At 69.2% G+C, this 53,930-nt stretch carries 57 protein-coding genes, 1 other RNA gene and 1 riboswitch (2 of these 59 only partly in view); of the genes, 24 read left to right on the top strand and 34 right to left on the bottom strand.

Annotated features, from left to right (window positions below):
* From murB to ftsW, 6 genes are all read right to left on the bottom strand, one after another.
* On the bottom strand, positions 1 to 928 hold the 5' portion of the coding sequence (gene murB, locus ACN0RJ_RS07410) for a UDP-N-acetylmuramate dehydrogenase (protein WP_417723856.1). Its footprint begins 20 nt before the window's first position; 928 of the gene's 948 nt are visible here — the first part of the coding sequence; it begins with the start codon at positions 926 to 928; its stop codon lies beyond the left edge, outside the window.
* 123 nt (positions 929 to 1,051) lie between these two features.
* Positions 1,052 to 1,306, bottom strand: coding sequence for a DUF2484 family protein (locus ACN0RJ_RS07405; protein WP_417719929.1), 255 nt, complete (start codon positions 1,304 to 1,306; stop codon positions 1,052 to 1,054).
* 190 nt (positions 1,307 to 1,496) lie between these two features.
* On the bottom strand, positions 1,497 to 1,721 hold the full coding sequence (locus ACN0RJ_RS07400) for a hypothetical protein (RefSeq protein ID WP_417723855.1): 225 nt from the start codon (positions 1,719 to 1,721) through the stop codon (positions 1,497 to 1,499).
* Between the two features lie 41 nt (positions 1,722 to 1,762).
* Positions 1,763 to 3,160, bottom strand: coding sequence for a UDP-N-acetylmuramate--L-alanine ligase (gene murC, locus ACN0RJ_RS07395; RefSeq protein WP_417720043.1), 1,398 nt, complete (start codon positions 3,158 to 3,160; stop codon positions 1,763 to 1,765).
* Positions 3,161 to 3,189: 29 nt separating this feature from the next.
* Entirely contained in the window at positions 3,190 to 4,329 is a 1,140-nt protein-coding gene (locus tag ACN0RJ_RS07390; protein WP_417723854.1) for a UDP-N-acetylglucosamine--N-acetylmuramyl-(pentapeptide) pyrophosphoryl-undecaprenol N-acetylglucosamine transferase, read from the bottom strand.
* 163 nt (positions 4,330 to 4,492) lie between these two features.
* Positions 4,493 to 5,659, bottom strand: a complete 1,167-nt coding sequence (gene ftsW, locus ACN0RJ_RS07385) for a putative lipid II flippase FtsW (protein ID WP_417719926.1) — start codon at positions 5,657 to 5,659, stop codon at positions 4,493 to 4,495.
* Between the two features lie 272 nt (positions 5,660 to 5,931).
* Between ftsW and ACN0RJ_RS07380 the strand changes: the two genes are divergently transcribed.
* Both ACN0RJ_RS07380 and ACN0RJ_RS07375 read left to right on the top strand, forming a co-directional pair.
* Positions 5,932 to 7,122 (top strand): NAD(P)/FAD-dependent oxidoreductase, encoded by a 1,191-nt coding sequence (locus ACN0RJ_RS07380; RefSeq protein ID WP_417723853.1) that lies wholly within the window; start codon positions 5,932 to 5,934, stop codon positions 7,120 to 7,122.
* A gap of 46 nt (positions 7,123 to 7,168) precedes the next feature.
* A complete protein-coding gene (locus tag ACN0RJ_RS07375; RefSeq protein ID WP_417719924.1) occupies positions 7,169 to 7,864 on the top strand; it encodes a hypothetical protein in 696 nt (231 codons plus the stop codon).
* Between the two features lie 46 nt (positions 7,865 to 7,910).
* Here ACN0RJ_RS07375 and murD read toward each other — a convergent pair whose 3' ends face one another.
* Genes murD through ACN0RJ_RS07330 form a run of 9 tightly spaced genes read right to left on the bottom strand, consistent with a single transcriptional unit; the run spans position 7,911 to position 17,582 of the window.
* Positions 7,911 to 9,317 carry a UDP-N-acetylmuramoyl-L-alanine--D-glutamate ligase gene (murD, locus tag ACN0RJ_RS07370; protein ID WP_417723852.1) on the bottom strand — a complete coding sequence of 469 codons (1,407 nt, stop codon included), beginning with the start codon at positions 9,315 to 9,317 and terminating at the stop codon, positions 7,911 to 7,913.
* The gene (locus ACN0RJ_RS07365; RefSeq protein ID WP_417723851.1) at positions 9,314 to 9,889 is read right to left on the bottom strand and encodes a DedA family protein; all 576 of its coding nucleotides are present in this window, start codon (positions 9,887 to 9,889) and stop codon (positions 9,314 to 9,316) included. Before ACN0RJ_RS07365 ends, murD begins: the two co-directional genes overlap by 4 nt.
* Positions 9,890 to 9,896: 7 nt before the next feature.
* Positions 9,897 to 10,979 (bottom strand): phospho-N-acetylmuramoyl-pentapeptide-transferase, encoded by a 1,083-nt coding sequence (gene mraY / locus ACN0RJ_RS07360; protein WP_417719921.1) that lies wholly within the window; start codon positions 10,977 to 10,979, stop codon positions 9,897 to 9,899.
* Positions 10,980 to 10,991: 12 nt separating this feature from the next.
* Positions 10,992 to 12,422, bottom strand: a complete 1,431-nt coding sequence (locus ACN0RJ_RS07355) for a UDP-N-acetylmuramoyl-tripeptide--D-alanyl-D-alanine ligase (protein ID WP_417723850.1) — start codon at positions 12,420 to 12,422, stop codon at positions 10,992 to 10,994.
* On the bottom strand, positions 12,419 to 13,903 hold the full coding sequence (locus ACN0RJ_RS07350) for a UDP-N-acetylmuramoyl-L-alanyl-D-glutamate--2,6-diaminopimelate ligase (protein ID WP_417723849.1): 1,485 nt from the start codon (positions 13,901 to 13,903) through the stop codon (positions 12,419 to 12,421). Before ACN0RJ_RS07350 ends, ACN0RJ_RS07355 begins: the two co-directional genes overlap by 4 nt.
* Positions 13,904 to 13,963: 60 nt before the next feature.
* On the bottom strand, positions 13,964 to 15,751 hold the full coding sequence (locus ACN0RJ_RS07345) for a peptidoglycan D,D-transpeptidase FtsI family protein (protein ID WP_417723848.1): 1,788 nt from the start codon (positions 15,749 to 15,751) through the stop codon (positions 13,964 to 13,966).
* Entirely contained in the window at positions 15,748 to 16,092 is a 345-nt protein-coding gene (ftsL, locus tag ACN0RJ_RS07340; RefSeq protein ID WP_417719917.1) for a cell division protein FtsL, read from the bottom strand. The genes ACN0RJ_RS07345 and ftsL overlap by 4 nt, the downstream gene beginning before the upstream one ends.
* On the bottom strand, positions 16,092 to 17,075 hold the full coding sequence (rsmH, locus tag ACN0RJ_RS07335; RefSeq protein ID WP_417719916.1) for a 16S rRNA (cytosine(1402)-N(4))-methyltransferase RsmH: 984 nt from the start codon (positions 17,073 to 17,075) through the stop codon (positions 16,092 to 16,094). The genes ftsL and rsmH overlap by 1 nt, the downstream gene beginning before the upstream one ends.
* 9 nt (positions 17,076 to 17,084) lie before the next feature.
* Positions 17,085 to 17,582 carry a division/cell wall cluster transcriptional repressor MraZ gene (locus ACN0RJ_RS07330; protein WP_417719915.1) on the bottom strand — a complete coding sequence of 166 codons (498 nt, stop codon included), beginning with the start codon at positions 17,580 to 17,582 and terminating at the stop codon, positions 17,085 to 17,087.
* Between the two features lie 704 nt (positions 17,583 to 18,286).
* A riboswitch (cobalamin riboswitch) is annotated at positions 18,287 to 18,479 on the top strand.
* Between the two features lie 130 nt (positions 18,480 to 18,609).
* Here ACN0RJ_RS07330 and ACN0RJ_RS07325 point away from each other — a divergent pair.
* From ACN0RJ_RS07325 to ACN0RJ_RS07270, 12 genes are all read left to right on the top strand, one after another.
* A complete protein-coding gene (locus ACN0RJ_RS07325) occupies positions 18,610 to 20,475 on the top strand; it encodes a TonB-dependent receptor plug domain-containing protein (protein ID WP_417723847.1) in 1,866 nt (621 codons plus the stop codon).
* Complete coding sequence (locus ACN0RJ_RS07320; protein WP_417719913.1) at positions 20,462 to 21,268, top strand: ABC transporter substrate-binding protein; 807 nt, start codon at positions 20,462 to 20,464, stop codon at positions 21,266 to 21,268. Before ACN0RJ_RS07325 ends, ACN0RJ_RS07320 begins: the two co-directional genes overlap by 14 nt.
* On the top strand, positions 21,265 to 22,242 hold the full coding sequence (locus tag ACN0RJ_RS07315) for a FecCD family ABC transporter permease (protein ID WP_417723846.1): 978 nt from the start codon (positions 21,265 to 21,267) through the stop codon (positions 22,240 to 22,242). The genes ACN0RJ_RS07320 and ACN0RJ_RS07315 overlap by 4 nt, the downstream gene beginning before the upstream one ends.
* Positions 22,239 to 22,988 carry an ABC transporter ATP-binding protein gene (locus ACN0RJ_RS07310; protein ID WP_417723845.1) on the top strand — a complete coding sequence of 250 codons (750 nt, stop codon included), beginning with the start codon at positions 22,239 to 22,241 and terminating at the stop codon, positions 22,986 to 22,988. Before ACN0RJ_RS07315 ends, ACN0RJ_RS07310 begins: the two co-directional genes overlap by 4 nt.
* The gene (locus ACN0RJ_RS07305; RefSeq protein ID WP_417719910.1) at positions 22,985 to 23,767 is read left to right on the top strand and encodes a cobalamin-binding protein; all 783 of its coding nucleotides are present in this window, start codon (positions 22,985 to 22,987) and stop codon (positions 23,765 to 23,767) included. The genes ACN0RJ_RS07310 and ACN0RJ_RS07305 overlap by 4 nt, the downstream gene beginning before the upstream one ends.
* A complete protein-coding gene (locus tag ACN0RJ_RS07300) occupies positions 23,764 to 24,387 on the top strand; it encodes a MotA/TolQ/ExbB proton channel family protein (RefSeq protein ID WP_417723844.1) in 624 nt (207 codons plus the stop codon). The genes ACN0RJ_RS07305 and ACN0RJ_RS07300 overlap by 4 nt, the downstream gene beginning before the upstream one ends.
* A 52-nt stretch (positions 24,388 to 24,439) precedes the next feature.
* Positions 24,440 to 24,826, top strand: a complete 387-nt coding sequence (locus ACN0RJ_RS07295) for an ExbD/TolR family protein (protein ID WP_417723843.1) — start codon at positions 24,440 to 24,442, stop codon at positions 24,824 to 24,826.
* Positions 24,823 to 25,200: an ExbD/TolR family protein gene (locus ACN0RJ_RS07290; RefSeq protein WP_417723842.1), complete on the top strand. Its 378-nt coding sequence runs from the start codon at positions 24,823 to 24,825 to the stop codon at positions 25,198 to 25,200. The genes ACN0RJ_RS07295 and ACN0RJ_RS07290 overlap by 4 nt, the downstream gene beginning before the upstream one ends.
* A gap of 4 nt (positions 25,201 to 25,204) precedes the next feature.
* Positions 25,205 to 26,197, top strand: a complete 993-nt coding sequence (locus ACN0RJ_RS07285) for an energy transducer TonB (protein WP_417723841.1) — start codon at positions 25,205 to 25,207, stop codon at positions 26,195 to 26,197.
* Positions 26,198 to 26,257: 60 nt separating this feature from the next.
* Positions 26,258 to 27,058: a TatD family hydrolase gene (locus ACN0RJ_RS07280; protein WP_417723840.1), complete on the top strand. Its 801-nt coding sequence runs from the start codon at positions 26,258 to 26,260 to the stop codon at positions 27,056 to 27,058.
* Entirely contained in the window at positions 27,055 to 27,858 is an 804-nt protein-coding gene (locus ACN0RJ_RS07275; RefSeq protein WP_417723839.1) for an MBL fold metallo-hydrolase, read from the top strand. The genes ACN0RJ_RS07280 and ACN0RJ_RS07275 overlap by 4 nt, the downstream gene beginning before the upstream one ends.
* Positions 27,859 to 28,044: 186 nt before the next feature.
* On the top strand, positions 28,045 to 28,980 hold the full coding sequence (locus ACN0RJ_RS07270) for an AEC family transporter (RefSeq protein WP_417723838.1): 936 nt from the start codon (positions 28,045 to 28,047) through the stop codon (positions 28,978 to 28,980).
* 17 nt (positions 28,981 to 28,997) lie between these two features.
* Here ACN0RJ_RS07270 and ACN0RJ_RS07265 read toward each other — a convergent pair whose 3' ends face one another.
* Positions 28,998 to 29,393 carry a DUF6524 family protein gene (locus tag ACN0RJ_RS07265; protein ID WP_417719902.1) on the bottom strand — a complete coding sequence of 132 codons (396 nt, stop codon included), beginning with the start codon at positions 29,391 to 29,393 and terminating at the stop codon, positions 28,998 to 29,000.
* A 145-nt stretch (positions 29,394 to 29,538) separates the two neighbouring features.
* Here ACN0RJ_RS07265 and ACN0RJ_RS07260 point away from each other — a divergent pair, with 145 nt between their 5' ends.
* Together ACN0RJ_RS07260 and ACN0RJ_RS07255 are read left to right on the top strand one after the other, a co-directional pair.
* The gene (locus ACN0RJ_RS07260; protein WP_417723837.1) at positions 29,539 to 30,834 is read left to right on the top strand and encodes an adenylosuccinate synthase; all 1,296 of its coding nucleotides are present in this window, start codon (positions 29,539 to 29,541) and stop codon (positions 30,832 to 30,834) included.
* Positions 30,834 to 31,061, top strand: coding sequence for a DUF2842 domain-containing protein (locus ACN0RJ_RS07255; protein ID WP_417719900.1), 228 nt, complete (start codon positions 30,834 to 30,836; stop codon positions 31,059 to 31,061). The genes ACN0RJ_RS07260 and ACN0RJ_RS07255 overlap by 1 nt, the downstream gene beginning before the upstream one ends.
* 26 nt (positions 31,062 to 31,087) lie before the next feature.
* On the opposite strand, the gene ACN0RJ_RS07250 is transcribed toward ACN0RJ_RS07255, so the two are convergent.
* From ACN0RJ_RS07250 to ftsY, 3 genes are read right to left on the bottom strand one after another with little or no spacing between them, the layout of a single operon-like run.
* The gene (locus tag ACN0RJ_RS07250) at positions 31,088 to 31,690 is read right to left on the bottom strand and encodes an inner membrane-spanning protein YciB (RefSeq protein WP_417723836.1); all 603 of its coding nucleotides are present in this window, start codon (positions 31,688 to 31,690) and stop codon (positions 31,088 to 31,090) included.
* A 35-nt stretch (positions 31,691 to 31,725) separates the two neighbouring features.
* Complete coding sequence (locus ACN0RJ_RS07245; protein ID WP_417719898.1) at positions 31,726 to 32,628, bottom strand: EamA family transporter; 903 nt, start codon at positions 32,626 to 32,628, stop codon at positions 31,726 to 31,728.
* 13 nt (positions 32,629 to 32,641) lie between these two features.
* Complete coding sequence (gene ftsY / locus ACN0RJ_RS07240) at positions 32,642 to 33,937, bottom strand: signal recognition particle-docking protein FtsY (protein WP_417723835.1); 1,296 nt, start codon at positions 33,935 to 33,937, stop codon at positions 32,642 to 32,644.
* Positions 33,938 to 34,037: 100 nt separating this feature from the next.
* Here ftsY and ACN0RJ_RS07235 point away from each other — a divergent pair, with 100 nt between their 5' ends.
* The 3 genes from ACN0RJ_RS07235 (at position 34,038) to ACN0RJ_RS07225 (ending at position 36,599) form a co-directional block, all read left to right on the top strand.
* A complete protein-coding gene (locus ACN0RJ_RS07235) occupies positions 34,038 to 34,943 on the top strand; it encodes a lytic transglycosylase domain-containing protein (RefSeq protein WP_417723834.1) in 906 nt (301 codons plus the stop codon).
* A 159-nt stretch (positions 34,944 to 35,102) separates the two neighbouring features.
* Positions 35,103 to 36,149: an alkane 1-monooxygenase gene (locus ACN0RJ_RS07230; protein ID WP_417723833.1), complete on the top strand. Its 1,047-nt coding sequence runs from the start codon at positions 35,103 to 35,105 to the stop codon at positions 36,147 to 36,149.
* Between the two features lie 54 nt (positions 36,150 to 36,203).
* The gene (locus ACN0RJ_RS07225) at positions 36,204 to 36,599 is read left to right on the top strand and encodes a hypothetical protein (protein WP_417719894.1); all 396 of its coding nucleotides are present in this window, start codon (positions 36,204 to 36,206) and stop codon (positions 36,597 to 36,599) included.
* Between the two features lie 87 nt (positions 36,600 to 36,686).
* Here ACN0RJ_RS07225 and xseA read toward each other — a convergent pair whose 3' ends face one another.
* Entirely contained in the window at positions 36,687 to 38,162 is a 1,476-nt protein-coding gene (gene xseA / locus ACN0RJ_RS07220) for an exodeoxyribonuclease VII large subunit (protein ID WP_417723832.1), read from the bottom strand.
* Between the two features lie 73 nt (positions 38,163 to 38,235).
* Between xseA and purD the strand changes: the two genes are divergently transcribed.
* Entirely contained in the window at positions 38,236 to 39,501 is a 1,266-nt protein-coding gene (gene purD / locus ACN0RJ_RS07215) for a phosphoribosylamine--glycine ligase (RefSeq protein ID WP_417723831.1), read from the top strand.
* A 145-nt stretch (positions 39,502 to 39,646) separates the two neighbouring features.
* Here the strand turns inward: purD and dps are convergent, their stop codons facing one another.
* From dps to mgtE, 3 genes are all read right to left on the bottom strand, one after another.
* Positions 39,647 to 40,132, bottom strand: a complete 486-nt coding sequence (gene dps / locus ACN0RJ_RS07210; RefSeq protein WP_417719891.1) for a DNA starvation/stationary phase protection protein Dps — start codon at positions 40,130 to 40,132, stop codon at positions 39,647 to 39,649.
* A 105-nt stretch (positions 40,133 to 40,237) separates the two neighbouring features.
* Positions 40,238 to 40,798 carry a 5-formyltetrahydrofolate cyclo-ligase gene (locus ACN0RJ_RS07205; RefSeq protein WP_417723830.1) on the bottom strand — a complete coding sequence of 187 codons (561 nt, stop codon included), beginning with the start codon at positions 40,796 to 40,798 and terminating at the stop codon, positions 40,238 to 40,240.
* Positions 40,795 to 42,189, bottom strand: a complete 1,395-nt coding sequence (gene mgtE, locus ACN0RJ_RS07200; RefSeq protein ID WP_417723829.1) for a magnesium transporter — start codon at positions 42,187 to 42,189, stop codon at positions 40,795 to 40,797. Before mgtE ends, ACN0RJ_RS07205 begins: the two co-directional genes overlap by 4 nt.
* Before the next feature lie 121 nt (positions 42,190 to 42,310).
* Here mgtE and guaD point away from each other — a divergent pair, with 121 nt between their 5' ends.
* On the top strand, positions 42,311 to 43,606 hold the full coding sequence (gene guaD, locus ACN0RJ_RS07195; protein ID WP_417723828.1) for a guanine deaminase: 1,296 nt from the start codon (positions 42,311 to 42,313) through the stop codon (positions 43,604 to 43,606).
* Positions 43,607 to 43,612: 6 nt separating this feature from the next.
* Here guaD and ACN0RJ_RS07190 read toward each other — a convergent pair whose 3' ends face one another.
* The 4 genes from ACN0RJ_RS07190 to ACN0RJ_RS07175 form a co-directional block, all read right to left on the bottom strand.
* Positions 43,613 to 44,110 carry a CAP domain-containing protein gene (locus tag ACN0RJ_RS07190; protein ID WP_417719887.1) on the bottom strand — a complete coding sequence of 166 codons (498 nt, stop codon included), beginning with the start codon at positions 44,108 to 44,110 and terminating at the stop codon, positions 43,613 to 43,615.
* 59 nt (positions 44,111 to 44,169) lie between these two features.
* Positions 44,170 to 45,510, bottom strand: a complete 1,341-nt coding sequence (locus ACN0RJ_RS07185; protein ID WP_417719886.1) for an 8-oxoguanine deaminase — start codon at positions 45,508 to 45,510, stop codon at positions 44,170 to 44,172.
* Positions 45,511 to 45,597: 87 nt separating this feature from the next.
* Positions 45,598 to 46,395: a histidinol-phosphatase gene (gene hisN / locus ACN0RJ_RS07180; protein WP_417719885.1), complete on the bottom strand. Its 798-nt coding sequence runs from the start codon at positions 46,393 to 46,395 to the stop codon at positions 45,598 to 45,600.
* 55 nt (positions 46,396 to 46,450) lie between these two features.
* Positions 46,451 to 46,825, bottom strand: coding sequence for a helix-turn-helix domain-containing protein (locus ACN0RJ_RS07175; protein WP_417719884.1), 375 nt, complete (start codon positions 46,823 to 46,825; stop codon positions 46,451 to 46,453).
* 271 nt (positions 46,826 to 47,096) lie between these two features.
* Between ACN0RJ_RS07175 and ACN0RJ_RS07170 the strand changes: the two genes are divergently transcribed.
* Positions 47,097 to 48,062 carry an NADPH:quinone oxidoreductase family protein gene (locus ACN0RJ_RS07170; protein ID WP_417723827.1) on the top strand — a complete coding sequence of 322 codons (966 nt, stop codon included), beginning with the start codon at positions 47,097 to 47,099 and terminating at the stop codon, positions 48,060 to 48,062.
* Between the two features lie 9 nt (positions 48,063 to 48,071).
* Here ACN0RJ_RS07170 and ACN0RJ_RS07165 read toward each other — a convergent pair whose 3' ends face one another.
* Complete coding sequence (locus ACN0RJ_RS07165; protein ID WP_417723826.1) at positions 48,072 to 48,953, bottom strand: LysR family transcriptional regulator; 882 nt, start codon at positions 48,951 to 48,953, stop codon at positions 48,072 to 48,074.
* 125 nt (positions 48,954 to 49,078) lie between these two features.
* Here ACN0RJ_RS07165 and ACN0RJ_RS07160 point away from each other — a divergent pair, with 125 nt between their 5' ends.
* Together ACN0RJ_RS07160 and ACN0RJ_RS07155 are read left to right on the top strand one after the other, a co-directional pair.
* Positions 49,079 to 49,288: a DUF1127 domain-containing protein gene (locus ACN0RJ_RS07160; RefSeq protein ID WP_417719881.1), complete on the top strand. Its 210-nt coding sequence runs from the start codon at positions 49,079 to 49,081 to the stop codon at positions 49,286 to 49,288.
* A gap of 153 nt (positions 49,289 to 49,441) precedes the next feature.
* Complete coding sequence (locus tag ACN0RJ_RS07155) at positions 49,442 to 50,188, top strand: Bax inhibitor-1 family protein (RefSeq protein ID WP_417723825.1); 747 nt, start codon at positions 49,442 to 49,444, stop codon at positions 50,186 to 50,188.
* A gap of 68 nt (positions 50,189 to 50,256) precedes the next feature.
* On the opposite strand, the gene ACN0RJ_RS07150 is transcribed toward ACN0RJ_RS07155, so the two are convergent.
* The 6 genes from ACN0RJ_RS07150 to ACN0RJ_RS07125 all read right to left on the bottom strand — a co-directional run.
* Entirely contained in the window at positions 50,257 to 50,763 is a 507-nt protein-coding gene (locus tag ACN0RJ_RS07150) for a GNAT family N-acetyltransferase (protein WP_417723824.1), read from the bottom strand.
* A complete protein-coding gene (locus ACN0RJ_RS07145) occupies positions 50,760 to 51,206 on the bottom strand; it encodes an HIT family protein (protein ID WP_417719878.1) in 447 nt (148 codons plus the stop codon). The genes ACN0RJ_RS07150 and ACN0RJ_RS07145 overlap by 4 nt, the downstream gene beginning before the upstream one ends.
* A gap of 99 nt (positions 51,207 to 51,305) precedes the next feature.
* The gene (rpmG, locus tag ACN0RJ_RS07140; protein ID WP_073326311.1) at positions 51,306 to 51,473 is read right to left on the bottom strand and encodes a 50S ribosomal protein L33; all 168 of its coding nucleotides are present in this window, start codon (positions 51,471 to 51,473) and stop codon (positions 51,306 to 51,308) included.
* A gap of 98 nt (positions 51,474 to 51,571) precedes the next feature.
* Positions 51,572 to 51,971: RNase P RNA component class A (gene rnpB / locus ACN0RJ_RS07135), an RNA gene on the bottom strand.
* A gap of 152 nt (positions 51,972 to 52,123) precedes the next feature.
* The gene (locus ACN0RJ_RS07130) at positions 52,124 to 52,834 is read right to left on the bottom strand and encodes an alpha/beta fold hydrolase (RefSeq protein ID WP_417719877.1); all 711 of its coding nucleotides are present in this window, start codon (positions 52,832 to 52,834) and stop codon (positions 52,124 to 52,126) included.
* A gap of 160 nt (positions 52,835 to 52,994) precedes the next feature.
* Positions 52,995 to 53,930, bottom strand: the 3' portion of a protein-coding gene (locus tag ACN0RJ_RS07125) for an ABC transporter substrate-binding protein (RefSeq protein WP_417723823.1). The gene runs 102 nt beyond the window's last position; only the last 936 of its 1,038 coding nucleotides appear in the window; its start codon lies beyond the right edge, outside the window; the stop codon is at positions 52,995 to 52,997.

Here is a 53,930-nt window from a genome sequence, read left to right as displayed (position 1 = left end):
GTTCACCGACCCGCATGATTTCCCAGTGTAGCTCTATTCCGCTGTGTTGGAAAACCCTTTTTCGCACTTCCTCGCCCAATCCTTCCAGATCGGCGGCGGTTGCCTGCCCGGTATTCACGAGGAAATTCGAATGCTTGGGGCTCATCTGCGCGCCGCCCCGCGTGGCCCCGCGCAGACCCGCATCGTCGATCACCTTCCAGGCCTTGAGCTCATGGCTGTCGTCGGCCTTCCCGGTCGAGCTGAAACCCGCCGGGTTGCGAAAGGTGCTGCCCGCGGTGCGGTCCTTGGTCGGCTGGGTCTCGTCGCGCTTGCGCAGCTGATCCTCCATGCGCTGCGCGAGGGCGTCAGGCGCGCCGCGCGGCCCCTCGAACACCGCCGCGGTCACCACCCAGCCCTCGGGCAGGTCGCTCTGGCGGTAGCGGAGGTTCAGATCGGCGGCGGGGATGGTCACCGCTTCGCCCGCGCGGGTGACGGCGCGCACCTCGACCAGGTGGTCGGCGACATAGGTGCCGTAACACCCGGCGTTCATCCGCACGGCCCCGCCGACGGAGCCGGGAATGGTGCGCAGGAAGGTGAGGTCGATGCCCGCCTCGGCGGCCTTCCGGGCGACATGCGCATCGAGCGCGGCAGCCCCGGCGACGATCCGGGTGCCCTCGCCGTCGCCCTCGACGACGATGCCGTTGAAGCCGCGGCCGAGACGGATCACCACCGCCCGCAGCCCGCCGTCGCGCACGATGAGGTTCGATCCGACCCCCATCGGGAACACCGGCACCCCGGAGGGCAGCGCGGCAAGAAAGTCCTGAAGGTCGGCAAGGTCGGCGGGCTGGAACAGCGCATCTGCCGGACCGCCGACGCGCAGCCAGGTGAGATCGGAGAGCGGGCGGTCGGGAGTCAGGCGCCCGCGCACGGGGGGAAGCGTGTCAATCATGCTGCCGGTTCTGCACCGCCTTGCCGGCGCGGTAAAGCCCCGCCGCGCCGCGACCGGCGGCGCTCCGGCATCCGCGGGCGGGATCGGGCCGGAAACCGCCACGGGCCCGGCCACGCTCCGACCCTAGCTGCCGCGCCCGAGCCGCGCGCCGAGCCACCGCAGCAGGTGGCGCATCGGCCAGCGCAGCACGCTCATGCCGGCGAGAAGCACCAGAAGGCCGATCCAGGGCCCGTTTTCCCAGGTCACATACCCCAGAAGCGGTATGCCGATCGCGATGAGCACATAGGCCCGTGTCCAGTGATTGTCCTTCGACGGCACCATGGCCGCGATGTTCGCCAGGATCGCCCAGAGGCAGGCAAGGATGAGAGAGGTCGTCATGTCGGTCCCGAATTGCGGCCCCCCGGCGGCACGCCCACCCTGCCGCAGGCAGGCCTCCGGCGCAAGGAATTCCGGGAACCGGCGGGATCACCGGGAGGAGCGACCGACCGCGGTGGCGTTCATGCGGCCTCTGGCCGATCCGTCCGGACGGCAGCCTCGGCGGTGTCTGCCGGATAGCGCCCGGCCCGGATCAGAGCAGGCTGCCGAACCAGCGGCGCAGGGGCCAGGCGACGGCCAGCCCGCCGCCGGTGGTCGCAAGCAGCGCCGCGCCCTGCGCCGGATCGTGGCGCAGGTGCAGGAGGGCGAGTGCGGCGAAGGCGATGGTGAAGGCGAAGAGGAACAGCTTCAGCGCCCGCAGCAGCGGGATCGCGGCAAGCAGCACGATCACCGCCGATATCGCCCAGAGCCAGGTCATTCAGGGGGTCCCGATCTCTCGTCGAAAAATCGCGCGCCGCCTCATGCCCCGAGACGGGCGGGCAGGTTGTTGGCCCAGGCCGAGATCGTGCCCGCCCCGAGGCAGACCACCATGTCGCCCGGCCGTGCCTGTTCGCGCACCAGCCGTTCCAGGTCGTCCTCGGACAGGATGGCCCGCGCGTGGCGGTGGCCGTGGCGGATCAGCCCGGCGACCAGGTCGTCGCGCGACGCGCCGGGGATCGGTTCCTCGCCCGCCGCGTAGACCTCGGCGATGGCGACCACGTCCGCCTCGTTGAAACAGGTGCAGAAATCCTCGAACAGGTTCGACAGGCGCGAATAGCGGTGCGGCTGATGCACCGCGATCACCCGGCCTTCGGAGGCCTGGCGCGCCGCCTTCAGCACCGCCGCGATTTCCACCGGGTGATGGCCGTAATCGTCGATGATGGTCACGCCGTCAACCTCGCCCACCCGGGTGAAGCGGCGGTTGACGCCGCCGAAGGCTGCGAGTGCGGCGCGGATCTCGTCATCGGACATGCCGAGATGGCGCGCCACGGCCACCGCCGCCAGCGCGTTCGACACGTTGTGATCGCCCGGCATCGGCAGCGAGCAGCCCTCGATCAGCACATCGTCGGCCTGAACGCGGATGTCGAAATGCGCGACGCCCTTTTCATAGCGCAGGTTCACCGCGCGCACGTCGGCCTGGGCGTTGAAACCGTAGGTGGTGACGCGGCGGTCGGTCACGCGGCCGACCAGCGCCTGCACCTCGGGGTGATCGGTGCAGCACACGGCGAGCCCGTAGAACGGAATGTTGCTGACGAACTGATAGAAACCGTCGCGCAGGTTCTCGATGCTGCCCCAGTGTTCCATGTGCTCGGGGTCGATATTGGTCACGATGGCAATGGTCGCGGGAAGCCGGTTGAAGGTGCCGTCGCTTTCGTCGGCCTCGACCACCATCCACTCGCCCTGCCCCATCCGCGCGTTGGAGCCGTAGGCATGGATGATCCCGCCGTTGACCACGGTCGGATCGTAGCGCCCGGCATCGAGCAGCGTCGCCACCATCGTGGTGGTCGTCGTCTTGCCGTGCGTGCCCGCCACCGCGACGTTGGACTTCAGCCGCATCAGCTCGGCCAGCATCTCGGCGCGGCGCACCACGGGCAGACCGCGGCGGCGCGCCTCGTCCAACTCCGGGTTGCCGGTCTTGATGGCGGAGGAGATCACGACCACCTCGGCCCCGGCCAGGTTGTCGGCGCTCTGGCCTTCGAACACATGCGCGCCCAGCCCTTCCAGCCGCTCGGTGATCCGGGAGCGCTTGAGGTCCGAGCCCTGCACCACGTAACCGTGGTTGAGCAGAACCTCGGCGATGCCCGACATGCCGATGCCGCCGATGCCGACGAAATGGATCGGGCCCACGTCGCCCGGAAGTTTGGTGGCGGCGTTCATGGGGGCCCCTTTGGTGATGCTTGCGTGTTTCATGCCTGCTGATCCTCTTCACTACCCGGTATGGTCGGTTCGCTGCCGGCCAGATGTTCTACCAGGGCGGCCAGTTCTTCGGCCGCCATGGGCTTCGAGACGGAGAGCGCCGCGCGCGACATCTGCGCCGCGCCCTCGGGATTGGACAGGATCGCCTCGATCGCGTCGGTCATGCTCTCGACCGAAAGCCGGCTTTCGGGGATGCGGATGGCCGCGCCCGCATCCACCAGCCCCTGCGCGTTGACCGTCTGGTGATCGCCCGCGGCGACCGCGTAGGGAATGAGGATCGAGGGTCGCCCGATGACCGAGATATCCGCGACCGAGGAGGCGCCGGAGCGCGAGATGACCAGTTGCGCTTCGGACATGCGGGTGGGAATGTCGTTGAAGAAGGGCCGGACCTCGGCGTCGATGCCCTGCTCGGCGTAGAACGTGGCGACACGGGCGCCGTCCTCGTCCCGCGCCTGGTGGCTGACGCGCAGGTTGCGCAGGATCTCCATCGGCAGCGCGGCGATGGCGGGGGGCACGATGTCGGAGAGGATCCGCGCGCCCTGACTGCCGCCGATCACCAGCAGCGACATCGGGTAGTCGCCCGGCACGATGTATCCGGCGCCGGCGCGCTCCTGCACGGCGCGGCGCACCGGGTTGCCGGTGTGGATGCCTTCGACTCCCTCGGGGAGCGCGGTGGGCCAGGTACCGCAGGCGACGCCGTCGACCTTGGGGGCGAAGATCTCGTTCACCCGGCCGAGCACGCCGTTCTGTTCGTGGATCATGCGCGGCAGCTTCAGCATCCAGGCCGCGCCGAGCGCCGGGATCGAGGGATAGCCGCCGAAGCCCACCACGACGTCGGGCCGGTCGCGGCGGAATTGCAGCATGGTCGACAGCACCCCGCCCGCGACGCGGAACGGCACGACCACCTTGGACAGCAGCCCGCCGCGCGCGAAGGTGGCGGAGCTGACCTGTTCGATCTCGGTGCTGTGGGGAAAGCCGCCGGTGTAGCGCGCGCCGCGCGCATCGGTCGACAACCGGACCCGCCATCCGCGCCGCAACATGATTTCCGCCAGCGCCTGCGCCGGGAACATGTGCCCGCCGGTGCCGCCTGCGGCGATCACCAGGAAGGGAGGGCGGAACCGTTCTGCCATGCCTGCTATTGCCCTCGTCTCAGTCAATGCGACGGGCGATGTGCCCCGCCCTTTTCAACCCGGGGCGGCGCGCAAGGGGCGCCACCACCATATCCGGGCTTCCATATCCGCTTGTTCCGCGCGGGTGAAGCCCTGCCGGCGCCGCGCCCGGGCGGGCGCGGGCCTATCGCGGCCGTCCGCGCAGGATCTCGCCGATCTCGCCCTGCGGGCGCGAGCGGGTGAAGGCCAGGAGCATGCCCACCGCGATGCCGCCCGCGATCAGCGACGAGCCGCCGTAGCTCACGAAGGGCAGCGTCATGCCCTTGGCGGGCAGCAGGCGCACCGCGACGCCCATGTTGATCATCGCCTGCACCCCGAAGATCGCCGCAAGGCCGGTGCCGGCGAGGCGGATGAACGGGTCCCGCTCGCGCATGAGGCGCAGCAGCGAGCGCACGACGACCGTGGCGTAGAGCGCGATGATGAGCAGCACGAGGATCAGGCCGTATTCTTCGGCCGCGACGGCGATGATGAAATCGGTATGGGCATCGGGAAGCGACCATTTCACCTGGCCCTCGCCCACGCCGACCCCGAGAAAGCCGCCCTCCTGGATCGCGTTGGTCGCATAGCCGATCTGGGTGGTGGGGTCGATGTCGGGGTTGAGGAAGCCGTCGATGCGGCGGGCGAAGTGTTCGGAATTGTCGTAGGCGAAGGAGCCGCCGAGCACGACGAGCCCGGCCATGCCGACCAGCAGCAGCATCGGCGCCCCGGCGACGAACCACATCACGCCCCAGCCGAAGAGGATCAGGCTGGCCTGGCCGAAGTCCGGCTGCAGCGCGAGGGTGAGCACGATGGCCGAGGTGAGCCCGAAGGACCAGAGCTTGCCCGGCGGGCCGCCGATGTCCTGGCTCGCGGCCATCATCCAGGCGGCCACCACGATGAAGGCGGGCTTGAGGAATTCCGACGGCTGCACCGATGCGAAGCCGAGCGAGAACCAGCGCACCGCGCCCTTGCCGAAGTCGGTGCCGAAGACCGGCAGCAGGAAGAGCGACAGGAACGCGAAGAGGAAGCCGACCACCGCGAGCCGCCGCACCACCGTGGGCGAGAGCATCGAGGTCAGCATCATCGCGGTCAGCGCGAGGCTGCCGAAGAAGGCCTGCCGCTGCACGTAGTAGAAGGGCGCGAGCCCGTTGCGTTCGGCCAGCGGCGGCGAGGCCGCGAGGCCCAGCATCAGCCCGATGCCGAACAGCATGAGCACGCAGGACAGCGTCCAGCGATCCACCGTCCGCCACCATTTCGGCAGCACCGGCTCGCCGTCGCGCACGGGAACCGTGCCGTAAACCATTTCCGTCATGGGAACACCGCTCGGAAGACCTTGCCTGAGGTTGTCCGGGTTTGCCCGGATCGTCCGATCAGTCTAGCAAAGGCTGCGCGATTTGCAAAGCATTGCCTGATCCTGCGGAGCGGCCTTGCCGCACCGGGCTGTCGCCCTTGCGGGCTCCGCGGCCGTGGCGGGGTGACGCCCATGCCGGACGCCCCGCGGATGGCGCGGTCGTGCCCTGCGTATTTGGAACAAGAAGAAGGCGCGGGCTTGCGGCAGAAGCGCCGGCATGGTTGGAGGACCGGATGGAGTACGAGACGCTGATCCTGGGAGCCGGTGCGGCCGGAATGATGTGCGCCGCCCATGCCGGGCCGGGGGTGCTGGTGGTGGATCATGCCCGTGCGCCGGGCGAGAAGATCCGCATTTCCGGCGGCGGGCGGTGCAATTTCACCAATCTCGAGGTGCGCCCCGAGCGGTTCCTGTCGCAGAACCCGCATTTCTGCAAATCGGCGCTGGCGCGCTACACGCAGTGGGATTTCATCGACCTGGTGTCGCGGCACGGCATCGCCTGGCATGAAAAGACGCTCGGGCAGTTGTTCTGCGACGGCAAGGCGACGCAGATCGTGGCGATGCTGCTGCGCGAGATGCAGGCGGCCGGCGCGGAGCTCCGGCTTTCGGCCGAGGCGCGCGACATCGGCCATGACGGGAGCCGGTTCACCGCCGTGATACGGCACGACGGGCGCGATCAGCCGGTCCGGGCGCGGTCGCTGGTGCTGGCCACCGGCGGCAAGTCGATCCCGAAGATGGGGGCGAGCGGCTATGCCTACGATCTTGCGGCGCAGTTCGGCCTCGCCCTCGTGCCGCCCCGCCCCGGCCTTGTCCCGCTGACCTTTCCGGAGGGGCGGTTCGCGGCCCTGGCGGGGGTGTCGCTGCCGGTGCGCGCCAGCGCCGCCGAAGCGGTGTTCGACGAGGCCATGCTGTTCACCCATCGCGGCCTCTCCGGGCCGTCGATCCTTCAGGCCTCCTCCTACTGGCAGGAGGGCGCGCCGGTGACGGTGAACCTGCTGCCGGGCGGCAGGCTGGGGCAGATCCTGCGCGACAAGCGCCGCCGCGAGGGCAAGCGGGCGCTGACCACCGAACTGGCCGAGCATCTGCCGCAGCGCCTCGTCGCCTGGCTGGCCGGGGAAACCGACCTCGGCGGGCGGCTCGGAGATCTGTCCGACCGGCGGATCGACGCGCTCTGCGCCACGCTCGAAGGCTGGGAGCTTCGGCCCGCGGGCACCGAGGGCTGGCGCACCGCCGAGGTGACGCTGGGCGGGGTGGCGACCGCGGCCCTGTCCTCGCGCAGCATGGAGGCGGCGGCGGTCCCCGGCCTGTATGTCATCGGGGAGGCGGTCGACGTGACCGGGTGGCTCGGGGGCTACAACTTCCAGTGGGCGTGGTCTTCGGGTGTCGCCGCCGGACGCGCCATCGCGGAGCGCCTGCGCGAGGCTTGATTTTGCCGTGCGGGCGTTACACATTCGTCGTGAAACCTTCACGGCGGTGTTACACTTGGCCTTTGCGGACCACCCTTCCCTGCACCCGGCGAACTGGCTGCGCGACCTCGAAGCCCAGGTTCCGCGCAAGGCGATCCGGGATTTCTGGAACCGGTTCCGCTACGGGCCCGAGGCGCCGGTGTCGGACGAGCGGATCTTCGTTCCGCCGCTCGACATCCGCCACAGCTACGACGCCCGCGCGGGCAAGCGCCCGCTGCGGCGCCAGCACAGCGGCATGATCATCGGCGGGGACTGGGACCTGTGCCGCGTGCCCATGGCCGGGCAGATCAAGATCGAGAGCAGCCGGATGCGCTATCTCGACGGGCTGCGCTGGGACCAGACGCCGCTGTTCGAGAAGATGCTGCGCGAGGTGGCGGAGGGCAAGCGTCCGGACGGCTGCGAGAGCCGCGCCGACGTGGTCCACCGCTACGAGACGCTCGACCGGATCTTCGAGGAGACGCGGCGCCGGGGGCGGCTGCTCAGCCAGTCCGAACTGCCGGAATATTTCCGGCGCGAGCATGGCGGAATCCTGGTGCATATCGGGCGCAACGGAGAATTGCTGCGCGCCAGCGGCGGCATGCACCGCTTTGCCATCGCGCAGATCCTCGAACTGCCGGAGATGCCCGCGCAGCTCGGCGTGATCCACGCCGAGGCGCTCTACAAGGGGCTGCTGGCCCGCTTCCGCAAGCCGCAGGCAGCGTGACGGACGGGCGGGCGCCGCAGCGCCCCTGCGCGGCGAAAAGCGCCGCTCAGCCCCGGGCGAGGACCGCCGCCACCTTTTCCGCGAAATCCTCGCCGCGTTTTTCGAAACTGTCGTACTGATCGAAGCTGGCCGCGGCCGGGGCGAGGAGCACGACATCGCCCGGCTCCGCCTCGGCCGAGGCGGCGGCGACGGCCGTGGCCATGTCGGTGCAGATCTCGGCCTCGACCCCCGGCAGGCCGAGCGCGAACTTCGCCGCCTCGCGCCCGATCACGTAGGCCTTGCGCACGTTGGGCAGGCCGGGGGCGAGACCGGCAAGCCCGCCTTCCTTTTCCAGCCCGCCGCAGATCCAGCGTATGTTGCGGAAGGCCAGCAGCGCCTTGACCGCGCTGTCGACATTGGTCGCCTTGCTGTCGTTGACATAGCTCACGCCCCCCGCCTCGGCGATGGTCTGGGAGCGGTGCGGCAGGCCCTCGAAGCTGTGCAGCGCCGTCTCGATGTCGCGCGGTGCGAGGCCGAGCGCGCGGGTCGCGGCATAGGCGGCGCAGGCGTTCTGGTGATTGTGCGCGCCGGGCAGGCCGCGGATCTCGCGCAGGTCGATGCCGGCCACCTGCCGCCCCTTGCGCCATTCGGTGAGAAACCCCTTGCGGGCAAAGACCAGCCAGCCGGGTCCGGAGAGCTTCTGCCCCGACGAGATCCGGATCACCCGGTCGTCGGTCGGCCCTTCGGAAAGCTGGTTGGCGAGGTAGCGGCCCTCGGGCTCGTCCATGCCGATCACGCAGCGGTCCGGACCGCCTTCGGCGAAGAGGCGGCGCTTGGCGGCGAAATAGCCGCCCATGCCGCCGTGGCGATCGAGGTGGTCGGGCGAGAGGTTGGTGAACACCGCGACATCCGGCGTCAGCGCGCGGGCAAGGTCGGTCTGGTAGGAGGACAGTTCGAGCACGACCACGCCGCCGTCGCCCGGCGGATCGATGTCGAGCACGCCGCGCCCGATGTTGCCGGCAAGCTGGCTTTCGCGACCGGCGCTCTGCAGGATGTGATGGATCAGCGCCGAGGTCGTCGACTTGCCGTTGGAGCCGGTGACGGCGATGACCTTGGGCGGGCTGTCGAAACTGTCCCAGTCGCCGCTGCCGACCGACCGGAAGAACAGGCCGATGTCGTTGTCGACCGGCACGCCCGCCGCCCAGGCCGCCGCGATCACCGGGTTCGGCGCGGGGTAGAGATGCGGGATGCCGGGCGAGACCACCAGCCAGTCGACGCCGTCGAAGCCGCCCGCGCGGGTGAGGTCGCGCACCGTCAGGCCTTCGGCCTCGGCGCGGTCGCGCGCGGCGGGGTTGTCGTCCCAGACCAGCGGCAGCGCGCCGCCCTCGCGCAGCGCCCGCGCCGCCGAGAGGCCGGACCGCCCCAGCCCGAGCACGGCGACGCTGCGCCCTTCCATATTCGCCACAGGGATCATGACCCGCCGTCCTTCCGTTTCCTGCGCCACCGGATCACCGGCCAGAGCAGCGCCGCGCCCAAGACAAACACCAGCAGCGCAACGCCGAGGTGGATATGCAATTCGTGATGCCCGAAGGCGGCGACGATCGCCGCCCCCGCGCCATAGCCCAGTGCCGCCAGCACATGCGCCCAGATCAGCACCGCCACGGCATTGATCGCCGCGAAGCGCGCCCATGGGATGGCCGTGGTTCCGACCATCATGGCGCCGACGGTCTTCATCCCGTAGAGGAACCGCACCCCGAGGATCGCCGCCTCGGGATGCCGGGTCAGCCGGGAATGCAGCGCCCGCGCCGCCGGCCTTGCCAGCACCCGCCGCGCCAGGGCGCCCTGCCCGGCCCGCCGTCCGATCAGGAAGCAGATGTTGTCCGCGATCACGCCGCCGAGCGTCGCCGCCAGCGCCACCGCCTCGAACGGGAACAGGTGCCGGTGCGCCAGCACCCCTCCGAGAAAGGTCACCGTGTCGCCTTCGACCACCGCGCCCAGCACCAGCCCCGGCAGGCCCAGCGTCTGGATCAGGTGCTCAGGGTGCACCTCGCCCTCAGCGCAGCTTGAGCGTGGCGAGACCGATCAGGGCCAGGATCAGCGAGATGATCCAGAAGCGTATGACGATCTGCGGTTCGGCCCAGCCCTTTTTCTCGTAGTGGTGATGGATCGGCGCCATCAGGAACACCCGCTTGCCGGTGCGCTTGAAGTAGAGCACCTGGATGATGACCGAAAGCGCCTCGACCACGAAGAGCCCGCCGACGATGGCCAGCACGATCTCGTGCTTGGTGGCCACCGCGATGGCGCCGAGCGCGCCGCCGAGCGCCAGCGAACCGGTGTCGCCCATGAAGACGGCGGCGGGAGGCGCGTTGTACCACAGGAACCCGAGACCGCCGCCGATCAGCCCGGCGGAAAAGATCAGGATCTCGCCCGTGCCGGGGACGTAGTGGACGTCGAGGTATTCGGTGAAGTCGGTGCGCCCCACCGCGTAGGCGATGATGCCCAGCGTGCCGGCCGCGATCATCACCGGCATGATCGCCAGCCCGTCGAGGCCGTCGGTCAGGTTCACCGCGTTCGCGGCCCCCACGATCACGATCATCGAGAACGGCACGAACATCCAGCCGAGGTTCAGCAGCGCGTCCTTGAACACCGGAAAGGCCAGTTGGTTGGTCAGGTCCGCCGGGTGGAACCACGCGGCCCAGCCCCCCGCGACGGCGGCGATCAGAAAGCCGAGCCCGAGCCGCACGCGCCCCGACACCCCGGCGGTATTCTGCTTGGTCACCTTGGCGTAATCGTCGGCAAAACCGATGGCGGCATAGCCCATGGTGACGAACAGAACCATCCAGACGAAGGCATTGTCGAGCCGCGCCCAGAGCAGCGTCGAGGTCAGCAGCGCCCCGACGATCAGCAGCCCGCCCATGGTCGGCGTGCCCGCCTTGATGAAATGCCCCTCGGGGCCGTCGTCGCGGATCGGCTGTCCCTTGCCCTGACGCTTGCGCAGCACGTCGATCAGCGGCTTGCCGAAGATGAAGCCGAAGATCAGCGCGGTCAGGAAGGCGCCGCCGGCGCGGAAGGTGATGTAGCGGAACAGGTTGAAGATGTCCCCGCCGTCACTCAGTTCCGTCAGCCAGTACAACATGGCCAGTCCCCTTCAGTTTCCGCCCGCGGGCGCATGGCCCATTTTCCGGATCGCGTCAACCACGCGGGCCAGTGCCATGGACAGCGATCCCTTGACCAGCACCACGTCGCCCGCATCCAGATCGTGCCGCACGCGCTCCGCCATGGCGGCGCTGTCCTCGGTCCAGTGGCCGCGCTTGGCCTCGGGCAGCGCGGCCCAGAGGTTGCGCATCAGCGGACCGATGCAATGCACGATGTCGATCTTCTCCATCGCCGGATTGGCGGCCAGCCCGACGTGCAGTTCGACCTCGGTCGTGCCCAGTTCCTTCATGTCGCCGACATAGGCGATGCGCCGCCCCTGGGAGACCCGCCCGAGCCCGTCGCGCGGGTGCGCCCCGGCCAGCACCTCGAGCGAGGCGCCGAGCGAGGCCGGGTTGGCGTTGTAGGCATCGTCGATCAGTTCCAGCGTCAGCTGCGTCTCGACCGGGTCGAGCAGGATGACCTCGCGCAGGCCGCGCCCCGCCCCGGCCTGCCACTGGCCGAGCGCCGTGACCGCCATCGCCCGGTCCAGCCCCAGCGCATGGGTCACGGCAAGCGCCGCCATGCCGTTCATCGCGAAATGCCGCCCCGGCGCCGCGACCTTGTAGAGGACCGGAGTCCGCCAGGCCCGGCCCTGCGCCACGGTGGTGGCGTCGCAGATCGTGACCTCGGTGATGCGGTGATGGTTGTGCGCCGCCTCGCCGAAGTCGATCACCTGCGCGGCGCGGGTCTCGGCCATGGCGCGCAGGATCGGCGTCACCGGCAGGTCGCCGTTGATGATCGCGGTGCCGCCCGGTTCCAGCCCGTCGAAGATCGCGCCCTTCTCGCGCGCGATGCCTTCGATGTTCTCGAAGGCCGCCAGATGCGCCGGCGCGACGATGGTCACCACGGCCACATGCGGACGTGCCATGCGGCTGAGGGGCGAAATCTCGCCCGGGTGGTTCATGCCGATCTCGATCACGGCGAAATCCGCCTCGCGCGGCATCCGTGCCAGCGTCAGCGGCACACCCCAGTGGTTGTTGTAGCTCTTTTCGGCCGCGTGGACCTGGCCCTGGTCGCCCAGCACCGTGCGCAGCATCTCCTTGGTCGAGGTCTTGCCGACCGATCCGGTCACCGCCACGACCTGCGCGCGGGTGCGCGCGCGCCCTGCCCGGCCCAGCGCCTCGAGCGCGGCCTGCACGTCCTTGACCAGCAGCAGGCGGCTTTCGTCGACTCCCTCGGGGATGCGGCTGACCAGGGCCGCCGCCGCGCCGCCGGCAAGCGCCGCGGCCACGAAATCATGCCCGTCCCGCGCGGCCCTGAGCGCCACGAACAGATCGCCCGGCGCGAGGCTGCGGGTGTCGATCGACACGCCGTGCGCCTCCCAGTGACCGGTGGCCTGCCCGCCGGTCGCCTCGGCCGCTTCCCTTGCCGTCCAGAGCGTCACAGCCCCCTCCCGTCCAGCGCCGCGACAGCGACGCTCGCCTGTTCCACATCGTCGAAGGGATAGATCGTGTCGCCCACGATCTGCCCGGATTCATGTCCCTTGCCGCAGACCAGCAGCGCATCGCCCGGCCCGAGAGCATCGACACCGCGCAGGATCGCCTCGGCGCGGTCGCCGACCTCGATCGCCTCGGGCGCCCCGGCCAGGACCTGCGCACGGATCGCCGCCGGGTCCTCCGAGCGGGGGTTGTCGTCGGTCACGATCACGAGGTCCGCATGTTCGTGCGCCGCCGCCCCCATGAGAGGCCGCTTGCCGGAATCGCGGTCGCCGCCGGCACCGACGATGGCCACCAGCCGCCCCATGACGTGCGGGCGCAGCGCCCGGATCGCGGTCGACACCGCGTCGGGGGTATGGGCGTAGTCCACGTAGACCGCCGCGCCGTTGTCGCGCGTCGCCGCAAGCTGCATCCGCCCGCGCACCGTCTCGAGCCTTTCGAGCGCGCGAAAGACGTCCTCGGCTTCCGAGCCGCAGGCGATGCAGAGCCCCGCCGCGACCAGCGCGTTCTCGCCCTGGAAGCCGCCGATGAGCGGCAGGCGCAACTGCTCCACGACACCGTGCCAGGACAGGCGCAGTTCCTGCCCCGTCGCGTCGAAGCGCTGCCCCAGCAGGCGCAGATCCGCGCCCTCGGCCTCTCCGACGGTGATCGTCGCCTGCCCGCGCGCCTGCGCGATGGCCAGGATATCCACGCCGCGCGCATCGTCGATATTGACGACGGCGGTGCCCTCCTCCGGCAGCACGCGGGCGAAGAGCCCGGCCTTGGCGGCAAAATATTCCTCGAAATCCGCGTGGTAGTCGAGGTGATCCTGCGTGAAGTTGGTGAAGCCCGCCGCCTTCAGCTGGACCCCGTCCAGCCGGCGCTGATCCAGCCCGTGCGACGACGCCTCCATCGCGGCGTGATCCACGCCCTCGCGGGCGGCATCGGCCAGCGCCTTGTGCAGGGTGATCGGTTCGGGCGTGGTGTGGCGCAGCGGCGCCTGCCAGTCGCCCTCGACCCCGGTGGTGCCGAGGTTGACCGCGCGAAAGCCCAGCTCCTGCCAGATCCGCCGCACGAAGGTCGCCACGCTGGTCTTGCCGTTGGTGCCGGTCACCGCGACCATGATCTCGGGCTGCGCACCGGACCAGAGCGCCGCCGCATAGGCCAGCGCCTGGCGCGGATCGGCGGCGATCACCACCGCCGCGCCGGACTCGCCCAGCGCTTCGGCGGCAAGCCGCGCGCCCTCGGCATCGGTCAGGATCGCCGCGGCGCCCTGCGCCAGCGCGGTGTCGATATAGGTGGCCCCGTGCACGCGCGTCCCGGGCATCGCGGCGAACAGGTGGCCCGGCATCACCGCCCGGCTGTCCACGGAAATCCCCGAGATCCGGGCATCCCGCCCGCCCCGCGCCGTCAGACCCAGCTCCGACAGGCTCCTGGTCTCATCGCCCATGACGGCCCCGGTCCTTCTTCTTGTTCCAAATACGCACCGGCAACACCGACCGTAAGCGCATCATTGCCGGACCAGCGTTGCCTCCGTCACTTCGCGCAAATCGTACTGCGGACGCAACCCCAGAAGCGGCGCGATCCGGCCGATCATCTCGGCGGCGACGGGAACCGCGGTCCAGCCCGCCGTGCGGCGCGGCTTCTTCCCGGAGGTCTCGACCGGCTCGTCCAGCGTCACCACGACGGAATAGCGCGGGTTCTCGGCCGGGAAGATCCCCGAGAAGGTGGCGATCACCTTGTCCTTGTAATAGCCGCCCCCGCGTTCCTTGGGCTTGTCCGCCGTCCCGGTCTTGCCGCCGACGTGATAGCCCGGCACCTCGCCGAAGCTGGCGGTGCCCTCGGTCACCACCTTGCGCAGCATCGAGCGCGCGGCGGCGGAGACCTGCTCCGACATCACCCGGTCGCCGAGGTGCGGCCCGCTCTGCTTGAGCAGGGTCGGCGCGATCCGGCGTCCGCCGTTGGCGATGGTCGCATAGGCCGCCGCGAGATGCAGCGGCGAGGTGGAAATGCCGTGCCCGTAGGAGATCGTGACCGTGGACAGATCCGTCCAGCGCGCCGGCAGCAGCGGCTGGCCGCCCTTCGCCTCGACGATCTCGACCGGGGTCGGCACGGTGAGGCCGAGCGCCTTGAGGAATTCCTGCTGGCGCGTCCTGCCGATGGCGAGCGCGATCTTGCCGGTGCCCCGGTTCGAGGATTTCACGATCACCTGCTCGACCGAGATCTCGCCGTAATTGTGCCCGTCGAATTCGCCGATCCGGAACCCGCCGACCTTGAAGGGCGGGCGGGTGTCGATGATCGTGCCGGGATTGACCAGGCCCAGTTCCATCGCCTGCGCCGCCGCGAAGATCTTGAAGGTCGAGCCGAGTTCGTAGACCCCCTGCACCGCGCGGTTGAACAGGGGGCTGTCGCCCGGGCTGCCCTCGGTCGGCGGGCGGGGCCGGTCGTTGGGGTCGAAATCCGGCAGCGAGGCCATGGCGATGACCTCGCCCGTGTGCACGTCCATCACCACCGCCGCCGCGCCCTTGGCGTTCATCAGGCGCATGCCGGCATCCAGGACCCGCTCCATCGCGGCCTGCACGGTCACGTCGATGGACAGCTCCAGCGGCGCGCCCTCGCGGGCGGGGTCGCGCAGTTCCTTGTCGAAGTACTTTTCCAGCCCCGCGGTGCCCACCACCTCGGCGGAATGCACCCCCTCGCGGCCGAAACTGGCGCCGCCCATGATATGCGCGGCAAGGCTGCCGTTGGGATAGAGCCGCATCTCGCGCGGGCCGAACAGCAGGCCCGGCTCGCCGATGTCATGCACGGCCTGAAGCTGCTCGGGAGAGATTTTCTTTTTGACCCACAGGAACTTGCGCGTTCCGGTGAAATCCTTCAGCAGGCGCTCTTCCTTCAGGTCGGGAAAGATCTTGGCCAGCTCCTTGGCCGCGCGCACCGGTTCGACCATCTGGTGCGGATGGGCGTAGAGCGAATGCGTCTCGATGTTGGTGGCCAGCAGCCGCCCGCGACGGTCGACGATGTCGGCGCGGCTGGCGATGATCGAGGCGCCGGTGGCGGCGGCGCGCGGCTCGGTCGGTTCGGTCGCGGCCATCACCCCCATGCGGGCACCGATGGTGCCGAAGGCGCAGAAGAAGCACAGCCCGAGCACCAGCAGGCGGCTTTCGGCGCGCACCCGCGAGCGGTCGCGCATCTGTTCGTGCCGGATGCGCAGGTTCTCGCGTTCGATGGCGTCGGGATTTTCGCCCTTGTGGCGGGCTTCGAGAATGCGGGCGAGCGGGCGGAGCGGCGTGCGGGTCATTCGCTCGCCCCCGCGCTGGAGACGTCCACCGGGTCGGTCACGACCAGCGCGCGGGTTTCGGGATAGGCCACCTGGTCGATCGTGCCGAACTGGTCCGGGCGCATCGGCAGGAGGCCGAGACGGGGAAAGTTGATCTCGGCCAGGTCGCGCAGCCGGTCGGGCCGGTTGAGATAGGCCCACTCGGCCTTGAGCACGGCGAGCCGGGCCCGCGCATCGGTGATGTCGCGCCGCAGGTCGTCGACATTGTCCAGTGCCGCCTGGGTTTCGTAATTCTCGTGATAGGCCCAGAAGGCGAGCCCGATCAGCGCCATGAAGGATGTGACGTAGAGAAGCGTTCGCATCAGCTTTTCCCCCTCAGTTGCGGCATGGAAATGATGTCGGCCCCGATGTCGCCCGCGGCGGCCTCGGTCCGTTGGGCGACGCGCAGGCGGGCCGAGCGCGAGCGCGGGTTCTGCGCCAGCTCCTCGTCGTCCGGGCCCACGGCCTTGCGCGTGATCAGCACGAAGCGCGCCGCGTCCTGCTCCTGCTCGGGGGCATGGCGGCTGACCGAGCCCAGCCGCCCGGCCCGCGCCTGCATGAAGCGCTTGACCATGCGGTCCTCGACCGAATGAAAGGTGACGACGGCGAGCCAGCCGCCGGGCTTCAACGCCCGTTCGGCGGCCATGAGCCCGCGCCAGAGCGCGCCGTATTCGTCGTTCACCGCGATCCGCAACGCCTGGAAGCTGCGGGTGGCGGGGTGCGACTGGCCGGGCTTGGGCCGCGGCAGGCAGGCCTCGACGATAGAGGATAGTCGCGCCGTGGTCTCGATCGGCTCTTCGGCGCGGGCCTTGACGATGGCCTTGGCGATCCTGCGCGAGGCGCGCTCCTCGCCGTAGGTATAGAGCACGTTGGCCAGCGTGGTTTCGTCCAGCCGCTTGACCAGGTCGGCGGCGGATTCCCCCGCCTGCTCCATCCGCATGTCGAGCGGACCGTCCTTCTGGAAGGAAAATCCGCGCTCCGCACGGTCGAGCTGCATCGACGAGACGCCGAGATCCAGCACGACCCCGTCGGCGCCGGTCACGTGGTCATCCATGTCGGCGAAGTTGGCCTGCACGAGGTCGAGACCGGGATACTCCGCGACCCAGGCTTCGGCCATCTGGTGCGCCAGGGGATCGCGGTCGATGCCGATGACCCGCTCGGCACCCGCCTCCAGCAGCCCGCGCGCATAGCCGCCGGCCCCGAAGGTGCCGTCGACCCAGGTCCCCCGGACCGGCGCGACCGCCTCCAGCAGGGGGCGCAGCAGAACCGGAACGTGGGGGGCTTTCGGAGGGGTATCGGCTGCCATCGGAGCGCCCTACCCGCCGAAGACCAGGCTGAGGGGATCGAAGCCCTCGCCATGCTCGTCCAGCAGCGCCTCGACGGCGGACCCGGCGTTGGCGTCGAAGACGTCCTTGTTCCACATCTCGAAGAAGTCGCCCATCGCGACAAGACGGGTCATGCCGCCCTCGGGCAGGCCGATCTGCTCCCGCCGGTCCTTGGGCAGGACGATCCGGCCGTCGCGGTCGATCTCGATCTCGCAACAGGGGTCCAGCATCATCAGGCTGGCCAGGCGCCGCTCCTTGGAGCCGCGCGGCATCGCCTTGATGCCCTCCTCGATCTCCGAGAAAGCTTCGATCGTATAGACTTGCAGGCAATTCTTGAGATGGGGACCGAAGAGAAGCACGAGGCGCGCGGAGCGGCTCGGAAAAAGCGGATCGCCCTCTTCCAGTACGCGACGGAAATCAGAAGGGATCGACATGCGCCCCTTGCTGTCGACCTTCTGGTCGCATCCGCCTCGGAAGAACGAACCCACTGCCCTACGGTCCCTTCACCCCCCTTTGAACGTAATACGGCGGGCTGATCTGCTGCCACTGATCAACCCGCCGCCTTGACCCGTCTAGCGGGTAGGTCCGACTGCGCGCGCCACCTGGGGGGATGTCTGCTCGCTCGCGCGCCGGATTCTGTCGTCACGATGAAGGCCGGGGCCTGTATGAACCTGCTCTTTTATGTTCGGGGATTTTTATCCGGGGTCGTTGCCCCTGTGTCCCGTCCCTCATCGTGGTTTAATGTATCTCATGGGATTTTATGGAAGGCAACACAAAAATGACCCAGTTGCGCCACATCATCTTGTCCACAGCCCCTGTGGAAAACAACATATAGGGGCAGATCCTGACAATTATCACGAATATGTGGGGAATTATTTTACCAAAACCACAATATCTAGTAACGGATCCGTGAGTCAAAACAGTGTCCGCAAGTACCATGAATTCCCGGAAAAAATGCTTCACACCCATTCCGGTACCATGTCGTCCCATGAAAATGCCCGGAATTTCACCTCAAGATCGGCCTCCAACATATCAGATTCATGCGGATTCCGCCATCACCTTCGCGAGAATCGATTCGATCCGGCGACTCCGGCACCGGGCGTCGGATTCCAGACGGGCGGGATGACCCCGGCGGAGGGCACGACGCCCCGACCTGCCCGTTTCGCCACCTTGCGCGGCTTGCCGCAGCGCAGTATGGGTTTCGGACCTCGGTCCGGGCATCTGCCCGGGTAATAGGGAACGCGGTGATACTCCGCGACTGCCCCCGCAACTGTGAGCGGCGAGCGCGACCGGCATCATGCCACTGGGGGATGCATCCCTCGGGAAGGCCCGGATCGCGCGACGACCCGCAAGTCAGGAGACCTGCCAAGGTGATCACCCTCCCCGGCGCGGGGCGCGCATGAGGGAACGGTCCTTCCGTTCGTGGTGACGACTTCATCGTTCCGGGCGGATTCCGTCTGTCCGGTGCATTTCTTCACCGGGGGCCGCCCCCGACCGACCACGAGGACCCCGGGGATGAGCCGCATTCTCTGTACCGTTTCCACCTTTGCCCTCTGCGCCGCACCGCTCGCCGCGCAGGAGGCGATGGATCTGGAGATGATCACCGTCTACGCCAACCAGACGGATTTCACCCTTGCCCGCACCGGCACCTCGGTCGAGGTTCTGACCGGCGAGCAGATCGAACAATCCCCCGCGACGACCCTCGCCGACACGCTCGACGACCTTCCCGGCGTCAGCGCGGTGGGCAACGGCGGCCCCGGCCAGACCACGGCGCTGTCGATCCGCGGCCTGCCGAACCGCTACGCCCCGGTCTACGTGCAGGGCATCGAGACCACCGACACCTCGGCACCGCAGGCGATCTTCAACTTCGCCAACGTCCTGCCCGGCGGCGTGACCCGCGCCGAGGTCGTGAAGGGGTCGCAATCGGCGCTCTACGGCTCCGAGGCGATTGCCGGGATCGTGGCGCTCGACCTCGCCCGCGCCCCGCAGGAACCCGGCCGCGAAGGCACCGCCACCCTGGAAGCCGGCAGCTACGGCACCCGCAGCGCGACCCTCACCTACGGCATCGCGCAGGACGGCTGGGGCCTTGCCCTGTCCGCGTCGCGCTTCGTCACCGACGGCTTCAGCGCGGTCGAGGCCCCCGGCTATGACGAGGACGACGGGTTTGCCGCCACCCAGATCGGTCTCGACGGCTATGTCGACGTGACGCCGGACCTGCGTCTCGGCCTGTCCGGCTTCACCTTCAATTCGGACGGCGATTACGATGCCAACACCTTCGGCAATCCCGAAGAGGGCACCTTTTCCACCGACAGCTACGGCCTGCGCGCCTATGCGCAGCTTCAGACCGGCGCCGTGGCGCACGAGCTGTCCTTCTCGCGCTACGACATCGACCGCACCGTCTCCTCGGGCGGCTTCGACGACGGGTTCACCTCGGTGCGCGATGTCGCCGCCTATTCCGGCACCTGGCAGATCGACCCCGACCGCAGCCTGACCTTCGGCCTCGATCACAGCCGCGAGGAGGCGAGCTTCTCCGCCGCCACCTACGACGCCTTCTGGACCCGCAACGGCACGGCGCGGAATTCCGAAGAGGTCGACAACACCGGCGTCTTCGCGGAATACGCGATGGCCTGGACGCCGCAGCTCGACATGGTGCTGTCGCTGCGCCACGACGAACATTCGGAATTCGGCGGCGAATGGTCGGGCCGCGCGGCGCTCAGCTACCGCGCGACCGAGGCGCTGACCCTGCGCGCGACCCTGGCCAAGGGCTACCGCGCGCCGTCGCTCTACGAGCTGTTCGATCCGACCTACGGCAACACCAACCTCGATCCCGAGACCAGCCGCAGCTACGAACTGGGCGCCGACTATGCCTTTGCCGGCGGCGCGCGCGTCGGGGCGACGATCTTCCACACCGAGATCGAGGACCTCATCAACTACGACTTCGCCGTCGGCGGCTATGCGCAGGTGCCCGGCACCTCGGTCTCGCGCGGGGTCGAACTGACGGGGGCGGTGCCGCTCGGCGCGCGGGTCGACCTGACCGGCAGCTTCACCTACACCGATGCGCGCGACGCCAATGACGACCCGCTCCAGCGGGTGCCGCGCTACGACCTCGCGCTCGGGCTGGATGCGCGGATCACCGACGCGCTGCGGGCCGGGGTGACGCTGACCCACAAGGCGGATTTCCCGGACACCTACGGCATCGGCTTCGCGCCGGAATCCGTGGACGATTTCACCACGGTCAACGCCTCGGTCTCCTACGAATTCCGCAACGGGCTGCAGGCCTACCTGCGGGTCGAGAACCTGTTCGACGAACAGTACAACGTGGTGCCCGACTACCAGACCTCGGACCGGGCGGCCTATTTCGGGATCCGTGCGTCCTTCTAGGCTCATAACCCTCGCCGCCGCGCTCCTTGCCGGCGCGGCGGCATGGGGCGGCGCACCGCAGCGCGTCGTCTCGCTCAACGTCTGCACCGATCAGCTGGCATTCCTGCTCGCGGCACCGGGGCAACTCATCTCGGTCTCGCCGCTGGCGCATGATCCCCGCACCTCGGCGCTGGCGGCAGAGATGGCCGACCTGCCGCGCAACGACGGCTCCGCCGAGGCGGTGGTCCTGCGCCGCCCCGACCTCGTCCTCGCGGGAAGCTGGACGACACGCGCCACCGTGCAACTGCTCGACCGCCTGGGATATCGCGTGGAAACCTTCGCACCCGTCACCTCGCTCGACACCGCGCGCGCCAACATGCTGCGCATGGGCGAGCTGCTGGGCCGCGAGGCGGAGGCACGGGCGATGGTCGCCGATTTCGACACCCGCCGAGCCGCCCTGACGGCGCCCGCGGGGCGGCGGCCGCGCGCGGTCTACTACATGCCCTACGGCACCACCGCCGGCGCGGACTCCCTGACCGGAGACCTTCTCAACGCCGCCGGCCTCGACAATCTCGCGCCGCCGTCGGGCCACCTGTCGATGGAGGAGCTGGTCCTGTCGGACCCCGACCTGATCCTGGTCGGACGGCCCTACGCGGGTCATGCGCGGGCGACGGAGTATGCCTCCCACCCCGCGCTGCAGGCCACCGGCGCGCTGCGCGAGGTGGCGGACGGCACGAGCTGGACCTGCGAGACGCCCAAGCTGCTGGAGGCGCTCGCCACCCTGCGCGCCATACGCGACGAGGTGACGGAATGAGGCTGCTCGCCCCTCTCGCCCTGCTCACCCTGGCGCTGATGCTGGTGTCGCTGTTCCTCGGCTATGCGCCGATCCCGCCGGGGGCGGCGCTGCGCGCGCTGCTGGGCGGGGACGACCCCCTGCTCACCACCGTGATGCGCGAGATCCGCCTGCCGCGCGCCCTGCTGGCGGCGCTGGTCGGCGCGGCGCTGGGACTATCCGGCGCGGCGATGCAGGGCTACCTGCGCAACCCGCTGGCCGAGCCGGGACTGATCGGCGTGTCGGGGTCGGCGGCGCTCGGCGCGGTGATCGCGCTGCAATACGGGCTGGCCTCGGCCTTTGCGCTGGCGCTGCCGCTGATGGCCCTGACCTTTGCGCTGGGGGCCGTGGCTCTGATCATGGTGCTGGCCGGGCCGCAGGGGTCGTCGCTGACGCTGATCCTCGCGGGGATCGCGATCTCGGCGCTGGCGGGGGCGCTGACCTCGCTGGCGCTGAACCTCTCGCCCAATCCCTACGCCACCTTCGAGATCGTGTTCTGGATGATGGGCTCCGTCGCCGACCGCTCGCTGAGCCATGTCGCCCTCGCCCTGCCGCTCATTGCGCTCGGCGGGGCGCTGCTGCTGACGCTCGGGCGGGCGCTCGACGCGCTGACCCTGGGCGAGGATGCCGCCCAGGCGCTTGGCGTGTCGCTGCGGGGACTGCGGCTGCGGCTGCTCTTCGGCACCGCCGCCGCGGTGGGCGCGGCCACCGCCGTCGCCGGAGCCGTGGGCTTTGTCGGGCTTGTCGTGCCGCACCTGCTGCGCCCGCTCTGCGGCAACCGCCCCTCGCGCCTGCTGCCCGCCTCCGCCCTCGGCGGGGCGGCGATCCTGCTGGCCGCCGATATCGCCGTGCGGCTGGTCCTGCCGGAGCGCGACCTCAAGCTCGGCGTGGTCATGGCGATCCTCGGCGCCCCGCTGTTCCTGCACCTGATCTACGCCACGCGGAGGCGCGCATGAGCCTGCTGGCCCTCGATACGCTCACCGTCACGCGCGGCAGCCGCCCCGTGGTCGACGGCGTGTCCTTCACCGTGGAGCCCGGCGAATGCATCGGGCTGATCGGCCCCAATGGCGCGGGCAAGACCACGCTGATGCGCGCGGCTCTGGGGTTGCTGCCCCATGCCGGCAGTTCCTCGCTGGCCCGGATGGTGCCGCGCGCCCGCGCCCGCGCCGCCGCCTGGCTGCCGCAATCGCGCGAGATCGCCTGGGGCATCGACGTCGAAACCCTCGTGGCGCTCGGCCGCCTGCCTCACGAAAGCCGCGCCGGCGAGGCCGGGCGTGCGGCCGTCGACGAGGCGCTGGCCCGCATGGGGCTGGAGGGGTTCCGCAAGCGCCGGGCCACCGAACTGTCCGGCGGCGAACAGGCCCGCGTCCTCATTGCCCGCGCGCTGGCGCAGGAGGCGCCGCTGCTGATCGCCGACGAACCGGCGGCGGGGCTCGACCCGGCGGCGCAGATCGCCACGCTCCGGGTGTTCCAGCGCCTTGCCACCGAAGGTCATGCGGTGCTCGTCTCGCTGCACGACCTGACCCTCGCGGCTCGGCACTGCACCCGGCTGCTGCTGCTCGACCACGGCAGGCTGGTGGCCGACGGCCCCCCGCGCGCCGTGCTGACCGAAGACAACCTCGCCCGGACCTTTCACCTGCGCGCCCGTATCCTCGATACCGCATCGGGCCCGCTTCTCGAACCACTGGACGTCCTGACATGACCCCCGAACGCATCGTCTGCCTGACCGAAGAGACCGTCGAAACGCTCTACCTTCTGGGCGAGGATCACCGCATCGCCGGGGTTTCGGGCTATGCCGTCCGCCCCCCGGGCGTGCGCCAGCAGAAGCCGCGCGTGTCGGCCTTCACCTCGGCGGACATTCCCAAGATCCTCGCGCTCGATCCCGATCTGGTGCTGACCTTCTCGGACCTGCAGGCCGACATCGTGGCCGATCTCGTACGCGAGGGGATCGAGGTGCATGCCTTCAACCAGCGCGACATCGCCGGCATCCTGCGCATGATCCGCACCCTCGGCGCGCTGATCGGCACCGTGGACAAGGCCGAGGCGCTGGCCCGCAGCTACGAGACGCGCCTCGACATGCTGCGCGCGAAGGCGCCCGCGTGCCGCCCCCGCGTCTGGTTCGAGGAATGGGACGAGCCGCTGATCTCGGGCATCGGGTGGGTGTCGGAACTGATCGCCATCGCCGGGGGAGAGGACATCTTTTCCGAACTCGCGGTCGAGAAGGCCGCGAAGGACAGGATCGTGCCCCCCGAGGCGGTCATCGGCATGAAGCCCGACATCATCATCGCCTCCTGGTGCGGCAAGAAGGTGCGCCCCGAACGCATCGCCGCCCGCCCCGGCTGGGACCGCATTCCCGCCGTGCAAAGGGGCGCCATTCACGAGATAAAGGCACCGCTGATCCTGCAACCCGGCCCTGCGGCCCTCACCGACGGGCTGGATGCGCTGCTGGCGATCATGGCGCCGCAGAGGGCGGAAACATGACCCGGATCGCGGAAGTCCTGAACCTCGGCGGCCCGGCGCTCTGGGTAATCTTCGCGCTGTCGGTGGGCACGCTGGCGCTGATCCTGTGGAAGGCCTGGCGGCTGTCCGTCGCCGGGGCCTGGCGGCGCGAACGCGCGGAATCCGCGCTTGCGCTCTGGCGCGCGGGGCGGCGGGCCGATGCGCTGGAAACGCTGCAAGCGCGCGGCGGGCTGCGCGCCCGCTTCCTGCGCGCCGCGATGGAGGCCCTGTCGCGCCAGTCCGACGCCATCGCCCGCGAAGAGGCCGCCCGCGTCGCCCGCGCCCTGCTGGCCGAGGCCCGCGCCGGGCTGAGGGCGCTGGACCTCGTCGTGATGATCGCACCGCTGATCGGCCTTCTGGGCACCGTGCTCGGCATGATCGAGGCGTTCCAGGCGCTTCAGGAAACCGGCGCGCAGGCCGATCCCTCCGCCCTCGCCGGCGGCATCTGGGAGGCGCTGCTGACCACCGCAGCGGGCATGGCGGTCGCCATCCCCGCCTCCATGGCGCTCAGCTGGTTCGACAGCGTGGCCGAGGCGCTCACCCACGATTTCGAGGACCTCGCCGCGCGGCTCTTCACCACGCCCGAGGCCCCGGCACGATGAGACGGCGCGGGCGGCCACCGATGCGCCGGGATGCGCGGAAGGCGGGGCAGCCATGCTGAACCTCGCCCTGCCGCCGCGCCGCCGCCGCGCCAGCCTCACGCCGATGATCGACGTGGTCTTCCTGCTGCTTGTCTTCTTCATGCTCGCCGCCCGCTTCGGCACGACAGAGGCGCTGCCCCTGTCGCTGTCCCGCCCCGCCGCCGGGGCCGCGTGGTCCGGCCCCCCGCGGCTGGTGAGCGTCGCGCCGCAGCGGCTGCTGCTCAACGGGGTCGAGACCGGCGACCTTCCCGCCGCGCTCGCGCCGCTGATGGAGACGCCCGGCGACATCATCCTCCTGCGCCCCGCCGAGGGGACCGATACCCAGCGTCTGGTCACGATCCTGTCCGACCTGCGCGCCGCCGGGTTCACCTCGCTCGCGATCCTCGAGGCGCGGCCATGACCCGGCTTCTGGTGCCCGCCCCCCGGCGCCCCCGGCCCGAGCCGGTCGTGCCGATGATCAACGTGGTCTTCCTGCTGCTGATCTTCTTCCTGATGACGGCCGAAATCGCACCGCCCCAGCCCTTTCCGGTCGCCCCTCCGGTCGCTTCGGGAGATATGTCCGAGCCCGCCCCGGCGCTGTTCGTCTCGGCCGACGGGCAGATCGCCTTCGGCGCCGAACGTGGCAGCGATGCCCTCGCCGCCGCGACCCGCGCCGGGCCGGTGACGCTTCGGGCCGACGCCGCGCTGCCGGCGACCGAGCTTGCCGGCATCCTGGCACGGCTCGGCGCGCTCGGCGCCGGGTCCGTCGCCCTCGTGACGGCGGGAGGCGGTTGAGGCGATGCGGCTGGCCGAAGCGGCAGTGTTCATCATCCTGGCCGGGGCGATCCATGCCGCCGCGGCCATCGGCCTGTCGGATCTCGCGACCGGAGGCGCCGCGCCCGAGGGCGACGGGGGCACCGCCCCGCTGACCCTGCAGGCGGCACCGGACAGCCTCGCCGCCCTTGCCGAGCGCTGGGACTCTCCGCCCGATCCCGGTGCCGCACCGGACGGCCCGACGGAACCCGTGGCAGACGCCACCCCGGAGGGCCCGGCGATGCCCGCGCGCCCGGCCCCCATGGCTCCGCCCCCGGCACTGTCGGGCCTGGCAGAGGACAGCCCGCCCGCTCCGGCACCGGCGCTTCCCGCCCCCGCGACCCTGTCCCCGGCCCCGCCGGAGGCCCCGGGCCTGCCAGTGCCCGCAGCAGACGGTCCGCCCCCTACCGCCACCGTTGCCGATGCGCCCCTGCGCACGACCGGCCCCGTCCGGCCGTTGGCCGGGGCCGCGCCGGACCTGCCCCGGATCGACACCGCGCCCGCCGCAGCACCGGGCCGCGCCCCGGACAGATCGCTCCGCCCCGAGGCCCGGACCGCCCGCGCGCAACCCACCGCCCCGGCCCGGACCGAGCGGTCCGCGACGGTCTCGCGCCGGACCCCGGCGGCGCAGGGCAGCGGCACCACCCGCACGCCGAAGGCCGCCCCCGCCGCGCCCGGCCCCTCGAAGGCCGCGCAGGAACGGGCCCGCGCGACCTGGGGCGCGGGAATCCGCACCGCCGTGGCCCGCGCGCAGAGATATCCGCGCGGCACCACCGCCACCGGGGTCGTGCAGATCCGGATCTCGGTCACACCCGCCGGGCGCCTCGCCGGGGTGCGCATCCTGCGTTCCTCCGGCGATGCCGTGCTCGACCGGGCCGCCCTGCGCGCGGCGCAAACCGCCCGGCTGCCCCGCGCGCCCGGGGGCCTGAACGCCTCCGCCTACAGCTTCAACCTGCCGCTCAACTTCGCCCGCCGCTGAGCCCGCCCCGCCTTGACCCTTCGCGCCCCATCCTTGATACCAAGGCCAAAGGACGCAGACATGACCACCCCCCTCATCACGGACAGCCACTGTCACCTGGATTTTCCCGATTTCGACGGCGAACGCCCCGAGGTCATCGCCCGCGCGCTCGAGGCCGGCGTGCACCGCATGGTGACTATCTGCACGCGCCTGCGCAACGAACCGCAGGTCCGCGCCATCGCCGAGGCCCACGCGCCGGTGTTCTACGCCGCCGGCACCCACCCGATGAGCGCGGCAGAGGAACCCCTGGCCCGCGTCGACGCGCTGGTGGCGCTGGCCGAACATCCCAAGTTCGTCGGGATCGGCGAAACCGGGCTCGACTACCACTACACCGCCGAAAGCGCCGAGGTGCAGAAACAGTCGCTGCGCATCCATATCGAGGCGGCGCAGGAAACCGGTCTGCCGCTGATCATCCACGCCCGCGCGGCCGATGACGACATGGCGCAGATCCTGGGCGACGCCTGGAAGGCGCGGCCCTACACCTGCGTCATGCACTGCTTCTCCTCCTCGGCAGAGCTTGCCGCGGCGGCGCTCGACTGCGGGTTCTACCTGTCGATGTCGGGCATCGCCGCCTTCCCGAAGTCGCAGGAGCTGCGCGACATCTTCGCCGCCGCCCCGCTCGACCGGATCCTGCTCGAAACCGACAGCCCCTACCTCGCGCCGCCGCCCTTCCGCGGCCGGCGCAACGAACCGGGCTACACCGCCCATACCGCCGCCGTCGGGGCCGAGACCTTCGGCCTCTCCCTCGAGGATTTCGCCGCCGCGACCGAGGCCAATTTCGACCGCCTCTTCGCCAAGGCCGCCGCATGGACGCCTGCATGACCCCGGAACTGCGCTTCACCATCCTCGGCTGCGGATCGTCGGGAGGGGTGCCCCGCCTCGGCGGCCACTGGGGGGAATGCGACCCCGCCAACACCAAGAACACCCGCCGCCGCTGCTCGATGCTGGTCGAACGCGAGACGGCGGAGGGCATCACCCGCGTGCTGATCGACACCACGCCCGACATGCGGGCGCAGCTGCTGGACGCCGGGATCGGCCTGCTCGATGCCGTGGTCTGGACCCATTCCCATGCCGACCACGTGCACGGGCTCGACGACCTGCGCCAGATCGTCTTCAACCGGCGCGCCCGCCTGCCGGTCTGGGCCGACGGCGACACGCAGAACGCCCTGATGAGCCGCTTCGGCTATGCCTTCGCCCAGCCCGAAGGCAGCCCCTATCCGCCGATCCTCGACATGCACACGATCGGCACCGGCCCCTTCACCATCGACGGTGCCGGCGGCGGCATCACCTTCCAGCCGTTCCTGGTGAACCACGGCAGCATCGACGCGCTCGGCTTCCGCATCGGCGACCTCGCCTACCTGCCCGACGTGATCTCCATTCCTGACGCCGCCTGGACACATCTCGAAGACCTCGATTGCTGGATTCTCGACGCCCTGCGCCGCACGCCGCACCCGACCCATGCCCATCTCGCCCTCGCGCTGGAATGGATCGAACGCGCCCGTCCGAGGACGGCGGTGCTGACCAACATGCACATCGACCTCGATCACGACATCGTCGATGCCGAAACGCCCGACCACATCACCCCGGCCCATGACGGCATGGTCCTGCGCTATGCTCTGTGATCCGGCGCGGGCCCGCCTGCTTCTTCTTGTTCCAAATACGCAAATCCGGCACTGCCGCGCAGCGCGCCCCCTCCCGGTCGCCGCGACGCCCGCCAGAGGCGCCCGGGCGACGCGCGAAGCGCGGCGCAACCCCGATCTGCCGCCCCGCACAGTGCCGCGATCCCCGGACCGGAAGGCCCTCTGAGCATGCAGGCACTGCTCGAAGTCATCCTGCCGGTCTTCATCGTCATCGCCTCGGGCTACGTGGCAAACTGGCGCAACATCATCTCGGACAGCGCCATCGACGGGCTGATGAGCTTCACCCAGATGATCGCCATCCCCTGCCTGCTGTTCCGCGCCATCTGGACGCTGGACCTGGGCGAGCATTTCGACCCCCTGCTTCTCGTCGCCTTCTACTCCGGCTCGATCATCGGCTTCGCCGCCGGGCTGCTGGCCGGGCGCTACCTCTTCGGGCGCGACTGGGAGGATTCCGTCGCCATCGGCTTCTGCTGCCTCTTCGCCAATTCGCTCATGCTCGGGCTGGCGATCACCGAACGGGCCTACGGCACCGGGGCGCTCGAGCCCAACTATGCCATCATCGCCCTGCATTCGCCGATCTGCTACGGCATCGGCATCACCGCGATGGAGATCGCGCGGGCGAAGTCGCGGGGCACCGCGCTGTCGCGGCTTCCGGTCTCGGTGCTGCGCGCCATGTTCCGCAACGCGCTGGTCATCGGCATCGCGATCGGCGCGGTCTTCAACATCGGCAACCTCTCGCTGCCGGGGCCGGTGACGGATGCGCTCGACATGGTGGTGCGCACGGCGCTTCCGGCGGCGCTGTTCGCGCTCGGCGGCATTCTCTACCGCTACAAGCCGCAGGGTGATTTCCGCATCATCTTCTTCGTCTGCGCCGTGTCGCTGATCCTGCACCCGGCGATCACCTGGACGCTGGGAAAGGCCTTCGACCTTCCGACGGGGGCCTTCCGCTCGGCGGTTCTGACCGCCTCCATGGCGCCGGGGGTGAATGCCTATGTCTTCGCGAACCTCTACGGGCGCGCGCGCCGGGTCGCGGCCTCCTCGGTGCTGATCGCCACCGGGCTGTCGGTCGTCAGCATCTGGCTCTGGCTCGCCGCGCTGCCCTGACCGGGCGCGCCGGCGCGCTATTCGTCGACGTCGTCGACGTCGGCCTGACCCGACAGCCTGCGCCGCACCAGCGACCAGCTCAGCCCGATCCCGAGGACCAGCGACAGCGCGAGAATGCCGATCCAGGCCGACAGGTTGCGGTCGGACAGATCCAGCACCCCGTAATCCCACAACACCCAGAGCAACGCCGCGACGACGGCCAGAATCAGCCCCATGCCGAACGGCCCGATCGAGCGCAGCGTGGCGCGCAGGTAGATGACATAGGCCACGAACAGCAACAGCCCGAGCAGCACCACGAGCGGCAGTTGCACATCGGCGTTCGCGCGCGCCCAGCGGACATAGTTCCACGGGGTCGGATTCCAGGTCGCCGCGACCAGCAGCAGGGCACAGATCCAGCGCAGCAGGAACCCCATCACTCTCTCCTTCTCACGATGCCGCGCCACCTGAGCGCAGGACGCCGGACAAGTCCAGCACCGCGCGGCAAATTGGCGGTTTCGCCCGCGCGCGCGCGGCGCTATACGGAGCCCGTTTGAACACCCGCAGGGGAAGGGATCAGCAATGGCAAACGTGGTCGTCGTAGGCGCCCAGTGGGGCGACGAAGGCAAGGGCAAGATCGTGGACTGGCTCTCGGAGCGCGCCGACGTCATCGCCCGGTTCCAGGGGGGCCACAACGCGGGCCATACGCTGGTCATCGACGGCAAGGTCTTCAAGCTGAACGCGCTGCCCTCGGGCGTGGTGCGCGGCGGCAAGATGTCGGTCATCGGCAACGGCGTGGTGCTGGACCCCTGGCACCTGGTCAAGGAAATCGCCTCGATCCGCGAACAGGGCGTCGAGATCTCGCCCGAAACACTGATGATCGCCGAGAACACGCCGCTGATCCTGCCGATCCACGGCGAACTCGACCGCGCCCGCGAGGATGCGGCCAGCAAGGGGTCCAAGATCGGCACCACCGGGCGGGGCATCGGTCCGGCCTACGAGGACAAGGTCGGCCGCCGCTCGGTCCGGGTCGCGGACCTTGCCGACCGCGCCACGCTGGAAAGCCGCGTCGACCGCGCGCTGACCCATCACGACGCCCTGCGTCGCGGCCTCGGGATGGAGCCGGTGGACCGCACCGCCCTGATCGACAGCCTGATGGAGATCGCCCCCGAGGTGCTGCAATACGCCGGCCCCGTCTGGAAGGTGCTCAACGAAAAGCGCCGCGCCGGCAAGCGCATCCTGTTCGAGGGTGCCCAGGGCGCGCTGCTGGACATCGACTTCGGCACCTATCCCTTCGTCACCTCCTCCAACGTGATCGCGGGACAGGCCGCCACCGGCACCGGCATCGGGCCGGGCGCCATCGACTTCGTGCTCGGCATCGTCAAGGCCTACACCACCCGCGTCGGCGAAGGCCCCTTCCCGACCGAGTTGGACGATGCCGACGGCCAGCGCCTCGGCGAACGCGGCCGCGAGTTCGGCACCGTGACCGGGCGCAAGCGCCGCTGCGGCTGGTTCGATTCCGTGCTGGTGCGCCAGACCTGCGTCACCTCGGGCGTGAACGGCATCTCTCTCACCAAGCTCGACGTGCTGGACGGCTTCGAGACGATCCGCATCTGCACGGGCTACGAGCTTGACGGCGAGACCCTCGACTACCTGCCCACCGCGGCCGAGCAGCAGGCCCGCTGCACGCCGATCTACGAAGAGATGCAGGGCTGGAGCGAATCCACCGAGGGCGCGCGGTCCTGGAACGACCTTCCGGGCAATGCGGTGAAATACGTCCGCCGCATCGAAGAGCTGATCGGCTGCCCGGTCGCGCTGCTGTCGACCTCGCCCGAGCGCGAGGACACGATCCTCGTCACCGACCCGTTCGTCGACTGATGGCGCTGTCGCACAAGACCCGCAAGCGGCTGGCGCTGTTGCTGCTGGTGGTCTGGCTGCCGCTCTACATCATGGCGGCGGTCAGCCTGGTGAACTGGCTCGACCGGCCGCCGATCCTGGTGGAACTGCTGGTCTACGTGGGCCTGGGCTTTCTCTGGGCCCTGCCCTTCAAGGCGATCTTCAAGGGCACCGGCCAGCCCGACCCCGCCGCGAAACCCAAGGACTGACCTGGGCCCGCGCGGGACGGGGGCGGTCAGCCCTCGTCCTGCTCCAGCGCGTATTTGCGGAACAACCCGCCCTGAGTCATGAAAAAGACGAAGACCCCGGCGGTCAGGCCGAAGGTCTTGAAATAGACCCAGGATTCCGTCGACATCGTCCGCCAGATCACCTCGTTCAGGACCGCGAGGCCGAGGAACAGCGCCGTCACGCGCTTGGTCAGCAGCATCCAGCCTTCGGGCTTCAGCGGCATCAGCCCCTCCATCACGCTGCGCAGGTAGCTCTCGCCCCGCAGCAGCCCGATCCCCAGCGCCGTGGCGAAGAGCAGGTAGATCAGCGTCGGCTTCATCTTGAAGAAGCGGTCGTCGTTCAGCCACACGGACAGCCCGCCGAACACCACCACCAGCACCGCCGTCACCACCTGCATCCGGCTGAGATGCCCGGTCAGCGCCCAGAGCAGCCCGGTGCAGACCAGCAGCAGCGGAATGAACCCGGCGGTGACGAGGATGAACCCCTCGTAGCTTTGCCCGAACACCGTGAAGCTGCGGTCCTTCACCAGCAGGTAAGCCGCGAAGAAGGCAATCACCGGCCCGATTTCGAGCGCCGTCTTCAGGATGGGATTGATCTGCCGTTGGTCCATGCCGTGCCTCCGTTTTCCAGGGACAGATAACCGCCCTAGCCGCCCATCTCAACGACCACCGCGCCGAGGGCGATCAAGCTCATGAGAGCGATGCGGCGCGGACCCACCGTCTCCTTCAGCACCAGCCAGCCGATCAGCGCCGCGAAGACGGTCGAGGTCTCGCGCAGGACGGCCGCCTCGCCCACCTTGTCGAGCCGCGTGGCCACCATGATCGACCCGAAGCTGCCGAAGGCGATCAGCCCTCCGATCAGCCCGCGCGCGGCCAGCGGCGCAAAGGCGGGGCGGGTGACCATCCCGCGCCAGCGCAGCGCGGCGATCGCCGGCATCAGGATCCCGTCGATCATGAAGAACCAGGCAAGGAAGGTGAAGGGATCGGCCGCCGCACGGATGCCGTAGGCGTCGTAGGAGGTATAGAGCGCGACGAAGGCCCCCGTCACCACCGCGATCCCCAGCGCCGCCGGCAGCGTGTCGCGGGCCACGGTGAGGTGGCGCAGGTTGTAGACCGCGAGCCCGAAGATCCCGCCCATCAGAAGGGCCACCCCGCCCCATTGCGTCGCGGTGAAGGTCTCGCCGAAGATCAGCCCCGCACCGATCACCGCGAAGAACGGGCTCGACCCGCGCACCACCGGGTAGACCACCGTATAGGCGCCCCGCGTATAGGCCCAGGCCTGCAGCATCTTGTAGACCGCATGGATGAGGAAGGCGCCCGCAAAGATCGGCCACATATGCGGCGCGGGCCAGGGCACGACGAACAGCGCGAAGGGCGCCGCCATCAGCCCGTAGGACAGATCGATCGCCCCGCGCGACAGCCAGGGATCGTGCCGCCCCTTCTGGAGCGCCCCGAACACCGCGTGCAGGAAGGCCGCGGCCAGCGCGAGCACCAGCGCCAGATGGCGCCCGGCATCGGTGCCCTCGAGCGCGATGAGCCAGGCGCTCAACGATCGGCTCCGGTCACGCGGCGTCCAGCCCGGTCAGCGCGGCGGCGAATTCCTCGGGATCGAAGGGCTGCAGGTCGTCGATCTGCTCGCCCACGCCGATGGCGTGGATCGGCAGGCCGAACCGGTCCGCCAGCGCAACCAGCACGCCGCCCTTGGCGGTTCCGTCGAGCTTGGTCATCACCAGCCCCGAGACATCGGCGACCTGGCGGAAGATCTCGACCTGTTTCAGGGCGTTCTGGCCCGTCGTTGCGTCCAGCACCAGCAGCGTGTTGTGCGGCGCGTCGGGGTCCTTCTTGCGGATCACGCGGACGATCTTGGCCAGTTCCTCCATCAGATCCTGCCGGTTCTGCAACCGCCCGGCCGTGTCGATGAGCAGAAGGTCCGCGCCATCGGCCTGCGCCTTGGTCATCGCGTCGAAGGCAAGGCTCGCGGGGTCGCTGCCCTGCGCGGCGGTCAGCACCGGCACCCCGGCGCGGTCGCCCCAGACCTGCAGCTGTTCGACCGCCGCGGCGCGAAAGGTGTCGCCCGCGGCGATGACCACCTTCTTGCCGGCGGCGCGGAACTGGCTTGCCAGCTTGCCGATGGTCGTCGTCTTGCCCGAGCCGTTGACCCCCACCACGAGCACCACCTGCGGCTTGCGCGGATAGAGCGGCAGGGGCCGCGCGACCGGCTCCATGATCCGTGCCACCTCGTCGGCAAGCAGCGTCTTGATCTCGCGCCCGGACAGGCGCTTGCCGAAACGGCCCTCGGCGATGTTCGCGGTGACCCGCAGCGCGGTGTCCACCCCCATGTCCGACGCGATCAGCAGCTCTTCGAGGCTTTCCAGCAGGTCGTCGTCGAGCACGCGGCGGATCACCGGCTCGCTCGGCGCGGGGCGGCCGAAGACGCGCCCCAGCAGACCGGCCCTGCGCGTCTCCTCGGTGCGGCCCGGATCGGCCGGCACTTCGGCGGGCGGCAGATCGGGCCGAGGCTCGGGGCGCGGCGGCACTTCGAGCGGCGGCAGGTCGGGCCCCGGCGCGGTCTCCGGCCGCGGATCGGAGGGCGGCGTCGCATCCGGCCCCGGCGCAGGCGCGCCGGGTCGCGTGACGGGATCCTGCGGCATCGGCGCCTCGGCAGGGGTGGGCGCGGGCGTCTCGGCCGGGGTCTCGGGCACCTCGCGCACCGGGTCCGGCTGCTCCGACGGCGGCGGCGGCACCTGCGGCGCGGGATCGTCCTCGGTCCCGCCGTCCTGCATGATGGCGTCGAGCCCCTCGTCGAGCTTTGACGAGGATTTGAACAACTTGCTCTTGAGCTTGCCGAAGAAGGACATCGGGGCAGACCTTTCACTTCCGTTCCCTTCACCTAATACGCAGGGCGGCCAGTGAAAAGTGTGAGTTGACCGAGGCGCTGCGTCCGGTGTTGATGGCGCCATGTGGCGCAAGGGTCTGTTTGTCGGTCTTCTGGTACTTGCCATGCCCCTGCGGGCGGGCATCGCGCCCGGCGTTCCCGAACCCGGCACCCAATGTTCGCGCGGCAGTTTCGGGCCGGTGGAATGCATCCGGCCAAGCCAGTTCGTGCACGACACCTGCCAGGCGATCGACCATTTCGCGCAGCGCCACGGGCTCGACCGGGGCTTTTTCGCGCGGTTGATCTGGCAGGAAAGCCGGTTCGATCCCAATGCGCTCAGCCCCGCCAACGCACGCGGCATCGCCCAGTTCATCCCCTCGACGGCGGCGCTGCGCGGATTGAAGGATCCCTATAACCCCGCGGAAGCGCTGGAGTATTCCGCCGAATACCTCGGAGAGCTTGCCCGCCGCTACGGCAACCAGGGATTGGCCGCCGTGGCCTACAACGGCGGCGAGCGGCGCGCCGACGGGCTGGTCGCGGAAACCGGCGGGCTGGCGCGCGAGACGGTGGAGTACGTGCAGATCATCACCGGCCTCACCGCCGAGACATGGCGCGACGAACCGCCCGACAGCCACGATTTCCGCTTGCAGAAGGACAAGACCTTTCCCGAGGCCTGCCACGATCTGGCCCGCAACCGCCGCCTGACCGCCTATCCGAGGCCGGAGCCCGCCCTGAAGCCCTGGGGCATCCAGATGGCCTTCGGCACGAGCAAGTCCAAGGCGCTGGACCAGTTCCGGGACCGCGCCAGGATCTGCAGCGCGCAGATCAAGGGCGAATCCCCCGAACTGGTCTGGGAAAAGAGCCGCGCCAGCCCGCGCGGCGGCTACTGGATGGCACGCCTCGGCCGCGACAGCCGCGACGCCGCCTGGCGGGATTGCCTGAAGCTGAAGAGTTCAGGCTGCGTCTGCGCGGTTTACAAGAATGGCTAGATTATCTTTTTCCCGCATCTTCTCGCCTGAATTTATCTCAGATCCCATCGGCTTCACCTTTTCGAACTTTGTTCCCACTTTCCGGCTTATCTCCACGCTCCGAGGCTCCGGATGGACGTCTGCGCCGGGTGCCTGGCCCGGTCGCGAGCCCCTCGCGCGATGATGCGCTTCGTTCTGTCGACCGGGGGCGTTGTGGCGCTGCTAGTCGCGGCGCTTGTCTACGGCGGGATCTTTCCCGCATTGGCGATGGCTTACGTCACGCTGTTCACCTGGTACATGGATCGTCTCGGGTTCTTCGCCGACCCCGACGGCCCCGGCGGCGCGGGTTCGGAGGGAGACGGCCTCGCCATGCTGCTGGGTCTGGTGCAGTTTCCGCTGCTGATCGGCGGCGTCGCGGTGATCTGCGGGGCGGGCGGGCAGAGCCCCGGCAACCGCGTCCTGCTGTTTCTCGCTCTCGGGCTGTATTTCGGGCAGGTGGCGAATTCCTGTGCGCATGACCTGATCCACAGGTCCGGTCGTGCGCAGCGCAGGCTCGGGGTCGCGGTGTTCTCGTCGATGCTGTTCGGGCACCATGCCTCGGCCCATCTGCGGGTGCATCACGTGCATGTCGCGACCCCGCTGGATCCGAATTCCGCCCCCGCAGGGCAGAGTTACTACGCGTTCCTCATGCGCGCCTGGCCGCGGAGCCTGATCGCGGGCTATCGCGCAGAGACCGCCCTGCGCCGCCGCGCAAGGGCGCGCGGCCCGCATCCGGCCTTGATCCACGCGGGGTGGAGCCTGGCAACGGGAGCGCTGGTCTGGGCCGTCGCGGGAGGCAGCGGGATCGCCGCATGGCTCGCGCTGTCGTTCCATGCGCAGGCGCAGCTGTTGCTTTCGGACTACGTTCAGCACTACGGGCTGAGACGGCGTGCCATCGCCCCCGGCCGGTGGGAGCCGGCGGGACCGCAGCACAGCTGGAACGCGCCGCAGGGGTTTTCCGGCGCCCTGATGCTGAATGCGCCGCGCCATTCGGACCACCATCTGCGCCCCGGCCGGGCCTATCCGGCGCTGACGATCGACCGCGAACGGATGCCGCTTCTGCCCTTCTCCCTGCCGGTGATGGCGCTCGCCGCGCTGGTGCCGCCGCTCTGGCGGCGCCTGATGGACCGGCGGGCCGAAGCCTGGCGCGGGAACGGGCAACTCCCTCCGCGGCCCGGCCGGGTTTAACCATTCCTTCACCATTTCCTTTCGCGACTCGCGATGGTCTGGCAGGGTCGGGGCATGAAACATCTCGTTCTTTGCCTGCTGGCCCTCGCGCCGCTTCCCGCCCATGCCGCAGAGCCTATGTCGGCTTCGGAGTTCGAATCCTATGTCATCGGAAAGACGCTGTATTTCGGCCTCGGCGGGCAGGATTACGGGGTCGAGGAATACCTGCCCGACCGGCAGGTCCGATGGTCGTTCCTCGACGGGAAATGCAAGGACGGCTACTGGTACGAAGAGGCGAACATGATCTGTTTCGTCTACGAGGACGCGCTGTCGCCCCAGTGCTGGAGCTTCTACCGGGACGGGGCGAAGTTGCGGGCGGTGTTCCAGAACGATCCCGACAACACGGTGCTGTACGAAGCCCAGCAGAACGAGAAACCGATGATGTGCTTCGGTCCCGACGTCGGGGTCTGACCGCGGCGGCGGCAGAGGGCGCTGCCCTCTCTTGGCCTGCGGCCAATTCACTCCCGGGATATTTTTCGCCAGAAGAAGCGGAGGGCGTCAGAAGAGGCTGCCCTGTTTCGGCGCGGGCGTGGGCTTGCGCGGGCCGCGGGCGGCGCCGCCGATCCTGTAGCGGCCGTCGGTGAATTCGATCTCGAGACCGGAGGCCGCCCTGGCGCGCGCGGCGGAGGTCAGGACCTGGTCGTCCTCGCCTCGGACCACCGCATAGCCGCGCGCGAGGGTTGCCTTGTAGCTGAGGGTTTCGAGCAGGCGGGCGAGCCCGTCGAGCCGCTGGCGGGTGCCGTCGAGGCGGCGGGTGCGGGCGTCTTCGAGACGGGTGGCGAGCTGGTCGAGCTGGTCGCGCTTGCGTGTCAGGTCCTGGCGGATCGTGCGCAGCGTCAGGCGGTCGGCGCGGCGTCCCAGCGCCTCGCGGCCATGGGCGATCGTGCGGCGGAGCAAGGAGGGCCGGAGAGCGCCGGCAATGCGCGAGAGCGCGACGCGGCGGCGGTCGGCACTGCGGATCAGCGCCTGCGGCAGGCGGTCGCCGAGCAGGTCGAGCCGTTGGCGCGGCGCGTCGAGCAGGGTGTCGGGACGCGGCAGGGCGCGGGCGAGGTCGCGCAGCCGCTGGGCGCGGGTTTCGAGGCGCTGCGACATGGCGCGGGACATGCGCGACCGAGCCTCGCCGGTCCAGGTCAGCAGGTCGAGGCGCACGGGCACGGCGATTTCCGCCGCGGCAGTGGGTGTGGGCGCGCGGCGGTCCGAGGCGAAATCGATGAGCGTGGTGTCGGTTTCGTGGCCGACCGCGGAGATCAGCGGAATCCGCGAGGCGGCGGCGGCGCGCACGACGATCTCTTCGTTGAAGCCCCAGAGGTCTTCGACGGAGCCGCCGCCGCGGGCGACGATGAGGAGGTCGGGCCGCGGCAGGGCGCCGCCGGGGGCGAGCGCGTTGAACCCGGCGATGGCGCGGGCGACCTCGGGCGCGCATTTGGCGCCCTGCACCGCGACCGGCCAGATCAGCACCTTGCTGGGAAAGCGGTCGCGCAGGCGGTGCAGGATGTCGCGGATCACCGCGCCCGAGGGCGAGGTCACCACGCCGATGATCTCGGGCAGGTAGGGCAGCGGCTGCTTGCGCTCCGGGGCGAAGAGACCCTCGGCGGCCATCGCGGCCTTGCGTTTCTCGAGCATCGCCATCAGCGCGCCGAGGCCCGCCGGCCGCAGGTCGTCGATGACGATCTGATACTTCGACTGGCCGGGGAAGGTGGTGAGGCGGCCGGTCACGACGACTTCCATCCCCTCTTCGGGGCGGGTGTCGAGCCGGGCGGCGGTTCCCTTCCAGAGGATGCCGGAGATCACCGATCGGTCGTCCTTGAGGTCGAGATAGACATGCCCCGAGCGCGGCGTCGAGACGCGGCCGAGCTCGCCCCGGATGCGCACGAAGCCGAATTCGCCCTCGATCACGCGCTTCACGGCGCCGGAAATTTCGGAGACGGTGAATTCCGGCGTGTTGCCGGTGTCGTCGTCGATCAGATCGGACATGCCGCCTCGCTTGCTCTTGGTCTCGGGGGACCTTAGAACGCGGCGCAACGAAGGCCAAGGCGGGAGCGCAGCCATGAACATCCTCATTCTCGGTGGCGGCGGGCGCGAACATGCGCTGGCCTGGGCGGTGATGCAGAACCCCAAGTGCGACAAGCTGATCGTGGCGCCGGGCAATGTCGGGATCGCCGAGATCGCGGAATGCGCGGCGCTGGATATCCTCGACGGTGGGGCGGTGGTGGAATTCGCCGGGGACAATGCCATCGACCTGGTGATCGTGGGGCCGGAGGCGCCGCTGGCGGCCGGGGTGGCGGACGTGTTGCGCGAGGAAGGCTATTCGGTCTTCGGACCCTCTGCCGCGGCGGCGCGGCTCGAGGCCTCCAAGAGCTTCACCAAGGAGATCTGCGACGCGGCGAAGGCCCCGACGGCGGCCTATGCGCATTTCACCGATGCCGCAGCGGCCAAGGCACATGTGCGCGCCGGGGGCGCTCCGCTGGTGGTCAAGGCCGACGGGCTGGCGGCGGGCAAGGGTGTGATCATCTGCGAGACCGTGGCCGAGGCGGAGGCGGCGCTGGACGACATGTTCGGCGGAGTGTTCGGCGGCGCCGGGGCCGAGGTGGTGATCGAGGAATTCATGACCGGGGAGGAAGCCTCGTTCTTCGTGCTGGTGGATGGCGAGGACGTGCTGCCGATCGGCACCGCGCAGGATCACAAGCGCGTCGGCGAAGGCGATACCGGCCCGAACACCGGCGGCATGGGGGCCTATTCCCCTGCCCCGGTGATGACCGACGCGATCACGCAGAAGGCGCTGGACGAGATCGTGCGCCCGACCATGGCCGAGATGGTACGGCGCGGGATGCCCTATTCCGGGGTGCTTTACGTCGGGCTGATGATCGAGAACGGCCAGCCACGGCTGGTGGAGTACAACGTCCGCTTCGGCGATCCCGAATGCCAGGTGCTGATGATGCGCCTCGGCGCGCAGGCGCTGGATCTCGTGCAGGCCTGCGCCGAGGGCCGGTTGGGCGAGGCGCGGGTGAGCTGGGCCGACGATCACGCGATGACGGTGGTGCTCGCGGCGGCGGGTTATCCCGGCGACTATGCCAAGGGCACGGTCATCGGCGGGCTGGACGGGCTGGCCGAGGATTCCTTTCACCAGATGTTCCATGCCGGCACGGTCGAGAAGGACGGGAAGGTGGTGGCGTCGGGCGGGCGGGTTCTGAACGCGACGGCGCGCGGGGCAACGCTGGCCGAGGCGCGCGCGCGTGCCTATGCGCTGGTCGATGCGGTGGATTGGCCCGAGGGCTTCTGCCGCCGGGACATCGGGTGGCGCGCCCTGCCCTGACAGGCATTTTGGGGTCCGAGAGTGAAAGCGGCGCCCCTTGCGGGGCGCCGGTCGGGGGCGCTGCCCCCGTCGCCTCCGGCGACTCCCCCGGGATATTTTCCAACCGGAGAATGGGGGGTGTCGGCGCGGAGGGAGAGAGTCGGTCTCAGGCGGCCTTCGGGCTGTTCGAGCCGATGAACCAGGCGTCCTTGTCCGCGGTGCGGCTGACTTCGGTGAAGAGGTCGGCGGTGTCTTCGTCGCCGGCTTCGCCCGCGGCCTCGATCGCCTTGCGCAGCTTGGCGCCGTAATCACCGAAGCGCTCGACCAGGGCTTCGATGTGGTCCTCGATCGCGATGATGTCGGCGGGATAGGGTGCGAGGCTGGAATTCGCGGCGGATTGCTGCAGCGTGCCCTGCGCCACGCCGCCGAGGATCACGGCGCGTTCGGCCATCAGGTCCGAGGCGTCGCGCAGGTGGTCGGCCACCTGGTCGAGCAGCTCGTGCACGCCGATGAAACCCGGCCCCTTGAGGTTCCAATGGGCCTGTTTCACCGCCTGCGTGAGGTCGACGGTGTCGGCCAGCCGGTCGTTCAGCAGGCCGATGACGTCCTTGCGGGCATTTTCGCTGAGATAGGTCACGAATGAGCGGGGCATGGTGTCTCCTTTCCGAATGTCGTTGCGGCAGGCGCGGGGACGCCGCCGTTTCCGGGGGGACAATGCACGGGGCGGGTTTTCGTTCCCTGCTCCGCCCGAGGGCGGTCAGGCGGGGGAGATCACGCCCCGCTCGGTCACGATCAGGTCGAGCGGCTGGTCCGTCGGCGCGGTCGGCAGGCTGTCGGCCTCCTGCGCGGCGAAGGCAAAGCCGATGGCATGGGTGGCGCGGCGGGCGCGCAGCTGCGCCAGCGTCCGGTCGTAGAAACCGCCGCCATAGCCGAGCCGTGCCCCGGCGCGGGTGAAGGCGACGAGCGGCACGATCAGGATCTCGGGCTCCATCCAGACCGGGCGGGCCGGGATGCGCGCGCCGAACGGGCCCTCGACCAGCGGTTTATCCGGCTCCCACAGGGCGAAGCGGAGGGGGTGGCCCGGCGCCTCGATCACCGGGATGCCGACCGGTCCGTGGGCGGCGGCTTCGGCCATGGCGGGGGTGGGGTCGATTTCGGTCCGGATCGGCATGTAGCCGGAGAGGGGCACGCCGCGATAGCCCGCAAGCACTTCGGACAGGTGCCCCGCCGCGGTGCCGGGATCGCTGCCATGGGCCGCCTTGCGCCGCGCGAAGGCGGCGGTGCGGGCGGCCTGCTTGGCCGCGTCGGGCGCGCTCACAGCAGCACCAGCACCGCGAGGCCGAGGAAGGCGAAGAAGCCGACCACGTCGGTGACCGTGGTCACGAAGGCGCCGGACGCCAGCGCCGGGTCGACCCCGAGCTTTTCGAGGATCACCGGCACGCCGATCCCCGCCAGCCCCGCAACCACGAGGTTGATGATCATGGCCGAGGCGATGACCGCGCCGAGATGCGCGGAGTCGAACCAGAACAGCCCGACCAGCCCCATGATGAGCGCGAAGGCCGCGCCGTTCACCAGCCCGACGAGCACCTCGCGGCGGATGATCCGCCAGACGTTGGACCCGGTGAGATCCTTCGTCGCCAGCGCCCGCACCGCGACGGTCAGCGCCTGGGTGCCGGCATTGCCGCCCATCGAGGCGACGATGGGCATGAGCACGGCCAGCGCCACCACGCGGGTGATCGCATCCTCGAACTGCGCGATGACCAGCGACGCGAGGACCGCCGTCACCAGATTCACCGCGAGCCACGGGAACCGCTGGCGCGTGGTTTCCAGCACGCTGTCGGAGAGGCGGCTTTCCTCGCCCACGCCGGCGAGGCGCAGGATGTCTTCCTCGTGTTCCTCGTCGAGCACGGCCATGGCGTCGTCGATGGTGATGACCCCGACCAGCCGGTCGTTTTCGTCCACCACGGGGGAGGAGATCAGGTGATACTGATTGAAGGCATAGGCGACCTCGCTCTCGGGCCGCGTCACCGGGATGACGTAGAAGGTATCCTCGGCGATGGATTTCAGCAGCACCTCGCGGCGCGAGGCCATGAGGCGGCCCAGGGTGACATTGCTGACCGGGCGCAGCTTCGGGTCGACCAGGATGATGTGGTAGAACTGCTCGGGCAGATCCTCGGTATTGCGCAGGTAGTCGATGGCCTCGCCCACGTTCCAGTGCTCGGGGGCCATGACCACCTCGCGCTGCATGAGGCGGCCGGCGGAATATTCCGGATAGGTGAGCGACTGTTCGACCGCGACCCGGTCGCTGTCTTCGAGGACGTCGAGAATCGCCTCCTGCTGGGCCTCGTCCAGATCCTCGAGCAGGTCGACCACATCGTCGGAATCCAGTTCCCGGACGGCGTCGGCCAGCACTTCCGGGTTGAGAAGGCGCATGACCTCCTCGCGGATGGGATCATCGAGTTCGGAGAGGATCTCGCCGTCGAATTCCTTGTCGTAGAGCTTGATCAGGCGCATCCGGTCGAAGGCGTTGATCTGCTCCAGAAGGTCGGCGATGTCGGCCGCGTGCAGCGGCTCCATCAGCTCGACCAGCTTTTCGCGGTCCCCCACGTCGACGGAATAGAGGATCGCCGCCACGGCCTTGCGGTCGAGCGCGTAGGAATTGTCGTCGGTATCGTCCTCGGGGGTCGCGATTTCGTCGGATTCTGTCATGCCTGCCCCGCTCTGTCTGCCGTTCGGGCAGAGATTAGGATATCGACGCGTGAAGCAACAGGGCACATTGCCTTGCAGCACAAAGGGAATCATCCTCGGATGACCGAACGGGAGGGTTGTCGTGAGCACGTTGCATCTGGGTCAGGTCATCAGTTTCGACGGCTCCCCCTTCGACCTGGGGCCCGATGCCGCATGGTACGAGCGGCGCGGCGCGATCCTGGTGGAAGATGGCCAAATCCTTTCCGTCGACAGGGCCGATGCCCTGCGCGCGGCGCATCCCTCGGCCGACATCGTCGACCATGGCGACCGGCTCATCCTGCCCGGCTTCGTCGATGCCCATGCCCATTATCCGCAGACCGCGATCATCGCGAGCTGGGGCAAGCGGCTGATCGACTGGCTGAACCACTACACCTTCCCGGAGGAGATGCGCTTTGGCGATCCCGCCCATGCCGAGGAGATCGCGGCGCGCTATCTCGATCTGCTCCTGGCGCATGGCACCACCTCCGTCTGCACCTTCTGCACCATTCACCCCGCCTCGGTGGAGGCGATCTTTGCGGCGGCCGAAGCGCGCGGGATGCGGATCTTTGCCGGCAAGACCTGCATGGACCGCGACACCGCGCCCGAGGAGCTGCGCGACACCGCGCAATCGGCCTATGACGACAGCCGCGCGCTGTTGCAGCGCTGGCATGGCAAGGGGCGCGCGGGCTATGTCATCACGCCGCGCTTTTCGCCCACCTCGACCCCGGAACAGCTCGAAGCGCTGGGGGCGCTCTGGGCGGAACACCCGGGCTGCCTGATGCAGACCCATCTGAGCGAGCAGACCGACGAAATCGCCTGGGTGAAATCGCTCTATCCGGAGGCGCGCGACTATCTCGACACCTACGAGGCGCACGGTCTGCTGGGGGCGGGCGGGCTTTACGGCCACGCGATCCATCTCGAACCGCGCGAGCGGGACCGGCTGAAGGAAGCGCGCGGCGCGCTGGTGCACTGCCCGACCTCGAACACCTTCATCGGATCGGGCCTGTTCGACATGGGCGGACTGACGAAGGAGGGGCAGATCGTCGGCCTTGCGACGGATACCGGCGGCGGGTCGTCGTTTTCGATGCTGCGCACCATGGCGGCCGCCTACGAGGTCGCCCAGTTGCGCCATCGCCCCCTGCACCCGAGCGAACTGCTCTGGCTGGCAACGCAGGGCTCGGCCGGCGCCCTGCGCGCGGATCACCGGATCGGCAACCTCGCCCCCGGGATGGAGGCCGATTTCACCGTGCTCGACCTCGCCTCGACCCCGGCCATCGCGCAGCGGGCCGCCCGTGCCGGTGACATCTGGGAGGCCTTGTTCCCGACGATCATGATGGGAGACGACAGGGCGATCGTCGCCACCTACGTGGCGGGGCGGCAGGCCTATCCCGCCGCCTGAAACGCCTTACCGCTTCTGGCCGACCACCAGCACCCAGTAGGGGCCGGACTTGGCCAGGCCGTATTCCTCGACATCGCGGCGCAGCATGTTCTTGCGGTGGGGGGGCGAGCCCTCCCAGATCTTGAGAACCCGGTCGAAGCCCTGCGCGGTCCAGGCGGCGTTTTCCGCCACGCGCCGCATCGGGTAGCCCGTGGCCTTGACCCGGCCGGAAATCTGGCTGCCGTCCGAGCCGCGATGGGTCAGCTTGCCCATGTTCGCGATGTCCCTGGCATGTTTGCGCGCCGCCGCTTCGAGCCGGGGCGACCGGCGCAGCTGGGGCAGGCCCTTCTGCGCCCGGAAGGCATTGAACGCCGAGCCGTAGGCCGAGGCATTGGCCGCCGGTGCCGAAACCGAGCTCAGACGCACGATCTCGCCCCGGGTCGCCACCTCCTGTACCGGGGCCTTCGTGCAGGCACCCGCGGTGCCAAGGGCCAGCAGGATGCCGGCCAGATACAATCTATTCATGATTCCGCTCGCCACATTATTTCTTCAGGTTGTATCCCCGGAAGTCTGGATACCACGAATCAAGGAATAAGCGACAATCTGGCCGCCAATGTGGTCTGGCGAGCAATCGTTTGCTCAAAGTTTATGGATGTGAGCAATCCGTCGCGTACGACCTGCCGCCCCTCGACGAAGAGGTGTTGAACTTTGGTCGGTCCTGCCAGAAGAAGCGCGGTTTTGTCCCAGCTTCCGGCGCTTTCGACCTGGTCGGTGTTCCAAAGGGCCAGATCCGCCCGCATCCCCGGCACCACCTGCCCGCAGTCGGTCCGTCCCAGCACTTCGGCCCCGCCCCGCGTGGCGATGCGCAGCGCCTCGCGCGCGCTCATGGCGTCGGCGCCGCTCTGCACCCGTTGCAGGAGCATCGCCATCCGCGCTTCGGCCATCAGCCCCGAGCCGTCGTTGCTGGCCGAACCGTCGACGCCGATCCCCACCTTCACCCCGGCGTCCCGCATCGCCCGCACCGGCGCGATCCCGGAGCCGAGACGGCAGTTCGAACAGGGGCAATGCGCCACCCCGGTGCCGGAGCGCGCAAAAAGGTCGATCTCCTGCCCGTCGAGTTTCACGCAATGCGCATGCCAGACGTCGGCGCCGGTCCAGCCCAGATCCTCGGCGTACTGACCGGGCCGGCAGCCGAATTTCGCAAGGGAATAGGCGATGTCCTCGTCATTTTCGGCCAGGTGGGTGTGCAGCATCACCCCCTTGTCGCGCGCCAGCAGGGCCGCGTCGCGCATCAGCTCGCGGCTGACCGAGAACGGCGAGCAGGGGGCGACGCCGACGCGGATCATCGCCCCGTCCGACGGGTCGTGAAAGGCGTCGATCACCCGGATGCAATCGTCGAGGATGGCGGATTCCGACTCGACCAGCGAATCCGGCGGCAGGCCGCCGTCGCTTTCGCCGATGCTCATCGCGCCGCGCGTGGCGTGGAACCGAAGCCCGATTTCGCGCGCGGCGTCGATGGTATCGTCGAGGCGCGCGCCGTTCGGAAACAGGTAGAGATGGTCCGAGGTCAGCGTGCAGCCGGAGAGCGCAAGCTCCGCGAGGCCGGTCAGGGCCGAGATCCGCATCTCCTCCGGGCCGAAGCGCGCCCAGATCGGGTAGAGCGTCCGCAGCCATCCGAACAGCAGGGCATCCTGACCGGCGGGCACCGCGCGGGTCAGGGTCTGGTAGAGATGGTGGTGGGTGTTGACGAGGCCGGGCGTCACCACGCAGGAGGCAGCCTCGACCACCTCGCCATCGCTCTGCAGCCCCTGCCCGACCGCCGCGATCACGCCGTCCCGCAGGAGGATGTCGCAATCGGCATGCTCCGTCCCGCGGTCGTCCATGGTCAGCACGGCGCGTGCGTTGCGGATCAGTGTCTCGGTCATCGGCCCCTCCCCTCGGCGTCAGGCCCGGTCAACCTGCCGTGCCTCCGGGTGAAAGAAAAGATGCCGCGCGGCGTTGCGGCGGCGGTGTCACCCGGCGAGCAGCGCAAGCGCCTCGGCGTGGATGTCCCGGTTCGCGGCGGCAAGGACCCGCCCGCCCTGGTGGGCCGGCCCGCCCTCCCAGTTGGTGACGATGCCGCCGGCGGCCTCGATCACCGCGATCGGGGCCTGAACGTCGTAGACATGCAGCCCGGCTTCGATCACCAGATCGACATGCCCGGCAGCGACCAGCGCATAGGCATAACAATCCATGCCGTAGCGGGTCAGCCGCGCCCGCTCCGACACGCGACTGAACGCGGTCCGGTCCTCGGGCGTGCCGATCTCGGGGAAGGTCGTGAACAGGATCGCCTCGCTCAGGGCGCGCGGCGGCCGGGTGCGCAGCGCTCCGCCACCATGCGGCCCGGTCCAGTCGGCCGCGCCGAGACCGCCGGTGAACCGCTCGCCGGTATAGGGCTGGTCGACGATTCCGTAGATCGGGCCGGTGTCATCGGACACCGCGATCAGCACCCCCCAGGTCGGCGTGCCGCTGAGAAATCCGCGCGTGCCGTCGATGGGATCGAGCACCCAGGTCAGGCCGCTCTGCCCCCGGGTCGTCCCGAATTCTTCGCCGAGAATCCCGTCCTCGGGCCGCCGAACTGCCAGAATTTTGCGCATCGCTTCTTCCGAGGCGCGGTCCGCCACGGTGACGGGATCGAATCCCGTGCTCTGCTTGTTGTCGGCAGAGAGGTCGACGCTGCGGAAATGGGGGAGAATCGCAACACGCGCGGCATCGGCCAGCGCGTGTGCAGTCGCCCGGATCTCCCGGGCCAGGGTATCGGTGATCTTCACGACGGCCACTCCGCTAAGCGTATCGCGGGCCGGTTACCCCGGCAGGCCACAGGGATCAAGCGACGTCGGACAGGACCCGCGCCAGTTCGAAGAGACGGCGGCGCTGATTTTCCGGAATCGCATAGTAGGAGCGCACGAGGTCCAGCGCTTCCTTGTCGCCGAGGATGTCGGCGGGCATGGCCGAGAGCGTCTCGGTCCCGGCTTCCTGTTCGTTTTCAATGCCCTCGAAGAAGAAGCTCACCGGCACTTCCAGCGCGTCCGCGATATCCCAGAGCCGGCTTGCGCTGACCCGGTTGGCGCCGGTTTCGTATTTCTGAATCTGCTGAAACTTGATACCGACCCGTTCCGCGAGTTGTTGTTGGGTCATTCCCACCAGCCACCGGCGATGCCGGACACGCTTGCCTACATGAACGTCTACTGGATGGGTCATTTTTATTTCCTTCTCAACTCGCCCCACGGCCGGAGCCACATTACCGCACGAGTGCCAAAATTGCACACGTATAATACCTGTTCAAGTTGCGGCGACGCTACATCGGATCGCGCGTCTGAATCAACCGGATTCAGCACTTCGCGCTGAACACAGTTAACAAAATACACCCCCAAGTTGTGTTTTCCGACGCCATGCGCGACAGAAGGTCGCGCGCAGGCATTTGACAATGCCGAAAAATTGCGCAGTTTCCCGAATGATCACGGGGGACCCCATGCGCGCATTTCATCTTTCCGACAGAACCACCGGCCCCGGCCTGGTCGACATCGCCGTTCCTGAGCCCGCCGAAGGGCAGATCCGCGTGAGAATCGAGGCCTGCGGTCTCAACTTCGCGGACCTGCTGATGATCGAGGGGCGCTACCAGGACACGCCCCCCCTGCCCTTCACGCTGGGGCTCGAAATCGCGGGCACCGTGGATGCGGCGGGGTCCGGGGTGACGGCCTTTGCTCCGGGCGACCGGGTGGCGGTCTTCGGCGGGCGCGACGGTCTGGCCGACTACGGCGTCTTCGATGCCAGCCGCGCCGTGCTGCTGCCCGAGGGGATGGATGCGGTCGACGCGGCCGCGTTCCAGATCGCCTACGGCACCAGCCACCTCGCGCTGGATCACCGGGCCCGCCTGCTGCCGGGCGAGACGCTGCTGGTGCTCGGGGCCGCCGGTGGCGTCGGGCTGACGGCGGTCGAGATCGGAAAGCTCATGGGCGCCCGCGTGGTGGCCTGCGCGCGCGGCGCCGACAAGCTGGAGGCGGCGCGCGATGCCGGGGCCGACCACCTGATCGACGCCAGCACGCAGGACATCCGAGACGAGATGAAGGCGCTCGGCGGGGCCGACGTGGTCTATGACCCGGTCGGGGGCGATCAGTTCGACGCGGCCTTCCGCGCCTGCCGCCCCGAGGCGCGCCTGCTCACCATCGGCTTCGCCTCGGGCACCGTGCCGCAGATCAAGGCCAATCACATGCTGGTCAAGAACCTGACCGTGATGGGCCTCTACTGGGGCGGCTACCTGGGCTTCCGCCCCGAGATCCTCACCGGGTCGCTCGCCACGCTGTTCCGATGGCATTCCGAAGGCCGCATCCGCCCCCATGTCAGCCATGTGCTGCCGCTGGACCGGGTCGAGGAGGGCCTTGCCCTGCTGCGAGACCGCAAGTCCACCGGCAAGGTTGTGATCCGCCTGACCGACTGAGCCGCACCGCTACTGCGCGGCCAGTTCGCTCGTCACGCCGTGGCGCTGTGCGGCGAACTCGGCGCGCAGGAACTGCACCAGCGGCTCCACGATCTGCGGCCGCGCGCCCCCGGCGTAGAGGTTGACCTTCTGCACCCCGAGATCCGGCAGCCCGGCATTCGCGGGGATCAGCTCGTATTGCGGCGGGGCATGGCCTTCGAGCACGGCGGTCACGGCGAGATCGGCGGTCACCGCAACCTCGACCGCGCGGTCGCTTTCCGAGTTCAGCGCCAGTTCCCATTCCAGCCCGAAGGCCTCCAGCGCCTCGATCGACCGCGGCCGGAAGGCGCAATGGCTGCAGAAGGCGACCTTGAGCGGGAAGGATTTCCACGTCAGCCCGCCCGGCGCGCCGTACCAGCGCAGCGGCACCTCCAGAAGCTCCTCTCCGCCCCCGCCGGCATGGGGTTCGGTCGTCAGGATCACGTCCGCGGCCCCCTTGGCGAAGATCGCCTTCAGATCCTTGGTGTAGGAACTGAGGAGCGAGATCTTCACCCGCGGGAAATCGCGCTGCATCAGGCGCATCACGCGCGGAATCACCGGGTAGATGATGTCATGCGGCACGCCCAGCACCACCTCGCCTTCCCAGTCCTGCTGGGTCAGGCGGGCATAGACCTCGTCATTGAGCTCGATCATGCGGCGGGCATATTTCAGCAATTGCTCGCCCGCAGGCGTGAGCGCGACGCCCCGCCCCGTGCGGTCGAGAACCGGCAGGCCGAGCATCTCCTCCAGCCGCTTGAGCTGCATCGAGACGGCGGATTGCGTCAGGTTGAGAAAACCCGCCGCGCGCGTTACCCCGCCCGCATCCGCGACCGCCACGAACGATCGCAGCGTGGTGATGTCCAGATTCCGCATTCATCAACCCTCGTGATGTGTGAGTTCAGTAACATTCGTTTTACAGATACGTGCTGCTCCAGCATATCTATCACACGAAACGATGCAAACACGGAAAACCATCAGGATATGTGAAGGAACACATCATGAGCCTCTATGCCGCCCTCCCCCGCTATCACGCCCCCCGCCGTCCGCTCCTGTCGCGGTTGCTGAGCCTGACCGGCCTCGCCCGCCAGCGCCGCCATCTCGCACAGCTCGACGACCACCTGCTCGCGGACCTGGGGATCACCCGGAGCGAGGCGCAGCGCGAGGCCGGACGGCCGTTCTGGGACGCGCCGCGGCACTGGACGCTCTGATTTCCCCGCCTCCGGACCGGCCCGGCGCGACCCGGGCCGGTTTTCGCGCGGAAACAGCGCGTTTCTTGCGGTCAACTTCTTGAATTGCGCGCCACCTCTGCCAATATCGAGAGAGACTTTTATCCGACCCCACGGGACCATTTGGAGGCTTGAATGGCAGAGTACAGAACGATCCGGACCGCCGGCAGTGTTTCCGGCGCCCGCGCGGGCCAGATCGACGCAGGGCTCCGCGCCCACATGAACAAGGTTTACGGCACGATGTCCGTCGGCATGTTGCTGACCTTCCTCGTTGCCTGGGCCGTCGGTTCGAACGACCAGCTTCTCGGGATCTTCCGCGATCCGATGACCCTGCAGCCGAACATCCTCGGCTGGATCGTCATGTTCGCCCCGCTGATCATGGTCTTCGCCTTCAGCGCGGCCCTGAACCGCATTTCCGCCGCAGCCGCACAGCTGTTCTTCTACGGCTTCGCCGCCGTGATGGGCCTGTCGCTCAGCTGGATCTTCGTGGCCTTCACCGGCTTCTCCATCGCGCAGGTCTTCCTGGTGACCTCGATCGCCTTCGCGGGCCTGTCGCTCTGGGGCTACACCACGAAGAAGGACATCTCCGGCTGGGGTACCTTCCTGATCATGGGCGTGATCGGCATCCTGGTCGCCTCGATCGTCAACATCTTCCTCGGATCGCCCGCGATCGCCTTCGCGATCTCGATCCTCGGTGTGCTGATCTTCGCCGGCCTGACCGCCTACGACACCCAGAACATCAAGAACACCTACCTCCAGCACGCGGCGCATGGTGACAGCGAGTGGCTGGGCAAGGCCGCCATCATGGGCGCGCTGCAGCTCTACCTCGACTTCATCAACATGTTCATGTTCCTGCTCCAGCTTTTCGGCAATCGCGAATAAGCCCGCAGGCAACGACACGAGGGAAGGGCCGGTCCGCAGGGACCGGCCTTTTTCTTTTGGCCCGCGCCTCAGAGGTCGAGGACCATCGGCACCAGCGGCATCTCGATGCCGGGGCGCAGGGTGGCGACCACCTCGGCGCCCGCGGCAAACCCTCCGGCACGGTAGAACGGCACCGCCGTGCGCGTCGCGGCCGCGTGGACACGGCCCACGCCCTGCCCCGACATGTCGTCCAGCAGGAAGCGCAGAAGGCCGCCCCCCACCCCCTGCCGCACCATGTCCGGGTCCACCGCCACGTGGCGCAGATGCGCCTCTCCGGGCCTCGCAGGGCCGCCTCCGGGCGGGGCGAAGGTCCAGCCGCCGCAGCCCGCCAGCCGCCCTGCGGCAAAGGCGCCGTGGTAGCGGCCCGAGCGGATCAGCGCGGGCTGGGCGCGGGCCAGCAGCGGCATGACGGTGACCATGACCGAGGGCGGGTAATCCGCCCTCAGCAGCCGCGAATAGCTGCGCGTCAGAAGATCGTCGAGGGCCGGGATGTCCTGCATCTCTGCCGGGCGGAAGGTCACGACGCGCGCCGTCACAGCGCATCCTCCGTCAGGCGCGCGCGCAGACGTCCCGCCACCTCGGCGATCTCTCCCTGCGGGGCGCGGGGCGGCGGCGCAAAGGGCACCTCATCGAGCGGAATGTACCGGCGCGAGGTGATGTCGCCCGGCTCCACCAACGGCACGAGATGGACGTGCACATGCGCCACGTCGGTGCCGGTGATGACGAAGCCCACCCGCGCGACGCCGTATTCGGATTTCAGCAGCCGCGCCATGCGCTGCCCGAGCCGCATCAGCCCTCCCGCCAGCGGCGCGGGCAGATCCTCGAAACAGGCATGGTGCGCGCGCGGCAGGATCAGCAGATGCCCCGGCCGGATCGGCGCCTGGTCCGCGATGACGAGATGCGTCCGGCTTTCGAACACCGCATGCGCCGGGCTCAGCCCGCGCGCGATGTCGCAGAAAAGGCAATCGTTGTGAAACATGGCCGGCTCCTCTCCACCGGCTCGAGCGGGTCCCCGGACGCGAAAAGGCCGCCCGGGTAGATCCCGCGCGGCCAAATCACTGTCCCTGAGTGGGAAGGCTTACTTGATCTTGCCTTCCTTGTACTCGACGTGCTTGCGCGCGACCGGGTCGTACTTTCGTACGGCCATCTTCTCGGTCATGGTGCGGGCGTTCTTCTTGGTCACGTAGAAATGGCCCGTGCCCGCGGACGAGTTCAGGCGGATCTTGATGGTGGTCGGCTTCGCCATGTGTCTTCTCCTGCAACGGGGGCGTGGCCGCCCGTGAAATCCTTGAAGCCCGCCTTTTACCCAACCCGGCCCCCGAGTCAACGGGGGCAATGGAAAAAACGCGTGGTGAGCCTGTAAGCCGGATTCTGTCCCGGGCGGGTTTCCCCGCCCATGGGCGACCATTCCTCTGGGCCCGCGCGTTGCCGCGCAGGCTCGATGCTGCCAACCCGGACCCCTCGGGCTGAAACGGCCCTGCGGCGATATCGCCGAAGCGATCATGCCCCGCGCGGGGTCCCTATTTGGCATTGCTCCCGGTGGGGCTTGCCATGCGGGTCCTGTTGCCAGTCCCCCGGTGGGCTCTTGCCCCACCGTTTCACCCTTGCCGCCCCGGAGGACGGCGGTCTGTTCTCTGTGGCGCTCTCCGTCGGGTTGCCCCGCCCGGGCGTTACCCGGCACCGGCGTTTCAGCGAGTCCGGACTTTCCTCTGCCCCGAAGGTCAGCGGCCGCCCGGCCCACCACGCCGCGCCGACATAGGCCCCCCCGTGGCGGCGGTCAATGATTCCGATGCCGCGCGCGACACAGCCCGGCCGCCGGGACGGCGTGTCATGCCGACACGGGCACCACGAAGCAGCGCGCCGAAGGCGCACCGCCGGATCGGGCTACCGCCGGGGTCAGCGCAGCAGGAAGGGCGCGCGCAGCCATTCGCGGATGGCATCGCTCACCGCATCGGGGTTTTCCAGCACCGGCAGGTGCCCGGCCCCCGCAATCACCCGCAATTCGGCCTGGGGGATCAGCTCCGCCATGAAGGCATGGCGTTTCTCGGGATAGAGCGTGTCGGCCTCGCCGCAAAGAACGGTGACCGGTGCGCGCACCTTGCGCAGCATCGCCTGCTGGTCGCGCCGCCGCTGCAGGGCGCGGACCTGCCGCACCAGCACCTCGATGCCGAGCCCCTGCGCCATCTCCTCGACCATCGCCTGGATCTCGCGCCGGTAGGGCCCCGGCGCCAGCGATTCCGGCGGCAGCAGCCCGGCCACCGCCTCGTTGAACCGTCCGGCCCGCGCCTTGATGATGACCGGGTCCCGCTCCGCCGCCTGCGCCGGCGTGTCGGCCAGCGGCGACGTGTCCATGAGCATCATGCGGGTGACCCGGTCCGGTGCGCGGCGCTGGATCTCCATCGCCACCATCCCGCCCAGTCCCAGCCCCGCGAGCGCGCAGCGCCGCGGCAGGGAATCCAGCAATCCCGAGGCGATCTCCTCGACCCGTTCGCCAAGGTGGATCGGTGCCACCATCACCGCCGTCTCGCGCGAGAATTCGGCGATCTGCGGGCCGAACAGCCGGGCGTCGCACAGCACTTCGGGCAGGAAGACCAGCGGCTCAGCCACGCGCCGGTTCCCGACTCTTCGAATGCCCCGTGCGGGAACCTGACATCGCCTGCCTCTGCTCGTTTCTGCTCCCGGTCCGAATCGTATCAGACCGCGCGGCGAGCGAAAGGCGGAAATCCGCCCCGCGCGGGGTCTTGCCTTTCCGCGCGGGACGGGGCGCTCAATTCACCTTCATGCGGTCCCAGAAGATCCCCAGATGCTTCGAGACGATCTGCGCATAGCGGTCGCTTTCCCGCAGCGCCGCCAGACCGGCGTTGAAGCGGTAGAGAAAGGTCGTCCCGCGCCAGTGCTTCTTCGAGATGATCACGTGCAGCCCCTCGACTGCCAGCGGCGTGTCCAGCGGCACCACTTTGCCGCGCAGCCCCATGGCGTCGATCTTCTCGGCCCCGAGGAAGACGTTCACCGTCACCGCGTCCACCTCGCCGCGCATCAGCGCCTCGAAACAGGCCTCCGGCGTGGCGGGCTGCACAAGCGTGACAAGCCCGCGCGACAACCATTCCCGGCCCGCCCGGTCGAGATCGTGGGTGAAGTAGCCCTTGGGACGGCACAGCACCTTGCCGAGGATGTCGTCATCGCTGTCATAGACCAGGCCGGAACCGGATTGCGTGAACAGCAGCACCAGGACCTCGACCAGCGGATCGGAGAAATGGAAGTTCGCGCAGCGGTCGTTGTCCGGCGTCGCCGCGCAATCCGGCTTCAGCCAGGGAAAGCCCATGTCGTAGGTCTTGCTGTCCAGCAGCGGAAACAGGTGCTGAGACCAGTCGTTTTCCCAGGTGATCGAATAGGGCACGGGCGACGGCGCCATCTCGAGCGCGGCATTCACCAATTCCGTGACCATGCCCTGACCCGGCCAGCTCTGATCGGTAAAGGGCGCGTAATCGCCCCCCGTCAGCAGCTTCATCTCGGCATCGTCCTGGTGCAGCGGCGTCGCGTCCGCCTCCTGCGAGCCCGGCTCGCAGGGCAGCAGCAGGCGGTCGCCCTCGGCCACCTGGAACACCTGCTGCTGCAGGAAGGCCTGGTTGGCGTAGTAGATCAGCGTCCACTTTTCCGGATCGCCGTAGGTTTCCGCTGCGATGGTAAAGACGGTCTCCCCCGC

Source organism: Salipiger sp. (genome assembly GCF_048261495.1).
Taxonomy (GTDB): domain Bacteria; phylum Pseudomonadota; class Alphaproteobacteria; order Rhodobacterales; family Rhodobacteraceae; genus Salipiger.
This window is presented reverse-complemented; position numbering and strand designations above follow the sequence as displayed.

What these genes read in the sequence shown, in the direction of transcription:
- ACN0RJ_RS07275 (WP_417723839.1), top strand. Translation starts at nt 27,055, where the DNA reads ATGACCCCGGAACTGCGCTTCACCATCCTCGGCTGCGGATCGTCGGGA.
- ACN0RJ_RS07185 (WP_417719886.1), bottom strand. Translation starts at nt 45,510, where the DNA reads ATGACCGAGACACTGATCCGCAACGCACGCGCCGTGCTGACCATGGAC.
- ACN0RJ_RS07325 (WP_417723847.1), top strand. Translation starts at nt 18,610, where the DNA reads ATGAGCCGCATTCTCTGTACCGTTTCCACCTTTGCCCTCTGCGCCGCA.
- ACN0RJ_RS07300 (WP_417723844.1), top strand. Translation starts at nt 23,764, where the DNA reads ATGACCCGGATCGCGGAAGTCCTGAACCTCGGCGGCCCGGCGCTCTGG.
- ACN0RJ_RS07310 (WP_417723845.1), top strand. Translation starts at nt 22,239, where the DNA reads ATGAGCCTGCTGGCCCTCGATACGCTCACCGTCACGCGCGGCAGCCGC.
- ACN0RJ_RS07230 (WP_417723833.1), top strand. Translation starts at nt 35,103, where the DNA reads ATGATGCGCTTCGTTCTGTCGACCGGGGGCGTTGTGGCGCTGCTAGTC.
- ACN0RJ_RS07250 (WP_417723836.1), bottom strand. Translation starts at nt 31,690, where the DNA reads ATGGACCAACGGCAGATCAATCCCATCCTGAAGACGGCGCTCGAAATC.
- ACN0RJ_RS07390 (WP_417723854.1), bottom strand. Translation starts at nt 4,329, where the DNA reads ATGGCAGAACGGTTCCGCCCTCCCTTCCTGGTGATCGCCGCAGGCGGC.
- ftsY (WP_417723835.1), bottom strand. Translation starts at nt 33,937, where the DNA reads ATGTCCTTCTTCGGCAAGCTCAAGAGCAAGTTGTTCAAATCCTCGTCA.
- ACN0RJ_RS07170 (WP_417723827.1), top strand. Translation starts at nt 47,097, where the DNA reads ATGCGCGCATTTCATCTTTCCGACAGAACCACCGGCCCCGGCCTGGTC.
- ACN0RJ_RS07160 (WP_417719881.1), top strand. Translation starts at nt 49,079, where the DNA reads ATGAGCCTCTATGCCGCCCTCCCCCGCTATCACGCCCCCCGCCGTCCG.
- mraY (WP_417719921.1), bottom strand. Translation starts at nt 10,979, where the DNA reads ATGTTGTACTGGCTGACGGAACTGAGTGACGGCGGGGACATCTTCAAC.
- ACN0RJ_RS07270 (WP_417723838.1), top strand. Translation starts at nt 28,045, where the DNA reads ATGCAGGCACTGCTCGAAGTCATCCTGCCGGTCTTCATCGTCATCGCC.
- ACN0RJ_RS07305 (WP_417719910.1), top strand. Translation starts at nt 22,985, where the DNA reads ATGACCCCCGAACGCATCGTCTGCCTGACCGAAGAGACCGTCGAAACG.
- rsmH (WP_417719916.1), bottom strand. Translation starts at nt 17,075, where the DNA reads ATGGCAGCCGATACCCCTCCGAAAGCCCCCCACGTTCCGGTTCTGCTG.
- ACN0RJ_RS07155 (WP_417723825.1), top strand. Translation starts at nt 49,442, where the DNA reads ATGGCAGAGTACAGAACGATCCGGACCGCCGGCAGTGTTTCCGGCGCC.
- ACN0RJ_RS07255 (WP_417719900.1), top strand. Translation starts at nt 30,834, where the DNA reads ATGGCGCTGTCGCACAAGACCCGCAAGCGGCTGGCGCTGTTGCTGCTG.
- dps (WP_417719891.1), bottom strand. Translation starts at nt 40,132, where the DNA reads ATGCCCCGCTCATTCGTGACCTATCTCAGCGAAAATGCCCGCAAGGAC.
- murC (WP_417720043.1), bottom strand. Translation starts at nt 3,160, where the DNA reads ATGAACGCCGCCACCAAACTTCCGGGCGACGTGGGCCCGATCCATTTC.
- purD (WP_417723831.1), top strand. Translation starts at nt 38,236, where the DNA reads ATGAACATCCTCATTCTCGGTGGCGGCGGGCGCGAACATGCGCTGGCC.
- ACN0RJ_RS07280 (WP_417723840.1), top strand. Translation starts at nt 26,258, where the DNA reads ATGACCACCCCCCTCATCACGGACAGCCACTGTCACCTGGATTTTCCC.
- murD (WP_417723852.1), bottom strand. Translation starts at nt 9,317, where the DNA reads ATGATCCCTGTGGCGAATATGGAAGGGCGCAGCGTCGCCGTGCTCGGG.
- mgtE (WP_417723829.1), bottom strand. Translation starts at nt 42,189, where the DNA reads ATGACAGAATCCGACGAAATCGCGACCCCCGAGGACGATACCGACGAC.
- ACN0RJ_RS07405 (WP_417719929.1), bottom strand. Translation starts at nt 1,306, where the DNA reads ATGACGACCTCTCTCATCCTTGCCTGCCTCTGGGCGATCCTGGCGAAC.
- ACN0RJ_RS07265 (WP_417719902.1), bottom strand. Translation starts at nt 29,393, where the DNA reads ATGGGGTTCCTGCTGCGCTGGATCTGTGCCCTGCTGCTGGTCGCGGCG.
- ACN0RJ_RS07190 (WP_417719887.1), bottom strand. Translation starts at nt 44,110, where the DNA reads ATGAATAGATTGTATCTGGCCGGCATCCTGCTGGCCCTTGGCACCGCG.
- xseA (WP_417723832.1), bottom strand. Translation starts at nt 38,162, where the DNA reads ATGTCCGATCTGATCGACGACGACACCGGCAACACGCCGGAATTCACC.
- ACN0RJ_RS07285 (WP_417723841.1), top strand. Translation starts at nt 25,205, where the DNA reads ATGCGGCTGGCCGAAGCGGCAGTGTTCATCATCCTGGCCGGGGCGATC.
- ACN0RJ_RS07260 (WP_417723837.1), top strand. Translation starts at nt 29,539, where the DNA reads ATGGCAAACGTGGTCGTCGTAGGCGCCCAGTGGGGCGACGAAGGCAAG.
- ACN0RJ_RS07400 (WP_417723855.1), bottom strand. Translation starts at nt 1,721, where the DNA reads ATGACCTGGCTCTGGGCGATATCGGCGGTGATCGTGCTGCTTGCCGCG.
- ACN0RJ_RS07235 (WP_417723834.1), top strand. Translation starts at nt 34,038, where the DNA reads ATGTGGCGCAAGGGTCTGTTTGTCGGTCTTCTGGTACTTGCCATGCCC.
- ACN0RJ_RS07345 (WP_417723848.1), bottom strand. Translation starts at nt 15,751, where the DNA reads ATGACCCGCACGCCGCTCCGCCCGCTCGCCCGCATTCTCGAAGCCCGC.
- ftsL (WP_417719917.1), bottom strand. Translation starts at nt 16,092, where the DNA reads ATGCGAACGCTTCTCTACGTCACATCCTTCATGGCGCTGATCGGGCTC.
- ACN0RJ_RS07145 (WP_417719878.1), bottom strand. Translation starts at nt 51,206, where the DNA reads ATGTTTCACAACGATTGCCTTTTCTGCGACATCGCGCGCGGGCTGAGC.
- ACN0RJ_RS07295 (WP_417723843.1), top strand. Translation starts at nt 24,440, where the DNA reads ATGCTGAACCTCGCCCTGCCGCCGCGCCGCCGCCGCGCCAGCCTCACG.
- ACN0RJ_RS07165 (WP_417723826.1), bottom strand. Translation starts at nt 48,953, where the DNA reads ATGCGGAATCTGGACATCACCACGCTGCGATCGTTCGTGGCGGTCGCG.
- rpmG (WP_073326311.1), bottom strand. Translation starts at nt 51,473, where the DNA reads ATGGCGAAGCCGACCACCATCAAGATCCGCCTGAACTCGTCCGCGGGC.
- ACN0RJ_RS07350 (WP_417723849.1), bottom strand. Translation starts at nt 13,903, where the DNA reads ATGGGCGATGAGACCAGGAGCCTGTCGGAGCTGGGTCTGACGGCGCGG.
- ACN0RJ_RS07225 (WP_417719894.1), top strand. Translation starts at nt 36,204, where the DNA reads ATGAAACATCTCGTTCTTTGCCTGCTGGCCCTCGCGCCGCTTCCCGCC.
- ftsW (WP_417719926.1), bottom strand. Translation starts at nt 5,659, where the DNA reads ATGACGGAAATGGTTTACGGCACGGTTCCCGTGCGCGACGGCGAGCCG.
- ACN0RJ_RS07290 (WP_417723842.1), top strand. Translation starts at nt 24,823, where the DNA reads ATGACCCGGCTTCTGGTGCCCGCCCCCCGGCGCCCCCGGCCCGAGCCG.
- ACN0RJ_RS07380 (WP_417723853.1), top strand. Translation starts at nt 5,932, where the DNA reads ATGGAGTACGAGACGCTGATCCTGGGAGCCGGTGCGGCCGGAATGATG.
- ACN0RJ_RS07315 (WP_417723846.1), top strand. Translation starts at nt 21,265, where the DNA reads ATGAGGCTGCTCGCCCCTCTCGCCCTGCTCACCCTGGCGCTGATGCTG.
- ACN0RJ_RS07175 (WP_417719884.1), bottom strand. Translation starts at nt 46,825, where the DNA reads ATGACCCATCCAGTAGACGTTCATGTAGGCAAGCGTGTCCGGCATCGC.